The following is a 42,822-nucleotide window of genomic DNA, read 5'->3' as shown; positions in this document are numbered from 1 at the left end:
TGGGTGTCCGGCCTGACCTCGGCCTTCCCGCACGAATCCGTCATGCTGGTCAAGGCGCTGGAAGCCGGTGACACCCGGACGGCGCTGGAAATCTACCGCTGGTTCCTGCCGCTGCTGCACCTCGACGCCGAGCACGATCTGGTTCAGTCGATCAAGCTGGCCGAGCAGGTCATGGGCCGTGGCTCAGAGCGCGTGCGTATGCCGCGTCTGCTGCTCATCGGTGAGCGCCGCGCCCAGATCATCAAAATGGTCGAAGACGCTGCGGCCTCGCGCCCGTCGCTGAGCATCAACAAGGCGGCGTAATTCAGGGGGGAACAGAGTTCCCTCCATTTACCCCTTTCAAACAGGCTAGAGCGCAATCCGATAAAGTGGAAACCACTTTTGGCTTCGCCGAACTTCGTTTCGGAAAAAGTGCGCGACAAAACAGAAATTTAGAGCGGGATGATGCTTCTACTTGAAATCATCTCGCTCTAAGGCGACCCATTAACGGTTGCGATCTTTCTCCTCCCCATTTTATGGGGAGGTGCCGAGTTTACGAGGCGGAGGGGTATCTTAATGGGTAAGTGTACCCCTCCGTCAGCGTCGCTTCGCTCGCTGCCACCTCCCCACGCAAAGCGTAGGGAGGAGAAAAGCGGCTTTGCCGCAAAACTTTGTCCGTGAGTTGCCCCATGCGTCATACCTTCTTCTGTATTGATGGTCACACCGCCGGTAATCCGGTGCGTTTGGTGGCGGGCGGTGCGCCGCTGCTCAGCGGTGCCAGCATGTCCGAGCGGCGGCAGGACTTCCTGACGCGCTTTGACTGGATACGTACCGGCCTGTGCTATGAGCCGCGCGGCCACGACATGATGTCAGGCGGTTTCCTCTATCCGCCGACGCGCGCCGACACCGACGCCGGTATCCTGTTTATCGAGACCTCCGGCTGTCTGCCCATGTGCGGCCACGGCACCATCGGCATGGTGACCTTCGCGCTGGAAAATGGCCTGATCACGCCGCGTACACCGGGCAAGCTGAAGCTCGAAGTGCCTGCCGGGCTTATCGACATCGACTACCAGACCCATGGACCCAGGGTGACGGCGGTCAAGATCACCAATGTCCCGGCCTATCTGGCCAAAACCGGCATTGAGATAGACGTGCCGGACTTCGGACCGATCACGCTCGATGTCTCTTACGGCGGCAACTACTACGCCATTATCGAGCCGACCAAAGACGGCCCCTATACCGGTCTCGACGCTCTGGGCGCGGCACGCATCATCGAACTGAGCCGCACCATCCGCACCCTTGTGCGCGACGTCTATGAGCCTGTGCATCCGCTCGACCCGACCATTCGCGGCGTCAGCCACGTCCTGTGGGCCGACGCGCCCAAAAACGCCGAAGGGGAAACGAACCCCGCCCACGGCCGCAACGCCGTCTTTTACGGCGAACGCGCCATCGACCGCTCACCCTGCGGCACCGGCACCTCGGCGCGGCTGGCACACCTGCACGCCACGGGCCGCCTGAAGGTGGGCGAGCCCTTCATCCACCAGAGCTATATCTGTAGCCGCTTTACCGGCGTGGTGACGAAAGAGGTCGATCTCAACGGTCAGCCGGCCATCATCCCGTCCATCGAAGGCTCGGCGATCTCGACCGGTTTCAACACCATCTGGATCGACCGCGAAGATCAGTTCTGGGACGGTTTTCAGGTCGTATAACGCGGTCTCGTCCTCAAAAGAAACGCAGCGGGCGACGCACAGCCGTTGCCCGCTGCGGGCGTTTGTGACAAAGGGTTTGCGATTCAACGGCCGGATGCGTCAGCCTCTTCAACCGTTGCTATCAGATGTCCGCAGAATCAGGTTACACATGTTGACTTGTTAGCGTTAGCAGCACAGTGTTACAAAAAGCGTATAACATATAAACCCAAACAAGAGTTTCGCATGGCGCTGGTCGTCCAAACCCTCTCTGAACAGATCTTTACCCTCGTCCGGGATCGGATCATTTCCGGCTCCCTGCCCGTCGAGGTCGCCATCCGTCAGGACGCTCTGGCGGCGGAGCTGGGGGTCAGCAAGATTCCTTTGCGTGAGGCGCTGGTGCGGCTGGAGCAAGAAGGCCTCCTCACCTCTCAGGCCAATCGCGGCTTCTTTGTCCGCCCGATGACGGCGTCCGAAGCCGAAGAGGTCTATGCCCTGCGCCTTAAGATCGAGCCCGAAGCCGTGGCCCGCGCCGCCGCCCTGGCGACGCCCGCCGACCACAAGGCCGCGCGTGACGCGCTGGATGCGCTGGACCGTGCCGCCGCCGAGGATAACAAGAGCGAGGTGGGTAAGCTCAACCGCGCCTTCCACCTGTCGCTGGTGCGCCCGCTGGGCCGTCAGGTCACCTTGCAGATCATCGAGCGGCTGAACATCATCGCCGAACGCTACGTCTCCAAACACCTTGAGCCCGCCGGCCGCGACGACCGCGCGCACAAGGAACACTCCACGCTTCTGGACCTGTGGATGCGTGGCAAGGGCGAAGAGGCGTCCGAGCTGATGCACGCGCACATCGCCGAAACGCTTTACGACCTGCGCAAGGAATTCGAGAACGACAAGCGCGGCTGATACCAAGGGTCATTGAAAATGACACTTGGTATGCCTTTCGAGACTGTCTCATGTCTCTGACACATATGAGACCCTCTCGAGTTTTCAACGGCCGGAGGCGGTCAGCCTCTTCGGCCGTTAGTATGAACCCCCAGCGCAGCAAAACCGTCACACTCGAACGGTAAGAAGCTCCCGTTTCCGGGAGCTTTTTTCATGCGCTTTTCCTGTTTTGCCTTCACTGCACTGGTGGCTCTCACCGGCCACGCGCATGCCGAAGAGGCACGAACCTGGCTGGCCGGGGATCACCATGTCCATAGTCGCTTTTCGGGCAAGCGCGCCGAAGACGGCACCTATGTGCTGGGCAAGGACGGCATCTACACCCTGCCCGAAAACGCCCGCCGCGCCCAACAGTACGGCCTGAACTGGGTCGTGCTGATCGACCACGGCGGCGAAGGCCTGTCGAAACTGCGTTACGAACAGGCCTATCCGGAGTTTTTGCAGGCGCGTCAGGCGGTGCCCGACCTGATCCAGTTTTTCGGCCTGGAACTCAATACACCGGGCGGCGACCATTCCAGCCTGATCATGGCCATCGACCCGCACGAGGCCGAGACCCTGCGTCATCTGGAGCGCAGCTATGACGCCCATGAAACCCGCGACCCGGCCCGTGACGACCCGGCGCGCATGATCGCCGCGCTGGCTGAGATGCAGGGGCTGAACCCCCAACCGCTCGTCATCGCCAACCACCCGTCGCGCGGCGCGAAATCGCCCGACGGTTATGGCCGCCATACGCCGCAATCCCTGCGCCGCTGGATGGACACCGCCCCCGACGTCGCCATCGGCATGGAAGGCGCGCCGGGCCATCAGGGCGCCAGTCTCAAGAGCGGGGCGACGCCCGACACCCTGCGCAAGCGCGGCTATTACGAGCAGTCACCGACCTATGGCGGGTTTGATGCCATGACGGCGCGCCTCGGCGGCGTGTGGGACGCGCTGCTGGGCGAAGGCCGCCACTTCGTCGTCACCGCCACCTCGGACTCGCACCGCAATGTCGCCGATGGCGGCGAGGACTTCTGGCCCGGTCAGTACGCCAAGACCTGGGTCAAGGCGCGCAAGGACCCGGCGGATATTCTGGATGGCCTGCGCAAAGGCCGCGTCTTTGTGGCCACCGGCGATCTGGTCAGCGAACTGGATATGGACGTCGCTGGCGCCAATCTGGGCGACACGACGACAGTCAAGAAAGGCGAAACGGTGCAGGTGTCGGTGCGCCTGCGCGATCCCGCCGGGCCGAACGCCCACGGCGACCACCCGGAACTGAGGCGCGTGGACCTGATCATGGGTGAGGTGACCGGACAGCTGGCTGAGCGCAATGCGACGACGCAGGTGGTGAAGACCTTCACACCCGCCGACTGGACGCGCGATGGCGAGATCATCACCCTCAACTGGGCTTTTACTGCCACCACCGACGCCTATCTGCGTCTACGCGGCACGGCGACCGATGAGGCCGAGCCCATGCCCGATCCGCTTGGCGAAAACCCGTGGCCGGACCTGTGGGTCTATGGCAGCCCGGTCTATATCAAGGTGCGATGAACCCGTCTAAATAGCGGTCTCGTGCGTAAAAGGCGCATGACCCATACGCCCGATGAATCCGAAACACCCGACCCTGAAATCGCCGCCTGCGGCACGGTCTGCCGTGAGGGCCTGACCGTCTATTTCGACGGGTCCTGCGCCCTTTGTTCCACCGAAATCCGCTACTATTCGGTACGCGCCGGAGACGCCCTGCGCTTTGTCGATGTGGCCGACAGCGCGGTGACACCAGAACCCGATCTGCCGCGCGAGGCCGCCCTGAACCGCCTGCATGTGCGTCAGCCCGATGGCACTCTGGTATCAGGGGCACAGGCCTTTATCGCCATCTGGTCGCAGGTGCCCGGCTGGCGCTGGCTGGCACGGCTGGCTCGCCTGCCCGGCGTGGCTTGGTGGCTTGAGCGCGCCTACCGCGCCTTCCTGCCCGTGCGCCCTGTCCTGTCGCGCCTCGCCCGCGCTTTGGGGGCCAGACCCATGCGTAAGCCGTAGCGCTGTCAAATACCAACGGCCTAAGATGCTGGCCGCATCCGGCCGTTGAAGAAACGAGAATTTCTCATATGTGTCAATGACATGAGAAATTCTCGAATGGAATACCAAGAGTCATTTTCAATGACCCTTGGTATAATCTAAACGCCGCCACCCGCCGTATAGGTATTCAGAAGCGCTTCTGATTTCGAGTTTATCGCCACGTTCGGCATCCCCCAACAGACGGAGACTAAACCCATGATTAAGCGCAATCTTTTGCATAAGCTGACGATCGCTGTGCTGGCCACCAGCCTCACCCTGCCGGCCGCCGCTCTGGCCGGCGACAATGCCATGAAGCCCACCACCACCATCGTTGAAACCGCCGCCGGCAACCCGAACTTCAGCACGCTGGTCGCTGCGGTTAAGGCCGCCGACCTCGTGGGTACATTGTCCGGTCCGGGCCCCTTCACGGTGTTCGCCCCGACCAATGCCGCCTTTGACGCCCTGCCGCAGGGCACGGTGCCGACGCTGCTGAAGCCGGAAAACAAGGCCAAGCTGACCAAGGTTCTGACCTATCACGTCGTCGCCGGTAAGGTGAAGGCCGCCGACCTGATCGCCGCCATCAATGCCCACAATGGCAAATACACGATCACCACCGTCAGCGGCGATACGCTGGTCGCCTCGCTGTCGGGCGGCAAGGTGCTGCTAACCGATGAATCGGGCGGCGTCGCCACCGTCACCACCACCGACCTGTATCAGAAGAATGGCGTCATTCACGTCATCGACAAGGTCGTTCTGCCGAAATAATCTGTACCGCTTAAAGAGGCCCGGTCCCCCTTCCGGGCCTCTTTTACCGTCCGCCCGGAAAGATCACGCTATGGATATCATCGTCAATATTGCTATCGGCCTGTCGCTGCTGGTCGTGCTGGCGACCTTTATCATGGGCATGTTCGCCTTTGCGCAAAACGGCAAGGAAGCGGGCGCAAAGCTCAACAAGGCGATGGAATGGCGCGTGCGTACCCAGATCATCGCCATCGGCATCCTGATCCTCAGCATGGCGATCAAGGCCGGGTCGTAGGTTTTCACGACAGGGGCAGAGCCATCTTCTCGGTTCGTTAACATGACAATGTTATCAATGGGCTAAGTTCCCTGCGATCCGATTGCCCATGCCGACCCTGTTTCATCCTGTTTCGTATCACCCGCACCTGCTGCGTCAGGCCTATCGCACCCTTGGGCCGATGCTGCTGGTCAATCTGGCCTGCGTAGTCGGGGCCAGCTTCCTGCTCGAGATAGCGAACCATCCCCTGTTGTCCGGCTGGGTGGTGGTACACGTGACGGTCATCCTGATCCGCGGCGGCTCATGGGCGCGCTTTCATCAGGACAAGCGCAACTGGCGGCGTAAGAGCGATTATCAGTTCTGGAAGGCCAGTTACGCGGCGGGCCTGCTGGTCTCCGGCAGCCTGTGGTCAGCTCTTGCCGTCTATCTGTTTGCCAAACACCCTGAAACCGCGTCTGTCGAAGCGCAGTATGCCATCCTGATCATCCTGTCGGCACTGGCGGGCGGGGCCACGGGCGTTACCTCCAGCTTTGCACGCGCCGGCAGCGTCTATATTGGCCTGCTGCTGCTGCCCGCCTCCCTGACCCTCCTGACCCACGACGATACGCATCGCACCCTGGGCTGTCTGGGCCTGATCTTCTGCGGCGTCATGCTGGTGACGCTGCGTGGCAATCATCGTCTTCTGGTGCGCAATCTCACCCTCGAAGACCGCAATCTCAGCCTGATCAAACAGCTCAGCGAGGTCAATCAGGTGCTGGAGGCCAAGGTCAGCGAACGCACCGAGCGGCTGGCGCGGCTGGCCCATACCGACAAACTGACCGGCCTGTTCAACCGCTACGGCCTGTTCGACTGGCACCAGAAGCGGATCGAGGCCGAACCCAAGACTCGTACCGTCGTCTTCTTCCTCGATCTCGACCGTTTCAAGCAGGTCAATGACGCCCTGAGCCACGAGGCCGGCGATAAGGTGCTGACCGCCATCGCCCAGCAGATCGAGTCCGTGGCCCCGCCGCAGGCCCGTCTGGCCCGCTGGGGCGGCGATGAGTTTGTTCTGGCCTGTCCCGTCACCGGCGATGTCAATGCGCTGGTCGATGCGGTGTCTGAGGCCGTATCGCGTGCCGTCGATATCCCGCTGAACATCGAAGGCACCGATCTCAAACTGGGCGTCAGTATCGGCTGGGCCTGCCATCCCGACCACGACAAGACCTTTTCGGACATCGTCCACGCCGCCGATCTGGCCACTACCGAGGTCAAGCGCAGCGGACGCGGGCGGACGCTCGCCTTTGACGAAACCTTTGCCGAAAGCCTACGCCGCCGCTTCAACCTAAGCCGCGCCCTCAGCGAGGCCATCGGCAGCGACGCCCTTTACGTCGCCTATCAACCGATCGTCTGCGCCCGCACCGGCGCGCTTCTGTCCTATGAGGCTCTGTGTCGCTGGGACCATCCGGAGCTGGGGACCATCCGCCCGGACGAGTTCATCCGTCTGGCCGAAGATACCGACCGCATCGTTGCGCTGGGCAACTGGGTGCTGGAGCGCGCCTGCACCGACGCGATGTACTGGCGCCATCAGGGCGTGACGGCCAAGGTGGCCGTCAATGTCTCGGTCAAGCAACTGACGCTCGACACCTTCGCCCTGCATCTGGTGTCGATCCTGTCGCGCACGGGTCTTTCGCCTGCCTGCCTGGAAATCGAAGTAACCGAAAGCGTCTTCGATGACGGCCATATCGAGCAGGTCACCCACACCATCAAGCACCTCAAGGCGCTGGGCGTACACATCCATATCGACGATTTCGGCACAGGCTATTCGTCGCTGTCGCGCCTGCGTCACCTCAATGTCAGCGGCATAAAGATCGACCAGTCTTTCGTCGCCGATCTGAGTGGTCAAAGCCGTGTGATCATCGAAAGCACCATACTGATCGCCCGCGCCTTCGGCCTGACCATCGTCGCCGAAGGGGTGGAAACGGCTGAACAACGCGACATGTTGCGCACGCTGGGGGTGGATCAGCTTCAGGGCTATCTGCTGGGCCGTCCGCAGCGCCTGAGCGACATTTTGGGCGCGGATAAGCTCAGCGAAACGGCGGCGTGAAAGAGGCATAAAAAAACCCCGGAGCTTTCGCTCCGGGGTTTTCATTCAGACCCGAAAGTCGGATCAGAACTGCCAGTTCAGGCCGACAAACACCGTGCGGCCCGACGTCGTGGTGTTCCACAGACGCTTGGCACCGCGTGCGGCATTACCGCCCGGCCAGAAGCTGTTGTACTGGATTTCCTTCTCGTCGGTCAGGTTGATACCGTCCAGCGTCAGGCGCAGGCTGGACGTCACCTGCCAGAAGGCCGCAGCGTCCACATAGGTGGTCGAGGCAAAACCGCCGCCGTCGATCGGATAGTCCGAGCGGAAGTTTTCAGAGACGCGCGCGCCCCACTTGGCGGTTTCATAGTAGATCGTCAGGTTATGGTTGACGTCCGACACGCCCCACAGCGGCCCCTTTACATCGACGCCCTGCACCGAATTGATCGTCGTGGTGTCGATGAAGGTGACATTGGCGACCATGCCCAGATTGTTGAACGGTGCGGGCAGGAAGACAAAATCCGTCTGACCGCTCAGCTCAAAGCCCGTCAGCTTGACGTTGTTGAGGTTGATCGGACGCGTATATTCGTTGACCGTGCTGTTGGCCGTCACCCCGGTGCTCAGACCTTCCGGCAGGCCGGTCGAGGCGTAGGAGACATTGGTGACCTTCTTGGACACCACCAGATTGTCGATGTCCTTATGGAAGACACCGCCGGTGACCATGCCGACGCGACCGAAATACCATTCGACGCCGAGATCGTATTCGTCCGACGTATAGGGTTCGAGGTTGGGGTTACCGGTTGAGACGGTTATGGTGTTGGTGGTGGTGTCATTGCTGACCGTGCCGTTCATGGCATAGGCCGTGAGCGACGGACGGTTGAGATTCTGCGACGCTGCCAGACGTACCTGCACATTGTCGGACGCCTCAACCACAAGGTTGAAGGCCGGCAGGGTGCCCGAATAGGTCTTGGACGTCGTCACCGGCTTCGTCGTGCCGTTGACGCTCATAAAGCCTTCGGAAGTCAGCTCGGTCTCATAACCGCGCAGACCAACATTGCCGCGTACCGGGCGGCCACCCAGCGTGCTCTTGAAATCGATCTGGGCATAGGCCGCGTTGGTGTCTTCGGTGACGCTGTAATCGGCATTGCGCACCCAGTTCACGGTGCGCGTCACGCCGTAATAGTTGAGAGCCTTGTCAAAGTCGGCGATGACCCACGACTGATCCTTATGGCCGGTGAACAGCTTGTAATAGCTGTTGACCTTGTCGTCCGGGCGCGTGCCCCAGGTGCCGTTTTCCCACTCGGCTTTCAGCAGGTCGTCATTGGTGTACTGACGGCCCGAATTGGCGAAGCTGCGATAGGACAGGCCGCCCTTGAAGGTCAGGTTGTCGCTATAGGCATAGACGGCGTTGAGTTCGGCGTTTTCCAGCTCGGTCGTCTGATAGCTGCTGAAAAAGTCGATTTCGTGGGCGCGGTAGTTGTTCGGGTCGGTCGTGTCCCACTTATAGGTATTACGGCCGTAGAAGGCGTCCTGCGTGTAGTCGGTGATCAGGCCGCCAAAGGCTTCCATATAGAACTTGTCCGAATAAGGCAGGTCGTAGGTGGACTTTTCCTTGCCGATATGGCCGTTCAGGTTCAGCGAATCTGAAACCTGCCAGTTGGCGGTCAGGACCACCTGATCGAAGGTGTTTTCGGCCTTCTGACGGCGGGTTTCGGTGGCGAAGACCGTGTTATCGACGTCGGCATAGAGGACGCTATAGTACGGATCGTACTGGATCGAATTCAGGCTGGGGGCCTTCTGCGCCGAGGCCGGGATGCCCGAATGGGTCATGGCCGTGCCGAGGACGGTCGAACCGACGCTGGCGCGGGTGGCCAGATGCAGTTCGTCACGCTTGTTGGTGAATTCACCGTGCAGCGCATCGAGCGTCAGGGTCAGGCTTTCCACCGGACGCCATTGCAGTGCCGTAGTGATGCCAAGGCGCGTCTGGTCCGAACCCCACACCGACAGGCGGTTACCGCGCTGGAAGACCAGCAGGCCGGCGGTGGCCAGTGCCTGATCAGCAGCACTCAGCTTGCTGACATTGGCGGCCAGCGCTTTCTGATTGCCCGCGCCATAGGTGTTATAGCCCTGCTCCTGCGTCTGACGCTCGCCATAGGCGACCGAGATCAGGGCCCCGAACTTGCCGTCGTGATTGTACGACAGCATGGCGGCGCCGCGCTTCTGGAAGTCTTCGGTGTTGGAGTTGGTGCCGCCCTGCAGCGAGAAGGCGCCCTTCAGGCCCGGCTTGTAGTCGAACGGCTTGGCCGTATAGAGGCCGACCGTGCCGGCCATGCCGCCTTCGTCCTGCTCGGCCGAGAAGGACTTCTTCACATCAACCTTGTTGAACAGGTCGGAGGCGAACAGGTTGAAGTCGAAGGCGCGGTCGCGCGAGGTCTGACCGCGCGAATCCATCGGCGAATCGACATTGCCCAGCACTTCCATACCGTTGAGCTGCACGCGGGTGAAGTCCGGCCCCAGACCGCGCAGGGACACCCGACGGCCTTCGCCGCCTTCGCGGTTGATGGCGACGCCGGGCAGACGTTGCAGCGATTCCGCCAGGTTCAGATCGGGGAATTTGGCCATATCCTCGGCGACGATGACGTCGGAGACGATATCCGAATTGCGCTTCAGGGCGCGGGCCTGACCCAGCGACTTGCGGAAGCCACGCACAACGACCTCTTCGGTGTCGGCGGCGGGCGATTCCTTGGCGGCGTCTTCGGTTTGCGTCAAGGCCGGGGTTTGCGCCAGGGCCGGCGCGGCGTGGATAAGCGACAGGCTGAGAACGCCGCAGGCGACCCCCGCCAGCAGCGTCTTTTGCGAAACAGACATGAAATAGCTCCCATAGCCACCGCAAAGGGGGAGGACGCGGCGGATTGAGGCGCAGGTATGTTTTATTTGTGAAAGCGTATTGTCACTAAAAATACGGTTTTATGACACCCCCCACCTAATGCCGTTCGGTTGCGTTTTCTCGTCATTTTGTCATGCGGGCGTGGTACGGGCGCTACAGAGGCTTTTGACAACCGAGAAGGTGAACCCATGACCCGTCGCCCGAACCTGTGGCCCATTGTCGCGCTTGTCGCGGCTGTGACCGCCCTGCCCGTCCTCGCGGCAGAGCCGTCGCTGGAACCGTCTGCACCCGCCGGGTTGCACATGAACGACCTTCAGGCTGTGGGCACGCACAACAGCTACAAAATCGCCATTCCGCCGAAGGAACTGGCCCTGATCGCTGCGCGCAATGCACAGGGGGCGAAGGCGCTCGACTATGGTCATCTGCCTTTGGCGACGCAGCTCGATCTGGGGATGCGTCAGCTTGAGATCGACTTCCTATACGATCCGGACGGCGGGCGCTACGCCCACCCGCGCCTGCCGCAGATCAGCGGCGCGCCCTATGACGCCACGGATATGGATAAGCCGGGCTTCAAGGTGCTGCATATGCCCGATGCCGATGTGCGCAGCCATTGCCAAACCTTTGTGCAGTGCCTGAAGCAGATCCGCGACTGGTCTGACGCCCACCCCGATCACGTCCCCCTGCTGATCATGATGAACGCCAAGGATGGTCCCCCCAGCCTCGACGGCGGCGTGAAACCGCTCGATTACGACGCAAAGGCCTTCGACGCGCTGGACGCCGAAATCCGCTCGGTCTTCGGGCCGGAGCGCCTGATCACGCCGGATCAGGTGCGCGGCGGGCATAAAACCCTGCGCGAAGGGGCGATGGCCGGCGGATGGCCTACGCTTGAGTCCGCGCGCGGCAAGGTCTTCTTCGCGCTGGACGAAGGCCCGCAAAAGGTCGCCGTCTATATGCGCGGCCATGCCTCGCTGGAGGGCCTGCCGGTCTTCGTCAATTCCGTCTCAGAAGACGCCGACCACGCCGCCTATTTCACCCTTAACGACCCGGTGAAACAGTTCGAGCGCATTCAGGCGGCGGTGAAGGCGGGCTTTGTGGTGCGCACCCGCGCCGATGACTCGACAATTGAGGCGCGCCGCAATGATCTCAGCCGTTTCGCCAAAGCGCTGGCCTCGGGCGCGCAGTATATTTCCACCGACTATCCCACCCCGCGCACCGAATGGAGCCCCTATCAGGTCCGCCTGCCCGACGGCGTCGCGGCGCGTGCCAATCCGCTGCGGGGGCTACAGCCGCGCCCCTGAGGCCCGCCACCTTCCCTTAAGTCAAAATCGATCCGGCCACACGTAAGGATAGACACTGCGGTGCAGTAATGTCTGTTTCTCTATACTATTGTGAACACAATTATCCGGGGCTTCACGCACTGGAAACTTCGCCATATCGGCATTTATTTCAATTTTTTATGTCAGCTCAGTTGACTTCGCGGGCAAACTGCTGTTTTGGGGAAGGAAAGGTAACAAGGATTCTTGGTTATGGAAGAACAAAACAAGCTGACCGATCTGGTTGTCGATATTGTCACCGCCTATGTCGGTAATAATTCGGTGCCCGCATCTGAATTGCCCGCTCTGATTCACTCGGTGCACAAGGCGCTGGGCGGTCTGACCGGTGAACCGGAAGCAAAGGTCGAAGAAGCCAAGACCCCTGCCGTGTCGATCAAAAAGTCGATATCGGACGACTACATCATTTGTCTGGAAGACGGCCGCAAGTTCAAGTCGCTGAAGCGTCACCTGCGCACCAAGTACAATATGAGCCCCGAAGAATACCGCGCCAAGTGGAACCTGCCGAAGGATTATCCGATGGTCGCCCCCAACTATGCCGCGGCGCGCTCGAACCTCGCCAAGCAGATGGGCCTCGGCACCGGTGGTCGTCAGGCCGCCCGCAAGCCGCGCAAGGCGTAAGACATCTTTAAAGGGTCCAAGAAAACGGCAGGCTTGCGGGCCTGCCGTTTTTTTATGGCTACTTACAAATATAACCGCGCACGGCCTGTTCGACGCTGGCAACCAGCGCGCGACGCTCCGCCTCGGTCATCTGCCGCGCGTCCGGAGGCAGATGTTCAAAATGCGCCGGACGCGGATCGGCAATGTGCAGCCGGAACATTTCGCGCCAGTAGGCCCGATCGGCCTCGCTCAGCCCGGCCATAATGCCCAACGCCTGATTGAACACCACCGCCGGGTCTTCCAGCGGATTCGCATAGCCGCCCCACCAGAAATTGGCCAGCACGCCCACCGGCCCTTCGGCGGTGACCTGATGCCACCAGTAGCGCGGGATAAACAGAACATCTCCCGGCTCCAGCGTCACCGCCTGTGCGTGTTCAAAAGCCTCACGCAGGCGCGGAAAGGTCTCAAAATCCGGCGTATCGAGGTCGGCTATGCTGATCGGCCGTCCGGAGGGCGTGTAGCCCAGAGGCCCGATGTACAGGTTACCGACCTGTTCCGGCGGGAACAGCAGGAAATGCCGCCGTCCGGCCACCAGACAGGCCAGGTTGAGGTCGTGATCATTGTGCAGAGCGGCCCGCGTCGCATTGCCGATCCACAGGCGCGGCCCGATCTCTGGCGGCAGCAAGGGCATAGGGTTTTGCACGGCGAACTCAGGCGCATGGTCGCGAGCCGGGGCCGATTGCAGATAGAGGCCCGGCGGCATCGGATGGCCGCTCAGGCGCACCAGTGTCGCCATGACCTCGGACAGGGTCTGCTGCGCGTGACTGAAGTTCAGGGCTTCGAGATCGGGCGTGTAGCCGAAGCGGCCTTTCAGGTGCGCACTGGCCGTCAGCACTCCGGCGGGACGACCGTTGTCGAGCCCTTGCAGATAAGCCGCTAGCGCCGCGGTCCCTTCCCGCGCCCGCTGAACCGCCGGCCATTGCGCCACCAGACCACGCACGACAAACGGCGCGGTTGCCCGGCGGATACGTGCGCGTATCTCAGCCTCATCCGCAGCTCTCAGTGCCTCCACTTCGCGGCTCATCCGGCCTCCTGAATACGCATGTAAAGGCGTGGAGATTCGACCCCGCTACCCCCGCAAGTCAAGGCTGCGCGGCTTTTTATCGTTCAAAATGTGCATTTTGAGACGCATCTGAAAAAAAGAAATGCGACACAAAAAGCACACATGCGTCACTTCACTTTAAAAAAATATCAACGATATTGAAGATTAAACAAATGTAATTTATGGCCTTTTTACGTGGAGTTCGGCTGATACCGGATTTTCATGACAACGCTGGTCAATAATTTTGAAATCAAATTGGTTTAATGCGTTTTCAAAATCGCAGAGTTGATATAATTCTGTAATTGTCAGCGCTGTCAGGCATAGGCCTGTGGTGTAATCCCGTCTGGTCGTGTGACTGGCGGGCAATAAAAAAGTGGATGCAGGTTTCGGGAAGCTCACCAGAGTAGGTGCACAAGGCGCGATGACGCCTTCGTGCTGTTTGCCTCCCCGAAATCTTTTTTTGAGATGAAGAGCGGTCAGGGAGGACTTGAACACATGACAGTTAAGTTGAAGCACGGCGTTTCGGCTATGGCGCTTCTGATTTCCGCCGGCGTGGCTATGGCCGGCGCGGCACAGGCGCAAACCGCGCCTGCAGAAGGCGAACCGCAGGAAGTCGTCGTCGTCGGCGCGCGCAAGGCCTTGCAGAGCGCCCAGCAGATCAAGAAGAACGCCGACACGGTCGTCGATTCGATCACGGCCAATGACATCGGGGCCTTCCCGGACAAGTCGGTTGCCGAAGCGCTGCAACGCGTGGCCGGCATCACGGTCAACCGCTTCGCCGCCACCGGCGATACCGCGCACTTCTCGGCTGAACCGTCGGGCGTCGTCGTCCGCGGCCTGCAACAGGTGCGCTCGGAATTTAACGGCCGCGACATCTTCACCGCCGACTCCAACCGCGGTCTGTCGTGGTCGGACGTGTCGCCGGAACTGATGGGTGGCGTGGACGTCTATAAGAACCAGACGGCTGAGCTGATCGAAGGCGGTATCGCCGGTACGGTCAATCTGCGTACCCGCCTGCCGTTCGACCAGAAGGGCCGCGTTCTGGCCGCAACCGCTGAATATACCTATGGCGACCTCGTCGGTAAGGGTGCCGCTTCGGTGTCGGGCATCTATGCCGACCGCTGGGACACGGAGCTGGGTGAATTCGGCGTGATGATCAACGCCGCTCATTCGGAAGTCTTCACCAACTCGGAAGGCGTGCAACTGGGTCGTATGGCGATCCACTCGAACGCCGCCACCTGGGGCACGACCGCCAAGCGTTACTACCCGACCTCGATTTCGCTGCGCGACAATATCTATAATCGCATTCGTGACGGCGTGGCCTTTGCCGCCCAATGGAAGAGCAATGACGGCAATATGACCGCCACCTTCCAGTACAACCAGTCGAAGAAGCAAGAAAAGTGGGAAGAGTACGTCTCGACGGCTTCGACCGGCACCGACATGTGGGCCAAGGATATCGAGTACTTCGCCACGGGTGCAAATGAAACCCAGTGCAAGACCGGCACCACCTGTACCTTCGACTCCAGCGGTTTCCTGCAAAAGGGCACGCTCTTAGCTTCGTCTGATGTTTGGTATGGCAATATCGGTGCCCATCCCGGTGCAAACTCGCCGACCGGTAACCTTGTCTGTTATTCTTGGGAAAGCTGCGGCGGTTCACAACGGGGCACGTCTTACGCCACCTCGACCCGCTTCAGCGACAGCGTCAACGACACCAAGGACGCCTCGTTTAACCTGAAGTGGCAAGTGACGGACAAGCTGTTCACCAGCTTCGACGTTCAGTATGTTGATGCCATTCAGACCAACTATGACATCGCCGGGACGCTTTCGACCTTTGCCGATGTCACCTGGGATATGACGGGCGAACATCCCACCTTCACGCTGGCAAAGCCGACCAGCTTCGTCACGATGCCCGGCGACGTTGCCAACCCGCAAAACTACCGCCTGAACGATCTGATGGATCACGTCACGGACTCGGACGGTAATGAGTTTGCCGTGCGTGCGGACGCCGCCTACAGCTTCGATTCGCCCTGGCTGAATATGATCAAGTTCGGCGTGCGCCATGCTGAGCGTGAGCAGACGGTGCGCTGGTCTACCTACAACTGGGCTAACGTTGTGAACACGTGGTCCGGGTATACCGCTGAGAACTACTTCATCACAGGCGCCAAGTTCCCCAGCGCTTCGGCCTATGGTGTTCGTTCCTTCGACGAAGATTTCTATGGTGGTGGTCTGACCAATGCCAATACGGCCGTCTACCTGAACATGGACCTCCTGAGGGATCAGGAAGGTCTGGCGAATATGTTTGGTCGTGCGAGCTATAAGCCGCGGACCACTGCCGCGCTCGAACCCCAGACTATTCCGGACCCGAATGATCCGACCAAGATGATCCCGAATCCGAAATATGATCCGGATGGGAACGTGTCGAACGTCTGGGTTCCGGTCTGCCGCCGTTCGGGCAGGGTGGATGGGTGCTTCCGCCCGTCTGAAATTGCCGAAGTGTCCGAAATCACCAACGCCGCCTACCTCCAGCTGAAGTTTGGGGGCGATGATGCGATGCTGTTTGGCAAGTTCCCGGTGACGGGTAACATCGGGGTCCGCTACGTCGAGACGAAGAACGAAAGCACGGGTGGTATCAACTTCGGTAACCAGATTGCCTACGCAACTGAGCCGACGTCCAAACAGCAGACCCCCGCCGGTGAAGTCACGGTTATCAACGCATCGTACTACGTGCCGCAGGCTGATCGTAACTTCATGACGGTCAACAATACCCGTAGTGTTTACAGCATCACGCACAAGAACTGGCTGCCGAGCTTCAACGCGCGCATTACGCTGGATGACACCTGGTATCTGCGTGTGGCCGCCTCACGCGCCATGTCGCGTCCGGATATCGGTAACCTGAAGGCTTATACCTCCGTTAATGCCGCTCTCCCGAACGAAGCGGATCGCGTCTGCGGTAAGGGCTTTGTGTGTAACTCTGCCGGTCAGATCCAGTCGGTCGTCATGACCTATACCGGTGATGCCCAGAACCCCTATCTGAAGCCGGTGACGGCGGATCAGTTCGACCTGTCGTTCGAAAACTACTTCTCCTCGACCGGCTCGTTCACCTTCTCGCTGTTCTACAAGCAGTTCCACGACTACATCACCTACGGCACCTATTTCCGCGACTTCACCAATCAGGGCGTGACCCGCTCGGTGCGTATGCGTGGTCCGGTCAATGGCGACGGTGGGGCCATCAAGGGTTGGGAACTGGCCTATAAGCGCTTCTTCGACAACCTGCCCTCCCCGTGGAACGGTCTCGGCATCGACTTCAACTACACCATGCTCAACAATACGGGCATCAAGTCCACGAACGTGGTGGTGAACTCGGGTGACGGCACCTCCGGTCAAACGGGTGGCGGTACGTCGGTGGCGGCCAACTCCTTTATCGACCTGCCGCTGGAAGGCCTGTCTGACAAGACCTTCAACCTGGTCGGTATGTACGAAAAGGGTGCGTGGTCGGCGCGTCTGGCCTACAACTGGCGCTCGTCGTATCTTGTCACCTCGCAGGACTGCTGTATCGCTCTGCCTATCTGGCAAAAGTCGGCGGGCTATCTCGATGCCCGTCTGGCCTACCGCTTCAACGATCACGTGGAAATGTCGATCGAAGGCACCAACCTGCTCAACACCGAAACCGTTCTTCTGCAACAGGTTGACGGCCCGACCAATTCGAGCCCGAACGATACGCGCCTGCTGCTGCCGAACGCCTGGTTCCAGAACGATCGCCGCATTCAGGCTCAGGTCCGCCTGAAGTTCTGATCGGTGCAGCGTTCCAAACGGTAGGATGAGGTTGTCCGGGAGGCGTTCTTTCCCGGACGACCCGTCTCCCGCGCAGCGGTTCCGACCCCTGCGCGCCTCTCCCTCCGTCATTCACGGAAACCCTTGCGGGACGCATCACACGTGGTGCGTCCTGTTTTTATCTGGGCCAGTTTTTTTCTGGGCCAATTCTTCTGGGGATGAGACACAGTGACGCGCTTTTTTATCCAAAAAGGGCCTCACAGTTTTCAAAATACCCTCTAAGATCGCCGTTCTGAAAAAAAGACCCCACCCATCAGAAGCTAAAAAGGGGAAGCAGGGATGACCCCCATTCGCAACATCACTATACTGGGCGGCGGCACGTCCGGCTGGATGGCGGCGGCGGTGCTGAGCCGCGCCTTCACACCCGATGCCTGCACCATCCGCCTGATCGAGTCCGAAGAGATCGGCATTGTCGGCGTGGGCGAAGCCACCCTGCCGCAGGTGCGCGATTTCAACACCTGGCTTGGCCTTGATGAGGCCGAGTTCATGCGCGCGACCAACGCCACCTTCAAGCTGGGGATTGAATTCTGCGGCTGGGGCACGTCGGGCAGCTATCACCACCCCTTCGGCGTCCACGGTCAGTCGGCCGGTGGCATCCCCTTCCATCAGCTGTGGCTAAAGGCACGCACCTTCATGGACCCCGGCTCCATCGAGGACTATGCCTTCCCCATCCGGCTGGCGCGCGAAAACCGCTTCGATTTTCCGGTCGAAGACCCCAAGTCGATCCGTTCCGCCTATGCCTATGCCTACCATTTCGACGCCGTCCTCTATGCCCGCTATCTGCGCCAATGGTGCGAGGCGCGCGGCGTGCAGCGCATCGAAGGGCAGGTCACCGGCGTCGATCAGAACGCTGAAACCGGCTTTGTTGAAACACTGACGCTCGCCAGTGGTGAAAGCGTCGGCGGTGACCTGTTTATCGATTGCTCCGGCTTTCGCGCCGTCATCGCCGGTCAGACCCTGAATCTGGGCTGGGAAGACTGGACGCCGTGGCTGCCGTGCGACCGGGCGCTGGCCGTGCCGTGCGAACGTACCGACGACCTGACGCCCTATACGCGCGCCACCGCCCGCGAAGCCGGCTGGACGTGGCGCATCCCGCTTCAACACCGCACCGGCAATGGCTATGTGTTTTCCAGCCGCTTCACCACGGAGGCGCGCGCGCGTGAGGTGCTGCTGGGTGCGCTGGATGCCCCCGCTCAGGCCGAGCCGCGCCTGCTGCGCTTTCAGGCCGGCCGCCGCACGGCGTCATGGCACAAAAACGTCATCGCCCTCGGTCTGGCCTCCGGCTTTCTGGAGCCACTGGAATCGACCAGCATCTACCTGTCGCAGATCGCCCTGACCTTCCTGATGCGCCTGATGCCGGACACGCGCTTTGACCCGGCCCTAGCGCGGGAATTCAACCGCCTGATCGACATCGAGTATGAGCGGGTGCGCGACTTCCTGATCCTGCACTATCACGCCAATTCGGCGCGCGAAGGCCCCCTGTGGGACTATGTGCGCACCATGCCCGTGCCGGACAGCCTGAAAGAAAAGATGGCGCTGTTCCGCCACCGCGGCCACGTTCAGCAGTACAAGGATGGCCTGTTTTCCCCGGCCAGCTGGATCGCCGTCTTCATGGGGCAGGACGTCATGCCGCAAGCCTACGACCGGCAGGCCGATAGCTTAAGCGAAGAGGCCCTGACGGGCTATCTGAAAGACCTCAAACGCAAGATCGACAGCAATCTGGCCGTTCTGCCCTCACACGCCGAGTTTGTGGCCGCCCATTGCTACGATCCGAACAGCGGGATTTCCCATGACTGATACCCCCGTCAGACCGGTGCGCAAGGTCGTCATCGTCGGCCGCGACGAGGCGCTGTGGCTGACCGCTGCGGTGCTGCAACGCACCTTTGCCCGCAGCGATCTGAGCTTCACCGCCGTCGAGCTGCCGTCCCTGTTGCGCCCCGGCGAAGTGCTGCCGACGCTGGGCAGTCAGGCCGGCTTCCACGCCCGTCTGGGGCTGGAGGAAGCGGTGCTGATGCGGGCTCTGGGCGCGACCTTTACGCTGGGTCAGCAATATGTCGGCTGGGCGAAGTCCGCGCCGCCGGTCTTTGTGGGCTATTCCAGTACGGGCGTGGCCCTGCAAAACGTACCCTTCCACCACCTGTGGCTGCGGGCCCGCGCCTCAGGCATGAACGTGGCGTTTGAGGACTTCGCCATCAATGCCGCCTGTGCCAAGCAGGGGCGTCTGCTGACCCCCGACGCCGACCTCAGCGGCTTTGCCGACGCCGATCGCGGCTTTCACCTGCCCGCCGCCCCCTATGCCGAAATGCTGCGGCAGGTGGCGGTGAAGCGGGGGGTGCGGCATCTGCCCGCCGCGCACGTGTCACCGGTCGTGACGGGCCCCCAGATGACCGCTGTGGTCCTGTCCGATGGGCAAACGGTTGAGGGCGATCTGTTTATCGACACCACCGGCAGCGACGCACGCCTGCTCAGCCAGATGCCGGAGACAGGCTTTACCTCATGGCGGCAATGGCTGCCCTTTAATCGCCTGCTGACCACCTATACAGCCCCCGCGACGCCGCTTCCGGCCTATGCGCAGATCACCGCCTTCCGGTCAGGCTGGGCCGGACTGTTCCCGCTGCGCGACTATACCGCCGTGCAGCAGGTGTACACCCGCGACGAGCTGTCTGACGATGAGGCTTTCGAAGCCGCGGCCATGGTGGTGAAGATGAGCCTGCATCCGCAGGCGACGGTGACGCCTTTTGAAGCGGGCCGCCGCCCGGCCTGGTCGGGCAATGTCATCGGGCTGGGCGAAGCCGCCACCGTGCTCGATCCTTTGGGCAGCGCGCGGATGCCCTCCCTGCTGCTCGGTCTGTCACACCTGACGGCCCTGTTCCCGCTGGATACGGCCGGGCTGGAACGTGCTGTGTACAACCGCACCGTGGGTCAGGCCTATGAGCGTCTGCGCGATGCGCAGATCTGGCTCTACAGCCTCAACAAACGCCGCGATCAGCCGGTCTGGGACCATCTGCGCAGCGTCAGCCTGCCGCCGGAACTGGCCTATAAGCGCGAGGTGTTTGCCGCCTGTGGTCACCTGCCGGTGTATGATGACGAAACCTTCGACGAGGCGTGGTGGATCGCCGCGGGCCTTGGCCACGGGCTGTTTCCCGCCACCCATGACGTGCGTGCCGATCAGCTTGCGGAACCCGACCTGATCCGCCACTTTCAGACGGTCCTCGGCTATGTGCGCAAGCAGGTCGAGGCCATGCCCACCCCGGATGCCGTATCACGGGCAGCGACTGTATAGGGTTTATCGGATGCAACAGACCATCAGGAAGATCGTGATCGTTGGCGGCGGCAGCGCCGGATGGATGGCCGCCGCGGCCCTGGCCAAGACGCTGGGGGAATCGCTCGATATCCATCTGATCGAGTCAGAGGAAATCGGCATTGTCGGCGTCGGCGAAGCCACCATCCCGCCCATCCTCAAATACAATGACCTGTTGGGGATCGACGAAGCCACCTTCGTGCGCGAAACCAACGCCACCTACAAGCTGGGGATCGAGTTCGTCGATTGGCGCGCCAAAGGGCACAGCTATTTCCACCCCTTTGGCCACAGCGGGCGGGAAATCGAAAGCTTCCCCTTCCATCATTACTGGCTGGCCGACTGGCGCCGCCGGGGCGGTGAGTATGACTACACGCAGTTCAATCTGGAAACCGTCGCCGCCTATAAGGGGCGCTTCGGACATCTGCCGGCCGATGGCGACAAGCCCGGTCTGAACTATGCGTTTCAGTTCGACGCCGTCCTCTATGCCAAATTCCTGCGCAATTACAGCGCTGAGCGCGGCGTGACCCGCCACGAAGGCCGTATCGTTAGCGTCGAACAGCACCCCGAAAGTGGCTTTGTAACGGCAGTCGTCACCGCCGATGGGCGTCGCCTTGAGGGCGATCTGTTTATCGACTGCTCCGGCTTCCGCGGCCTGCTGATCGAAGGGACGCTGAACTGCGGTTACGAAGACTGGTCGCGCTGGCTGCCGATGAACAGCGCCGTGGCCGTGCCCTGCGAACGCGGCGCCGACATTACCCCCTATACCCGCGCCACGGCGCGCGAAGCGGGCTGGACGTGGCGTATTCCGCTGCAACACCGCACCGGTAACGGCTATGTCTTCTCCGATCAGTTCCTTAGCGTCGAAGACGCCAAAACGCGTCTGCTCGGCTGCCTCGATGGCGCACCTCTGGCCGATCCGCGTCTGCTGAAATTCGTCACCGGTCACCGCAAGCGCGTGTGGGACAAGAACGTAGTGGCGCTGGGTCTGGCCTCCGGCTTCCTCGAACCGCTGGAATCGACGGCCATCCATCTGGTGCAATCGGGCATTACCCGCCTTTTGGCCCTCTTCCCCCGGACGGGGATCGTGCCTTCGGTCGTGGCGCAATATAATCGCGACGTCCTGTTCGATTACAACAATATCAAAGACTTCCTGATCGCCCACTACAAGATCAGCGAACGCGACGACACGCCCTTCTGGCGCTGGGTGCAGGCCATGGAGATGCCAGACAGCCTGAAAGAGCGGCTGGAGATGTTCCGCGAAACGGCGCTTCTGATCGCGCGCGAACCAGAACTGTTCCGGGAGACGAGCTGGCTGGCCGTCATGATGGGGCAAGGACTGCTGCCGAAAACCAGTCACCCGATTGTGGAGACGATCGAGGCCGCCGATCTGCGCCTGCACATGAGCCGCTGGCGCAAGATGCTGGAAAGCCGCGCCGACAGCCTGCCCGCCCACGAAGACTATGTGCGCCGCTTCGCGCCCTCCGCCGACCTGAAGATGCGCCTGGCCAGCGCCGGATGACACCCGTCCGCACGATAGAGGCCGTGACGGCAGAAGCCTTTACGGCTGTGCAAGCGGCGGCACAACCGGTCGTCCTGAAGCAACTGGTGGCGGACTGGCCCATCGTGGCCGCCGCCCGGCAGTCGGATCAGGCCGTCACGGCGCTGCTGGCCGATCTGGATGCCGGGCTGAAGGTGCCGCTGTCCATCCTGCCCCCCGAAGCGAACGGGCTTTGCCATTATGACGCCACCCTGACCGGCGTGAATTTTCGCACCACGTCGCAATGGCTCGAAGACATCTGGCCAAGGCTGCTGTCCCCGCCGACCGACGGCAGCGGCTATTACGTGCAGTCCCTGCCCACGGAAACCTACCTGCCGCGTTTTGCCGAGGCGCATATCATGCCCTTGCTGCCACCGCAGGTGCAGCCGCGCCTGTGGCTGGGCACCGATGTGGCCACGCAGACCCATTACGACCTGATGCACAATATCGCCTGCGTCGTAGCCGGACGCCGCCGCTTCACCCTGTTCCCACCGGATCAGCAGGTCAATCTCTACCCCGGCCCGGACGATTTTACCCCCGGCGGCGCGCCGCTCAGCCTGCCCAACATCCGCACCCCGGATTTCGCGCGCTGGCCCCGGCTGCGGGCGGCGCTGGACAGTGCGCAGGTGGCGGAATTAGAACCCGGCGACGCCCTCTACATCCCCTATGGCTGGTGGCATCAGGTGCAGTCACTGGCCCCCTTCAATGCCCTCATCAATTACTGGTGGAACGACGCGGACGCTACCCGTCCCCTGCCGAGACTGGCCTTCAAGGCGGCGCTGGTGGCGCTGAGGGACCTGCCGGACGAACAAAAGGCCGTCTGGCGTCACATGTTCGATCTGTTTATCTTTGGCGACAGCGAAGCGGCCATGGCGCATCTGCCGCCTCAGGTGCGTGGGGCCTATGGCGAACTGACCCCCGAACGGCTGAAAGCGCTGAAAGCCGAAATCGCGGCGGCCTTTAAGTGAGTCCAAAACTAGATCGGTATGACTTTTGATGGAATCGTAATTCAAGCACCTCCCCTGAAATCAGGGGAGGCGCTAAAGGGCTAAACCGTTTCCACCTAAAATCATCCCACCTTAATAGTAGCTATCGGATACCAAAGAACAAATTGGCCGTCAGGCGGCGCGGGCTGCCGGCCTGCACCTGACCGTAGTGAATTTGTCCCGCCCGGTAAAAGATCAGCCGGTTGAAGCGCGGTTCAATGGCGGCAATGGGCTCAAAAAACTGCGCCCGTGCCGCCTCGCCGCTGCCGTCAAAACCATCCAGTTCCTGCCGTTTGGCGCGCTCAAAGCCATAGCTGCGGCTGGGGGTGATCAGTTCGTGCCCGCTGGCCCGATGGCGGAAAAAGGCCGTGCCGCCCAGATCCCCCTCAAACAGATAATGCACACTGGCAAAGCTGTTGAGGCTGAAGGCGTCGATATGCGGGGCGGCCTGCCGCACGTCCATATCGTCTGGGGCCTGCGTGGCCACACCGAAAAAGCCGAACAGCGGCAAAGGCTGCGGCGTCACACCAAAATGCGGCAACAGACGGGGAAGAAGCGCCGTTGCCACCAGCGTCTTATAGGCCTGTGGCAAGGGGGCATTGAGGCCGGGATAGCGCGATCCGGGCGCGGGCTTACGAAAGGCCGCCGCATCGGCTTCGGCAATCAGGGCCTGCGGGTCGCTCAGCACCTCATCGACGATGATCAGGGGCTGCGCCTCATGGCCCAGAGACTGAACCGTCAGGGTGAGATGGGGATTGAGAGAGATCATACAAAAAACCGCCTGAGAGAACGATATTCCGGTTCCCTCAGGCGGTCAAAGCGCAAAGCGTCGCAACAAATCTATTGCAGGCCGCCGCCCGTGGCCGCGTACAGTCGCGTCAGGTTCAGCGCCCGCGTCAGGCGCGTGGTGATCAGGCCCTGCTGCGCGCCATAGAGGGTGCGCTGGGCGTCGGTCAGGGTCAGGCGCGAATCCACGCCGCGATCGAAGCGGGCGCGCGACAGGGCTTCGGTTTCGCTGGCGGCTTCGACCACGCGGGTCTGGGCTGTCAGGCGCGTGTCGATCGTCGAGCGCACGGCCAACGCGTCGGCCACATCGCGGAACGCCGTCTGGATCGACTTTTCGTAGGTCGCCAGCGCAATATCCCGCGCCTTTTTCGAGCTTTCCAGCCCGGCGATATTGGCCCCGCCGGCGAAGATCGGCACCGAGATCGACGGCGCAAAGCTCCAGGTGTCGGCGCCGTCAAACAGTTTGTTGAGGTCGGTAGAGGCCTTGCCCACCGCGCCGGTCAGCGAGATGCGCGGGAAGAAGGCGGCGCGCGCGGCCCCGATATTGGCATTGGCGGCCTTCAGGTCGAACTCCGCGGCCACCACATCCGGACGCTTCAGCAGCACCTCCGACGGCAGGCCGACCGGCAGGTCGCTCAGCACCGCGTTTTCCGGCAGCGCATTCGGCAGATTGGCGGCTTCGACCTCAACGCCCACCAGCAGACGCAGGGCGTTTTTGTCCTGCTGCACCAGCGCTTCCAGTTGCGCCACATCGGCGCGCGCCTGTTCGGTCAGGGTCTGCTCCTGACGCAGGCCCAGCGCATCGGTGGCCCCAAGGTCAAAGCGCTTTTGCGTCAGCGACAGGCTCTCTTCGCGCAGACGCAGGGTTTCACGCGACAGGCGCAACTGCTCCTGATCGGCGCCCAGCGTCAGCCACGCGGTCGCCACGGACGAGATCAGCGACAGCTTGGCCGCCTTCTGGTTTTCGGCCGAGGCGAAATAGGTGTTGAGCGCGGCATTGCTCAAAGAGCGCACCCGCCCGAACAGGTCGAGTTCCCAGGAGGCCCCAATGTCGGCGCTATAGGACTCGGTGTCCGTACCAGTGCCGGTATCCCCGCGGCGGCCGCTGACCGTGCCATTGACGCCAGGGAACAGGCTGGCGCGCTGCACGCTGTACTGGGCGCGCACGCGCTCGGCATTCAGCGTGGCGATGCGCAGGTCGCGGTTATTGACCAGCGCCTCGTAGATGACGCTTTGCAGGCGCGGATCAAGGAAGACCTTCTGCCACGGCAGGGTTTCCGCCGACTCTCCCTGCGCCGTGGCGAGCGTCGGGAACTGATCGGCGACCGGCAGGGTACCGCGCTCATATTTCGGAGCCAGCGTACAGGCGCTGAGGACCAGAGCCGTGGCCGGAAGCATCAGACCGAGTTTAAACGAGCTTTTCATAAGAGCACTTTCCGAAAAGTGTGACGCACTTTTCGGATTAAAAGTGCGTCAAATCAAAAATACAGAGCGCCGATCTGATGAAATCAGATCGGCAAGGCTCTAGTGGTCCTCACGGTTGTGACGCGACTGTTCCAGCGCCGCCAGAGCTTCGCGCTCCGCCGCCAGAGTCTTAAGGTGCTTTTCGTCCGCCTTGAACATCTTTTCAATGATGACAAAGAAAAGCGGGATAAAGAACACCGCCAGGAAGGTGGCCGACAGGATACCGCCGACCAGACCCGTACCGATGGCGTTCTGGCTACCCGACCCCGCGCCATTGGCGAAGAACAGCGGCAGGATGCCGAAGGTGAAGGCCATCGAGGTCATGATGATCGGGCGCAGGCGGACGCGGGCGGCCTGAAGCGTTGCCTCAATAAGACCCATGCCGTTTTCGTGGTTGTGCTTGGCAAACTCGACGATCAGGATGGCGTTCTTGGCCGACAGACCGATGATGGTCAGCAGCGCTACCTGAAGATAGATGTCGTTCGACAGGCCGCGCAGCAGGGTGGCAATCAGCGCCCCCAGCACACCTAGCGGGATAACCATGACGATGGCCACCGGGATCGACCAGCTCTCATACAGGGCGGCCAGCAGAATGAAGACGACGAAGATCGACAGGGCGTAGAGCATCGGCGCTTCGGCCCCTGACGCCTTCTCCTGAAGCGACAGGCCGGTCCATTCATAGCTGATGCCGGGGGGCAGTTGCGCGATGATCTTCTCCATCTCGGCCATGGCCTGACCCGACGACTTGCCCGGCGCAGCCATACCCTGAATATTCATCGACGGCGCACCGTTATAGCGTTCCAGTCGCGGCGAGCCATAGGCCCAGTGTGCGGTCGTGAAGGCCGACAAAGGCACCATCTGACCCTGAGTATTACGCACATACCACTGGTTCAGATCCTCCGGCTTCATGCGGAAGGGCGCATCGGCCTGCACATAGACCTTCTTGACGCGGTTGCGGTCGATAAAGTCGTTGACATAGGCCCCGCCCATAGCGGTCGAAAGCGTGGCATTGACATCGCTGAGGCTCACGCCCATCGACCCGGCGGCGACCTGATCGATGTCGAGCTTCAGTTCCGGCGTGTCTTCCATGCCGTTGGGACGCACGGCCATCAGCGACGGGTTCTGCGCCGCCATACCCAGCACCTGATTACGGGCATTGAGCAGGGCTTCGTGGCCCAGACCCCCGACGTCCTTCAGCTGAAGGTCGAAACCTGACGAGTTGCCGAGTTCGGACACTGCGGGCGGCACGATGGCAAAGGCCATGGCGTCACGGAACTGGCTGAAGGCACCCATGGCGCGCCCGGCGACAGCGGGGGCTTTCAGGTCCGGCGATTTGCGCTCCTCAAAGGGTTTGAGGCGGACGAAGGCCATACCGGCATTTTGCCCCACACCGGCGAAAGAGAAGCCGCTGACCGTAAAGTTCGATTCCACGGCCGGGTCCTTGGCAAAGTGCGCGGCGACCTGATCCATGACCTGACCGGTACGCTCATCCGTGGCCCCCGGCGGCAATTGCACCAGCGAGAACATGATGCCCTGATCCTCTTCCGGCAGGAAGGAGGTCGGGATACGGGTGAACAGGAAGGCCATCAGGCCGACGATCACCGCGAAGACAATCATGTAGCGACCGCCCTGCCCCAGAATCTTGCCCACCGTGTTGCGGTAGCCATTGGCCATGCGGTCAAAGTTGCGGTTGAACCAGCCGAAAAAGCCCTTCTTGTCCTGATGTTCGGCATCAGAGGCTTTCAGAAGCGTGGCACACAGGGCCGGCGTCAGTATCAGGGCGACGACCACCGACAGGACCATGGCCGAAACGATGGTGATCGAGAACTGACGATAGATGACGCCCTGCGACCCGCCGAAGAAGGCCATGGGGATGAACACCGCCGACAGGACCAGCGCAATGCCGATCAGCGCCCCGGTGATTTCTTCCATCGACTTGATAGTGGCCGCCATGGGCGGCAGCTTTTCCTCGTGCATGACGCGCTCGACGTTTTCGACCACGACGATAGCGTCATCGACCAGCAGACCGATAGCCAGCACAAGCCCGAACAGGGTCAGGGTATTGATCGAATAGCCAAAGGCCGCCAGCACCCCAAACGTCCCCAGCAACACCACCGGCACCGCGATGGTCGGGATAATGGTGGCGCGCCAGTTTTGCAGGAACAGGAACATGACGACGAAGACGAGCACCACGGCTTCGATCAGGGTCTTCACGACCTCATGGATCGACAGCTCGATAAACGGCGTCGTGTCGAACGGCACCACATAGCGGTAACCCTTGGGGAAGTTCTTTTCCAGTTCGGCCATCTTGGCCTTCACCGCATTGGCGGTGTTGAGCGCATTGGCCCCGGTGGCCAGGCTGATGGCGACACCGGTCGCCTCACGGCCGTTGAACTTCACCGTCCCGGTATATTGCTGGGCCCCCAGCTCGACGCGCGCCACATCCTCCAGCTTCACCACGGCCCCGCCGGAGGTGTTTTTGAGGATGATGTTGCGGAACTGCTCGATGCGGGTGAGGCGCGACTGCGCCGTGATGGTGGCGTTGAGCACGGTGCCCTTGACGGCCGGCAGACCGCCCAGTTGCCCGGCGGAGACCTGCGTGTTCTGGGCGCGGATGGCGTTCATCACGTCGGTCGGCGTCAGGCTGTAGCTGGTCAGCTTGGCCGGATCGAGCCAGATACGCATGGCGTACTGGGCCCCGAAGTTCTGGATGGTGCCGACGCCATCGACGCGGCTGAGCTGATCGACCAGAGTCGAGGACATGTAGTCGCCAAGGTCATAGCCGGAAACGCTGGGGTCTTCCGCATACAGACCGACCACCATCAGGAAGCTGGAGGTAGCCTTGGCCACCGTCAGGCCCTGCTGCTGCACCTCCTGCGGCAGGAGCGGCGTGGCCGATTGCAGCTTGTTCTGCACCTGAACCTGCGCGATGTCCGGATCGGTTCCCGCCTTGAAGGTCAGGGTGATCGAGGCGGCCCCGCTCGAATCCGAGGTCGAGTTCATGTACAAAAGACCGTCAATGCCCTTCATCTGCTGCTCGACGATCTGGGTGACCGAGTCTTCGACGGTCTTGGCCGAAGCGCCCGGATAGAAGGCGCTGACCGACACCTGCGGCAGGGCGATCTGCGGATACTGGGCGATCGGCAGGTTGGCGATGGACAGAAGGCCCGCCATCATGATGACGATGGCCACCACCCAGGCAAAGATCGGTCTGTGGATAAAGAAACGCGAGATCATGACGATGCCTTTGCAGGAACGGATGCAGTCAGATGGAGGTCTGGCAGATAGAGGTCTGGGGCTGACGACGGACACACTTCGGGCGTCGCGTCATCAGCCATGAATTAAAACGCTTGATTTACTTGGCTTTTTGCGCAGGCGCCGCAGCCGCAGGGGCTTCCTTGGCCGCACCGACGCTGACGGGTTTGACCGGGGCTTCGGGGCGAATTTTCTGAAGACCTTCGACGATGACCTTGTCACCGGCTTGCAGACCTTCGGTCACCAGCCACTTGTCACCGACCGTCTGCGCCACCTTGATCGGGCGCATCTCAGCCTTGCTGTCCTTCGACACCACCATGACCGTGGCATTGCCCTTCGGATCGCGCGTCACCGCCGGCTGCGGCACCAGAATGCCGTTGCCGACCACGCCCGACACGATGCGCGCCTTGGCATACATGCCCGGCAGCAGGACGCCGTTGGGGTTGGGGAACAGGGCGCGCAGCGTCACCGTACCGGTCGATTCATCGACGCTGACGTCGGAGAATTGCAGCTTGCCCTTGATCGGATAGACCGTGCCGTCTTCGAGGACCAGCTCGACATCCGCCGTGGCGGCCTCACCGATCTGACCCGCCGCCACGGCGCGCTTCAGCGCCATCAGCTCGGTCACCGACTGATTGATGTCGAGATAGATATTGTCGATATTCTGGATGCGCGTCAGCTCGGTGGCCTGCGCCGCCGTGACCAGAGCGCCTGGCGTGACGTTCGACTTGCCGATACGGCCCGAAATCGGTGCCATGACCCTGGTGTAGCCGACATTGATGCCAGCGGTTTGCAGCGCGGCCTGACCGGCAGCGACGGTCGCCCTGGCCTGAGCGTACTGCGCCTGTGCGTCGTCATTGTCCTGCCTGGACACGGCATTGATCTTGACCAGCTCGGCATAGCGTTCGGCCTTGAGGCGTGCCGCCGTCAGATTGGCTTCGGCCTGAGCGACAGTGGCCTGCGCCTGAGCGTAGGACGCCTGAAACGGCGCGGCGTCGATCTGATACAGCGGCTGACCCGCCTTGACGTAGCTGCCTTCGGTGAACAGGCGGGCCTTGACGATGCCGCTGACCTGCGGGCGCACTTCCGACAGCAGATAGGCCGAGGTGCGGCCTGACAACTCGGTCGTCAGATTGACCGGCTCAGAGGCCACGACGACGATACCCACTTCGGTCGGCCCGCCCATGCCCATGCCGCCCGCCCCGGGGCCGCCTTCCTTCTTGCCGCAGGCCGTGAGGGTGAGGCCAAGCGCCAGCACCACCGCTGCGGATTTCATAAAGGGAAATTGCGATCTCATGCGGGTTCTCTCCGGAACGAAATGTCAGTCACTTGTAAATGCCGCCTTATACGTCGGCGCAGATCAAAGTGTGCAACGCAAAACACGCCCTACACCTGTCGCACGAATGTGCAAGAAAGTGTCAGCACGAAATGAGAGTGAACGATCATTCTCATTTTTTCTGGCATTACGCGGCTTTTTGGTGTATGTCAAGCGCAGAGATAATATTAAAAAATGTTAACCCCTTATCCACGAAGGGTTTGCCACCGCGGATGACCAGTACAGCTTTGAAGTCCCCTCATAATACTACCCCTATTCTGCCCCGTGCGCGTCAAAGCCGCGAGGAGCGACGCCAGCAGATTCTGGACGCCACATTGCGCTGCGTCAGACGCTCCGGTTTTCATGGCGCCTCCATGGCCGACATCGCCGCCGAAGCGAAGATGAGTGTCGGCGTTATCTATCGCTACTTTGCGAATAAAGAAGCCATTATTGAAGCCATCGTCGCCAGCGATCTGGCCGAAATGCGCGCCAAGTTCGCCGAATGGGACGACACGCCGGACGATCAGTTGCTGGATACCCTTCTCAACACCATCGACTTCGCACTGGACCACAAATACGGCCCGGACAAAAGCGCGCTGGCGCTCGAAGTGCTAGCCGAAGCCGCACGCAATCCGCGCGTCGCCGCCATTGTGCAGGCCGCCGATGTGCAGGAACGCGAACTGGGCCGCAGCCTCTGTGATCGCCTCAATCCGGGGTGTGACCGCCGGCGTCTGGACGCGCGCGGTGAAATCATCAGCATGTTGTTCGACGGCATGATGATCCGCGCCATCACCCATCCGGACATCGACCGTGAGGCCCTCGCCAACGATTTACGCGAGGTGATGAAGGTGCTGTTCATCCTGAAATAGGCCGGCTGCAGGCACGGCAAGATAGCACCATAAACAGCTTTTATCCGCCGCCGCCCCCACGGTTAACCCTCCATTAAAAAACGAAGCGTTACTGGACGTTCAGTTCAGAAAACGAGTCGGCTCAGACAGGTGCCGGCAAGAGGTGGGGGCGACTATGCTTGAGCGTTTGGGCATCCGGTTAGGCGTGGGCTGGCGCGACGGGCTGATCGCCGGGGGCGCTCTGTTTGCCGCCGCTGCCGTCACCGGTCTGGCGGTCTATCTCACCGCTTCGTCTGCGCTGAAAAACGAGGTGCGCACCAATCTGATGCGCGTCGCCGTCAGCGCGGCGCAGCTGACCGACATCACCGCCCACGCCCGCATCACCCGCCCGGAAGATCAGGGTAATGCCGATTATGAGCACGTGCGCGCCCCCTATTTCGCCCTGTTGCGCGGCAATCCCGATCTCGCCTACATCTACACCATGGTCCGGGTGGACGGTAAGACCCACTTCATCATGGACGCCTCCATCCCCAAGCCGGGCGAAGCCGTCGTGCCGACGGGCGTGATGGAAACCTATGAGAACAGCACGCCTGTGCTGGAAAAGGCTTTTGAAACCCAGGCCCCGCAGGTCGAGGCCGACACCTATACAGACAAATGGGGCACCTTCCTGTCGGGCTATGCGCCGCTGGTGGACAAGGGCCGCTTTGTCGGCCTGGTCGGCGTCGATATCCGCGTGGACGCCTATCTGAAACGGCTGGAGGGCATCCGCAATGCGCTGCTGACCGGTCTGGGCGTCGCCGCCCTGGCAGCCATTGCTGCCGGGCTGATCGTCGGGCGTCACCGCCACGCCGCTGAGCGTGTGCGTCAGGAAAACGCCGCCCGCTCGCAGCAATTGCAGGCCATGGAGCACGACCGGCTGCGCGCCGAACATGAGGCGCTTCAGGCCGAAGCTAGCCGCCGTGCCGCCATGTCAGACGCTGCCGCGGCCTTTGAACAGACCGCCTGCCGCATTCTCGACCGGGTGAAGCAGTCGGTCGGCGGTCTGCACGAACGCGCCGCCGATGTCTCGGAAATCGCCATCCGTACCCGCGAAGGCGTCGAAACCGCCGCCACGGCGACGCGCAATACGCAGGAGCGCGCCCGGCACGTCTCCGAAGCCGCGCAGGCCCTCAGCCTCGCCATCCGCGATATCGCCGAACGCAGCGCCCGCTCCGACGCCATCGCCCACGAAGCGGCGCACCGCTCCGCCGACGCGGCGGCCAAGCTCGACTCGCTGTCGGCCCGGTCGGCACAGATCACCGATATTATCAGCCTGATCGACGACGTGGCGTCCCAGATCAATCTGCTGGCGCTCAACGCCACCATCGAATCGGCGCGCGCCGGAGACGCCGGCAAGGGCTTTGCGGTCGTCGCCTCAGAGGTCAAGATCCTCTCCGGCCGCGTCGCCGAAGCCACCCGCCGCATCACCACCCAGATTCAGGACATCCAGTCGGCGACGCGTGAGACCGTGGACAGCGTCGGGGCCATCCGCAGCATCATCGAAGACATGGGCCGCACGGCTCAGGACGTCGCTCAGGCCGTCGAGGCGCAGACGGGCCTCACCGCCCGCATCGGCGAAACCATCGAACAGACCGCCGCCGACGCGCAGGCAGTGGGTCGCACCCTGCAACAGGTGCACCGTTCGGCCGACGAAACCGATCAGACCGCCGCCTGCGTCAGCGAAGAATCGGCGCATCTGGCCGAAGAAACCGCACGCCTCAACGGCGCCGTGGACAGCTTCCTGCGCGCGGTGCGCGCCGCTTAAGGCAATCCACGGTCGGCGACCTTCACACAAGTGTCACAAAACTGTTGTAATGCCGCGTCAGCTTCACAGCACCGCCTGCCGTTTACCCTTGCGTCATATTTGTTTAACGCAGCGGTGCTTTACCGGTGGTTGGATTCGGATACGAGTTTCCCCCCGGAAACGTGTTCGTCGGATCATCGGAGACGAGTAGATGTTCAAACCCTTCGCCCTGGCGCTTGGCGCGCTGCTGATGCTGACCGCGTGCTCGGATAAGGGTGCCACGACGGCTGAGGGCAAGGACGCGCCGGCGGCGGGCGACATCACTGGCGCAGGTTCGACCTTTTTCGCGCCGCTGGGGGCCAAGTGGGCCGAAACCTATAAGGACACCACCGGCGTCCGCCTGAATTATCAGTCGATTGGCTCCGGCGGCGGCGTGCGTCAGATCAAGGTCAAGACGGTCGATTTCGGTGCCACGGACAAGCCGGTAAAGCCCGCCGACCTCGACGAAACCGGCCTGCTGCAATTCCCCATCGTGATGGGCGGCATCGTACCCATCGTCAACCTGCCCGACGTCAAGAGCGGTCAGATGAACCTGACCGGCCCGCTGCTGGCCGATATCTATATGGGCAAGGTCAAGCGCTGGGACGACCCGGCCATCCGCGCCCTCAATCCGGGCCTGAAACTGCCGCACCTGCCCATCACGGTCATTCACCGTGCCGACGGGTCGGGCACCACCTTCCTCTTCTCCAACTATCTGGCCAAGGTCAGCCCGACGTGGAAGGCAGAGGTCGGGGCCGCCGACGCGCTGGAATGGCCCGCAGGCCTTGGGGGTAAGGGCAATGAGGGCGTCTCCGCCTTCGTCAAGCAGACTCTTGGCTCCATCGGCTATGTCGAATTCGCCGTCGCCGCGCGCACCGGCACCGCTGTCGCCAATATGCGCAACCACGACGGCCACATGATCGCCCCGTCCATCGAAGCCTTTGCCGCAGCAGCGGCTGGCGCCGACTGGGCCAACGCGCCGGGCAACCAGCTTCTGCTGCTCGATCAGCCGGGGGCTCAGGCGTGGCCGATCACCGGCACCGTCTTCATCGTCATGCACAAGAAGCAGGACAAGCCGGCCAGCGGCCGCGCCGCCCTCACCTTCTTCGACTGGGCCTATACCAATGGCGACGCGCTGGCGACCAGGATGCACTACGTCCCCCTGCCCCCTGAGGTGAAGCAGATGATGCGCGCCCAGTGGTCGCAGATCACCGGTCCGGACGGTAAGCCGGTCTATGCCCCGGCCACCCCCGCGCCCGCCGTGGCGGCCTCTGCCGCCTCCGCTCAGTAAGCTTATGGAAACCCCGATGTCTCTTCAGAGCGCCCGCCACCCTGATCCCGTTGACCCGATCTTCCGCGGCCTCGCCTTCGCGGCGGCGACGACCCTGCTCCTGACTCTGGGCGGCCTGATCGTCGCCCTGATGATCGGCGGCTGGCCCGCCATCTCCAAGTTCGGCTTCGGCTTCCTGACCTCCAGCACCTGGAACCCGGTCACCGAGGTTTATGGGGCCGCCGGTCCCATCGTCGGCACGCTGATCACCGCGGTGCTGTCTCTGGCCATTGCCCTGCCCATCGCCGTCTGCGTCTCGGTCTTCCTGACCCAGTATTGCCCCAAGGCCATCGCCCAGCCGGTTTCGACCGCCATTGAGCTTCTGGCCGGTATCCCCTCCATCGTCTATGGCATGTGGGGCCTGTTCGTCTTCGCGCCGTGGTTTGCACGCACGGTGCAGTTGCCCATCCTGACCAGCCTCGACCCGGAAAGCTTCTGGGGCAAGCTGCTGGCCGGTGTGCCCAACGGCGCCAATATCTTCACGGCCTCCATCGTGCTGGCCATCATGATCCTGCCCTATATGTCGGCGGTCTTCCGTGAGCTGTTCCGCTCGATCCCGCCGCAGGTGCGCGAAGCCGCCTTCGGCCTCGGCTGCACCTCCTACGAAGTGGTGGGCTCGGTCCTGATCCCCTACGTCAAGAAGGGCATGATCGGCGTGGTCATGCTGGGCTTCGGCCGCGCTCTGGGTGAGACCATGGCCGTCACCTTCATCATCGGCAATTCACACCGCTTCCCGGACTCGCTGTTCGCGTCGGGCTCGACGCTCGCCTCGACCATCGCCAATGAGTTCAACGAAGCCTCGGGCGTCCACCTTGCCTCGCTGATCGCGCTGGGTCTGGTGCTGTTCCTGATTACCTTCACCGTTCTGGCCATCGCCAGGGCGCTCCTGTCCTCGCAGCGTTACTAAGGGAGGAAAGAGCATGGATCGCGCCCTTCGCCGCAAATTCGCCAATCAGGCCTTCGTCGTCATCTGTACCGGGGCCGCGCTGGTCGCGCTCGGTGCGCTGGCCCTGATCATGTTCTCGCTGCTGACCAAGGGCGTCGGCGGGGTGGACCTGATGCTTTTCACCGCCGACACCCCGGCCCCCGACTCGCCGGGCGGCCTGCGCAACGCCATCATCGGCTCGATCCTGATGTGCGGCGTCGCCATGATGATCGCCGTGGTCATCGGCGTGCTGGCCGGGACGTGGCTGGCCGAAATCGGCGGCGATACCCCCTATGGCCACGTCGTGCGGTTCCTCAATGACGTGCTGCTGTCGGCCCCGTCCATCCTGATCGGCCTGTTTGTCTACTGGTGGGTCGTGGTACCCATGGGCGGCTTCTCCGGCTGGGCCGGGGCGATTGCGCTCGGCATCCTCGCCACCCCCATCGTGACGCGCACCACCGAAGACATCCTGAACCTTCAGCCCAATGCCCTGCGCGAAGCCGGCATGGCGCTGGGGGCCTCGCAGTGGGTCACGGTGCGCAGCATCATCTGGAAGGCGGCCGGGGCCGGCATGCTGACCGGCGGTCTGCTGGGCTTTGCCCGTATCTCAGGTGAAACCGCGCCGCTGCTGTTTACCGCTCTCAACAACCAGTTCCTGAGCTTCGATATGTCGAAGCCCTTCGCCAGCCTGCCGGGCGCCATCTATCCCTTCGCCATGAGCCCCTACGAGACGTGGAACACCCTCGCCTGGGCCGGGGCGCTGCTGATTACGCTGGCCGTTCTGGGCGTCAACATTCTGGGGCGCTGGCTCGCCCGCGACAAAGATCACAAGTAAGGCTCCGCCATGTCCGACACCGATTTCCAAAGCGTCATCACCCCGCCCCCGGCCGATCAGCTTGTGCTGGAAACGCGGAACCTCAACTTCTATTACGGCAGCAATCAGTCGCTGTTCGGCGTCTCCATGCCGGTCAAGCGCAACGGTATCACCGCCCTGATCGGTCCGTCGGGTTGCGGCAAGTCCACCCTGCTGCGCACCATGAACCGCATCTATGACCTCTATCCGGGTCAGCGCGCCGAAGGCGAAATTCTGGTCGATGGTGAGAATATTCTGGGCCCCAAGGTCGATGTGACGGCGCTTCGCGCCCGCGTCGGCATGGTGTTCCAGAAGCCGACCCCCTTCCCCATGTCGATTTACGACAATGTGGCCTTTGGCGTGAAGCTGTACCACAAGAAGTCGAAGTCGCAGATGGATGAGGTGGTCGAGAAGGCCCTGCGCCGCGCCGCCCTGTGGGACGAGGTGAAGGACAAGCTGCAAAAGTCCGGCCTGTCGCTTTCGGGCGGTCAGCAGCAGCGTCTGTGCGTCGCCCGCGGCATCGCGGTCGAGCCGGAAATCCTGCTGCTCGACGAACCGGCCTCGGCGCTTGACCCCATCTCGACGGCCAAGCTGGAAGACACGCTCGAAGAGCTGAAGCGCGACCTGACCATCATCATCGTGACCCACAACCTGCAACAGGCGGCGCGCCTGTCGGACTATACGGGCTTCATGTATCTGGGCAAGATGGTCGAATACGGCCCGACCGAAGAGCTGTTCGTCAAGCCAAAGGTCGAGCGCACCTCCGACTATATCGGCGGCCGGTTCGGTTAAGCTTCAAAGGCGGCGGGCAGGTCGCGGGCGGCGTTCAGTACCCGTACCAGCTCAATCCCCTGTTCTACAGGACGATAATACAGCACATAGGGCCGGATCGGAAAGCTGCGCAGCTCGGCGTAGAGTTCCGGTCGGGGCCGCCCCATGTCGGGATGCAAAGACAACTTTCTCAGCGTTTCAGCGATGCGATCAAGCATCTTATCCGCGGCGTCAGGACGATCTTTGGCAATATAGAGCCACAGGGCCTCGAGATCGTCTTCCGCCCGTGCTGTCTTAAGAATCCGGTTCATCCCGCTCTGGTACGACCCTTTGCCTTGATGGCTTCAATATCCAGCTCCCCCGCTGAACCGCTGTCGATGCCTTCACGGATGGCCTCGCGCAACGCCTCCAGCTTCGCCGCCTGAAGCCGGTCATTGGCCTCCATCAGGCGCAGCGCATCGCGGATCACTTCGCTGGCATTATTATACAGGCCGCCTGCGACCTTCTCACGCACCATATCTTCGAGACGCGGCGTCAGGTTTACATTCAGGGTCATGGCGTATCTCCTGAATAAAGGATACGCCCACCCCCAAAATTGTCAATCTTTGACAGTTTTAGAGCGGAATGATTTCTACTGGAATCATTCCGCTCAAGCCGCCATTGAGGCGGCGGCCAAGGTGGCGCAGCCCGTACCCGGCGAGGGGCCAAACAAAAATCTAGATCATTATGTTTCTACCAGAAAACATAATGATCTAGGCGGGCACCAGACACTGCGGGCCGATTTCACGGATCGACTTGACGCCGGTGAGCGCCATGGCAACGCGCATTTCCTTCTCAAACAGGCTGAGCAGGTTGGTCACCCCCGCCTCCCCCCCGGCGGCCAGCGCATAGACAAAGGCCCGCCCCAGCAGCACCCCGTCGGCCCCCAGCGCGATCATGCGCACCACATCGAGGCCCGTGCGGATACCGGAGTCGGCCAGTATGGTCAGATCGCCCTTGACGGCCTCGGCAATGGCCGGCAAGGCCCTTGCCGACGACAGCACGCCATCGAGCTGCCGCCCGCCGTGGTTGGACACCACAATGCCATCAGCGCCGAAGCTGACCGCGTCCTTGGCATCTTCCGGGTCGAGTATGCCCTTGATGACCATGGGCCCCTTCCAGAAGTCTCTGATCCACTCCAGATCCTTCCACGAGATCGACGGGTCGAAATTGGCCCCCAGCCAGCCGATATAGTCGGCCAGACCCGTGGCCTTACCGAGATATTTCGACACATTGCCGAGGTCGTGCGGCGTCCCCATCAGGCCGACATCAAAGGCCCAGTGCGGGTGCGTCACCGCCTGCCACAGGCGGCGAATTTCGGCGTTTGGCCCGCTCATGCCCGAATGAGCGTCGCGGTAGCGCGCCCCCGGCACCGGCATATCGACGGTAAAGACCAGCGTGCGGATACCGGCCGCCCAGGCGCGTTCCAGCGCGTTCTTCATGAAGCCGCGATCTTTCAGCACATAAAGCTGAAACCAGATCGGCTTGTCGCACCTGCCCTGCACCTCCTCGATGGGGCAGACGCTGACGGTCGAAAGCGTCAGGTTGATGCCGGCCTTTTGCGCTGCGCGCGCCGCCTGCACCTCACCGCGACGGGCATACATGCCGGTCAGGCCGACGGGGGCCAGAGCGATAGGCATGGACAGCTTTTCGCCCAGCAGCTCGGTCTCCAGACTGAGCGACGACACGTCCTTCAGCACCCGCTGGCGCAGGGCCACGTCACCCAGGTCCGACACATTGCGCGCCAGCGTGCGCTCGGCATAGGCCCCGCCGTCGATATAGTGAAACAGGAAGGGCGGCAGCCGACGCCGGGCGGCTTCGCGGTAATCGGTCGAGGCGGAGATGATCATGGCAGACTCAGCAACAGCAGGCGGAACGCAAAGGATGGAAAAGCAATGTCTGTTGCTCTAGCATGGGGCCAAGCCTGATGACAATGCGTGGACAATCCCATTCAATCATCATGGATCAAAATTAATCATCCGCCCTTTTACTCAGGAAATGCCATGTCCGCTGCCTCGATGTTCGACCTCTCCGGAAAAACTGTGCTGATCACCGGGGCCAATCGCGGTCTGGGTCAGGGCATGGCGCTGGCTCTGGCCGAAGCCGGGGCGAATATCTGCGCCGTGGGCTCGTCGGGAGCGGACACCACCGCCGAAAAGGTGACGGCCCTGGGTCGCCGGTTTCACTTCATCCGCGCCGATCTTACCTCCATTTCGCCCATAGAGGATATTGTCGCCGAAACTTTGAACGTCATGGGCGGGCTCGACATCCTCGTCAACAATGCCGGGTCGATCCGCCGCGGCGACGTCACGGAATTCACCGAAGAAGACTGGGACGCGGTGATGAACCTCAACCTGAAGACCTTGTTTTTCCTGTGTCAGGCCGCCGGCCGCCACATGATCGCGCAGGGCCACGGCAAGATCATCAATACGGCTTCCCTCCTGTCGTTTCAGGGCGGCATCCGCGTCCCCTCCTATACGGCCTCAAAGTCGGGCGTAGCGGGCATTACGCGGCTTCTGGCCAACGAATGGGCAGCGAAAGGCATCAATGTCAACGCGATCGCACCGGGCTATATGGCCACGGAACTGACCGAAGGGCTGCAAAACGACCCCGAACGCGCCAAGGCAATTCTGGACCGGATTCCCGCCGCGCGCTGGGGCACGCCAGAAGATTTGGGCGGCGCGACGGTTTTTTTGGCCTCCCGCGTGTCAAATTACGTAAACGGAGTTATTATCCCCGTCGATGGGGGCTGGCTGGCGCGCTAATGCGTCTGCTCCGGCCCCGTCCGAACCCCTTGAGGAGACAATGACCACAGAGACTCTTTCGACCACCGCGCCGCTCAAGATGGCCGATATCGCCCGCATGGCCGGCGTTTCGGTGTCCACCGTTTCGCGGGCCCTGGCCGGAAGCCCCCTGATCCCCAAGCCGCTGCGTGACAAGATCGCGGCGATTGCCGAGGAACATGGCTACGTCGTCAATCAGGCCGCCCGTAATCTCCGTCTGAAGCGCACCCGCACCATCGGCCTCGTCCTGCCCGACGACGGCGACCGCAAGCTGCGCGACCCGCACCTGCTCAGCATGATGGGCGCCCTCACCCAGGCCGTTTTCAAGCGCGGCTATGAATTGCTGGTGCTCAAGACCCCGGCCAAGCGTCAGGGCGCGCTGAAAGACCTCGTGCGCTCGCAGCGCTTTGACGGCATGCTGGTGCTGCCCGACACCGCCGCACAGGATCAGCACGAAGCCTTAAGCGACCTCGCCCGCTACTACGCGCCGCTGGTCGTCTGGGGCCGCCTGCCGGACCAGAGCTATTGCGGCGTCGAAGCCTCGACCGCAACAGACGAAAACGCCGAGGAGATGGTCGATCTGCTGTTCCAGCGCCTCAGCGAAGACGAAAAAGCCAAGGCAGCGAAATAGTCTCCGTTCCCCCGATAGCGTCGGGGGTTCAGTGACCATTCAAGATAAGAGAATGCCCTCCGGATCGCTCCGGAGGGCATTCTTGTTTGGTAAAAGGCCGTCCGGCGAACCGGGCGGCCTCTTTTTTAGAACTGCGTCGAAAGGCTGACCGAGACGGACGTGCCCGGATCGTAGCGATCGACATAGACGCGCTTGTCGTTGATGGTCTGATATTCCTTGTACTCGGTGCCCGTCAGGTTACGGGCCTCAAGCTGGAAGTTCAGGCCGCGGCCAAAGGCGTCGAAGCCCTTGCGCCACACGAAATCGACCTGCGTGCCCGGCTCCTGCATGATGTCGGGGTCGCCGACAATGCCCGAACCGCGGACCGAGATACGCTCGCTGACATAGGTGAGCAGCAGGGTGGCCTGCGACTTGGCTTCGGTGTCTTCCCAGCCGAACTGCACGTTGGCGAGGTGGTCGGACTGACCTTGCAGCTTGGAGCCGTCCTTGATGTACAGGCTGGCTTCGACCGGCTGGAAGGTGGTGCGGCTGAAGGCGATCTTGTCGCCGGCCTTCACCTTCACGCTGGAGTCGGTGAAGGTGTAGTTGGCCTGCACCAGCCACTGCTTGCTCTCGAAGAAGGCGCCCTTGATCGGGCTCTCGAACAGGCCCTTATAGTCCACTTCGAAGCCCTGGATATTGGCTTCCGGGGCGTTGACGAAGGTCTGCTGGAGCTGGGTGCCGGTCGAAATGGTTTCGACAGGCTTGTCGAGCGTCTTGTGGAACAGGCCGGCGGTCACGTATTCGCCCGCGCCGTAGTACCACTCATAACGGGCATCGAGGTTGGTGATCTCGGTGTCCTTCAGCAGCGGGTTACCCGTGTAGGAGCGGTCGCTGTCGGCTTCGCGGAAGGTCGGCTCGGCCAGTTCGCGGAACTGCGGACGGCCGATCGTCTTGGACGCGCCGAAGCGCAGCTGCATGTCGTCCTTGAAGTTCCAGGTCACCGTACCCGACGGCAGGAGGTAGGTCTCCTTGATCTGGGTCGCGGCACGCTCCGGCTTGGTGTTCGTCTGATAGAGGTAACGCAGGTCGTTACGCTCCTTGCCGATTTCGTAGCGCAGACCGGCGGCGACGCGAACCAGCGGAATGACTTCCAGATCGGTCTTCACGTAGTAGGACGAGACGAACAGGCCGCCCTTATAGGCTTGCGGCGAGTCCGAACCGGTTTCCCACAGTTGCAGGAAGTCCGGGCGGATATTGTAGTCGGAGAAGAGGTAATCGACGCGGGTATATTTGGCCAGCGAGTCGTTCACCGACTTGAACTCAAAGGCGCGGCGCTGATAGTCGCGCTGGTTGTCGAGCACCGAGACGCCCGCCATCAGCTTGCCATCGCGCCCTTCACCGAGGCTGTAGTCCCAGGTCAGGTTGGCACCCAGATACTTGGCCACATCCTTCAGGTTCGAGAAGGCCGTTTCGTTGCCACCGCCGTTACGCAGGTCGGTGAAATAGAGACCCTTGGTCGCCGCATTCGACTCATCAAGCTGATAGTTGATGAACTTGTCATACGGCGTATCGCGCACCGTCACGGCGTAGGAGGCCGTCCAGTCGAGCACCAGCTTCGGCGTCAGGGCGTGTGTGCCGGTCAGCTGGCTGAGGCCCAGCTCGCGCTGATACCAGCCGGTGCGGTCCTTGCGGTAGAAGAAGCCGTTGGAATTGAAGCCGTCACGCGTCGAAGCGAACTTCGTCGCCTTGCGGATATACATGCCGGTCCACTTCAGGGTGTGGGCACCGCGCGTATAGCCGAGCGACAGCAGGCTGTTCAGCGAAACATTGTTGGCCGAGTTCGTATAGTCGTCCTCGTAGTGGATGCCGTTCTTGACCGACCAGCTGTTGGAGAAGTCGGCCACGGCGACGACGCCGAACTTGCCACCCAGAACGTCATAGGTCTGACCGGCGCTGCCGTTCACACTGAAGTTCGGGGTCGGACGACCGATTTGCAGCAGGTTGAGGTCGGCATTGGTGAAGGAATGACCGATCTTTTGCAGTTCGTTGGTCGCGCCCGTGCCCGTCGCCGGGTAGTTGTTCGGATTGACCAGCTTGCCCTTGGCCAGCGCATCGCGCAGCGGATCGGGCAGGCTGCGGGCACCGTCATCATAACCCAGCCAGTCGGTGGCCGAACCGAAATAGGTGACGGTCTTCTTGCCGGTCGTTTCGCTGTTGTAACCGGTGCCGATGCCGAGGTTCAGGAAGTTGTCGCGCGGCAGGGCCACGGTCTGAAGATCGACGACACCGCCGCCGAATTCACCCGGATATTCCGCCGAATAGGTCTTTTGCACCGAGACGCGGCCCAGAAGCGACGCCGGGAACAGGTCGAGCGGCACAACGCGTTGCAGCGGCTCCGGCGACGGCAGGGGCGCGCCGTTGAGCAGGGCCGAGGAATAGCGCTCGCCCAGACCACGCACATAAATGAATTTGCCTTCGACCAGCGACAGGCCCGCGACGCGCGTCAGGGCCGTGGCGGCGTTATCGTCGCCGGTGCGCTTGAGGTCTTCGGTGGTCAGGATCGAGGTGACTTCGGCCGTGCGACGCATGGTCTTGGGCAGGTTTTTGCCGCGAACGACGACTTCGGTGACTTCGTTGGCCGGGCTGGCGTTGGAATCGCCGGTGGCGGCTTCCGCCGGCTGGTCGGCAGCGGTCTGAGTCTGGTCTTGCGCCACGGCAGCGTTCACCGCTGC

General features: G+C 61.9%; 33 protein-coding genes. 23 read left to right on the top strand and 10 right to left on the bottom strand.

Features of this window, described 5'->3' with window-relative positions:
• The 8 genes from Q0072_RS04750 to Q0072_RS04715 all read left to right on the top strand — a co-directional run.
• The coding region (locus tag Q0072_RS04750) for a dihydrodipicolinate synthase family protein (protein WP_298326455.1) at positions 1-303 on the top strand (303 nt) is incomplete at its 5' end.
• A 365-nt stretch (positions 304-668) separates the two neighbouring features.
• Positions 669-1,688, top strand: coding sequence for a 4-hydroxyproline epimerase (locus tag Q0072_RS04745; protein ID WP_298326452.1), 1,020 nt, complete (start codon positions 669-671; stop codon positions 1,686-1,688).
• A gap of 222 nt (positions 1,689-1,910) precedes the next feature.
• Complete coding sequence (locus Q0072_RS04740; RefSeq protein ID WP_298326450.1) at positions 1,911-2,570, top strand: GntR family transcriptional regulator; 660 nt, start codon at positions 1,911-1,913, stop codon at positions 2,568-2,570.
• 192 nt (positions 2,571-2,762) lie between these two features.
• Entirely contained in the window at positions 2,763-4,133 is a 1,371-nt protein-coding gene (locus Q0072_RS04735) for a phosphoesterase (RefSeq protein WP_298326447.1), read from the top strand.
• 36 nt (positions 4,134-4,169) lie between these two features.
• Complete coding sequence (locus tag Q0072_RS04730) at positions 4,170-4,616, top strand: thiol-disulfide oxidoreductase DCC family protein (protein ID WP_298326444.1); 447 nt, start codon at positions 4,170-4,172, stop codon at positions 4,614-4,616.
• A 234-nt stretch (positions 4,617-4,850) separates the two neighbouring features.
• Entirely contained in the window at positions 4,851-5,399 is a 549-nt protein-coding gene (locus tag Q0072_RS04725) for a fasciclin domain-containing protein (protein WP_298326441.1), read from the top strand.
• Positions 5,400-5,469: 70 nt separating this feature from the next.
• Positions 5,470-5,670, top strand: a complete 201-nt coding sequence (locus tag Q0072_RS04720; RefSeq protein ID WP_013480841.1) for an HIG1 domain-containing protein — start codon at positions 5,470-5,472, stop codon at positions 5,668-5,670.
• Positions 5,671-5,758: 88 nt separating this feature from the next.
• The gene (locus Q0072_RS04715; RefSeq protein WP_298326436.1) at positions 5,759-7,732 is read left to right on the top strand and encodes a bifunctional diguanylate cyclase/phosphodiesterase; all 1,974 of its coding nucleotides are present in this window, start codon (positions 5,759-5,761) and stop codon (positions 7,730-7,732) included.
• A gap of 63 nt (positions 7,733-7,795) precedes the next feature.
• Here the strand turns inward: Q0072_RS04715 and Q0072_RS04710 are convergent, their stop codons facing one another.
• Positions 7,796-10,579, bottom strand: a complete 2,784-nt coding sequence (locus tag Q0072_RS04710) for a TonB-dependent receptor (RefSeq protein ID WP_298326433.1) — start codon at positions 10,577-10,579, stop codon at positions 7,796-7,798.
• Positions 10,580-10,786: 207 nt separating this feature from the next.
• Between Q0072_RS04710 and Q0072_RS04705 the strand changes: the two genes are divergently transcribed.
• A complete protein-coding gene (locus tag Q0072_RS04705) occupies positions 10,787-11,896 on the top strand; it encodes a phosphatidylinositol-specific phospholipase C1-like protein (RefSeq protein WP_298326431.1) in 1,110 nt (369 codons plus the stop codon).
• A gap of 228 nt (positions 11,897-12,124) precedes the next feature.
• On the top strand, positions 12,125-12,550 hold the full coding sequence (locus Q0072_RS04700; RefSeq protein WP_013480837.1) for a MucR family transcriptional regulator: 426 nt from the start codon (positions 12,125-12,127) through the stop codon (positions 12,548-12,550).
• Positions 12,551-12,608: 58 nt separating this feature from the next.
• Here the strand turns inward: Q0072_RS04700 and Q0072_RS04695 are convergent, their stop codons facing one another.
• The gene (locus tag Q0072_RS04695) at positions 12,609-13,613 is read right to left on the bottom strand and encodes a cupin-like domain-containing protein (protein ID WP_298326427.1); all 1,005 of its coding nucleotides are present in this window, start codon (positions 13,611-13,613) and stop codon (positions 12,609-12,611) included.
• 513 nt (positions 13,614-14,126) lie between these two features.
• Here Q0072_RS04695 and Q0072_RS04690 point away from each other — a divergent pair.
• The 5 genes from Q0072_RS04690 to Q0072_RS04670 all read left to right on the top strand — a co-directional run bounded on the left by Q0072_RS04690 (position 14,127) and on the right by Q0072_RS04670 (position 23,268).
• Entirely contained in the window at positions 14,127-17,423 is a 3,297-nt protein-coding gene (locus Q0072_RS04690) for a TonB-dependent receptor (RefSeq protein WP_298326425.1), read from the top strand.
• 318 nt (positions 17,424-17,741) lie between these two features.
• Positions 17,742-19,259, top strand: coding sequence for a tryptophan halogenase family protein (locus Q0072_RS04685; RefSeq protein ID WP_298326421.1), 1,518 nt, complete (start codon positions 17,742-17,744; stop codon positions 19,257-19,259).
• The gene (locus Q0072_RS04680; RefSeq protein WP_298326418.1) at positions 19,252-20,745 is read left to right on the top strand and encodes a tryptophan 7-halogenase; all 1,494 of its coding nucleotides are present in this window, start codon (positions 19,252-19,254) and stop codon (positions 20,743-20,745) included. The genes Q0072_RS04685 and Q0072_RS04680 overlap by 8 nt, the downstream gene beginning before the upstream one ends.
• Positions 20,746-20,755: 10 nt before the next feature.
• Positions 20,756-22,282 carry a tryptophan halogenase family protein gene (locus Q0072_RS04675; RefSeq protein WP_298326416.1) on the top strand — a complete coding sequence of 509 codons (1,527 nt, stop codon included), beginning with the start codon at positions 20,756-20,758 and terminating at the stop codon, positions 22,280-22,282.
• On the top strand, positions 22,279-23,268 hold the full coding sequence (locus tag Q0072_RS04670; RefSeq protein WP_298326413.1) for a cupin-like domain-containing protein: 990 nt from the start codon (positions 22,279-22,281) through the stop codon (positions 23,266-23,268). Before Q0072_RS04675 ends, Q0072_RS04670 begins: the two co-directional genes overlap by 4 nt.
• Positions 23,269-23,389: 121 nt before the next feature.
• Here the strand turns inward: Q0072_RS04670 and Q0072_RS04665 are convergent, their stop codons facing one another.
• From Q0072_RS04665 to Q0072_RS04650, 4 genes are all read right to left on the bottom strand, one after another.
• Complete coding sequence (locus Q0072_RS04665; protein WP_298326411.1) at positions 23,390-24,055, bottom strand: DUF6445 family protein; 666 nt, start codon at positions 24,053-24,055, stop codon at positions 23,390-23,392.
• A 71-nt stretch (positions 24,056-24,126) separates the two neighbouring features.
• Positions 24,127-25,497 carry an efflux transporter outer membrane subunit gene (locus Q0072_RS04660; protein WP_298326408.1) on the bottom strand — a complete coding sequence of 457 codons (1,371 nt, stop codon included), beginning with the start codon at positions 25,495-25,497 and terminating at the stop codon, positions 24,127-24,129.
• Positions 25,498-25,596: 99 nt separating this feature from the next.
• Positions 25,597-28,773 (bottom strand): efflux RND transporter permease subunit, encoded by a 3,177-nt coding sequence (locus tag Q0072_RS04655; protein WP_298326405.1) that lies wholly within the window; start codon positions 28,771-28,773, stop codon positions 25,597-25,599.
• Positions 28,774-28,891: 118 nt separating this feature from the next.
• Complete coding sequence (locus tag Q0072_RS04650) at positions 28,892-30,088, bottom strand: efflux RND transporter periplasmic adaptor subunit (protein WP_298326403.1); 1,197 nt, start codon at positions 30,086-30,088, stop codon at positions 28,892-28,894.
• Between the two features lie 251 nt (positions 30,089-30,339).
• Here Q0072_RS04650 and Q0072_RS04645 point away from each other — a divergent pair, with 251 nt between their 5' ends.
• From Q0072_RS04645 to pstB, 6 genes are all read left to right on the top strand, one after another.
• Positions 30,340-30,975, top strand: coding sequence for a TetR/AcrR family transcriptional regulator (locus Q0072_RS04645; protein WP_298326400.1), 636 nt, complete (start codon positions 30,340-30,342; stop codon positions 30,973-30,975).
• A 154-nt stretch (positions 30,976-31,129) separates the two neighbouring features.
• Positions 31,130-32,758: a methyl-accepting chemotaxis protein gene (locus Q0072_RS04640; RefSeq protein ID WP_298326397.1), complete on the top strand. Its 1,629-nt coding sequence runs from the start codon at positions 31,130-31,132 to the stop codon at positions 32,756-32,758.
• A gap of 190 nt (positions 32,759-32,948) precedes the next feature.
• Positions 32,949-34,067 carry a phosphate ABC transporter substrate-binding protein PstS gene (pstS, locus tag Q0072_RS04635; RefSeq protein WP_298326394.1) on the top strand — a complete coding sequence of 373 codons (1,119 nt, stop codon included), beginning with the start codon at positions 32,949-32,951 and terminating at the stop codon, positions 34,065-34,067.
• 16 nt (positions 34,068-34,083) lie between these two features.
• On the top strand, positions 34,084-35,013 hold the full coding sequence (gene pstC, locus Q0072_RS04630; protein WP_272742402.1) for a phosphate ABC transporter permease subunit PstC: 930 nt from the start codon (positions 34,084-34,086) through the stop codon (positions 35,011-35,013).
• Positions 35,014-35,026: 13 nt separating this feature from the next.
• On the top strand, positions 35,027-35,866 hold the full coding sequence (gene pstA / locus Q0072_RS04625) for a phosphate ABC transporter permease PstA (protein ID WP_298326389.1): 840 nt from the start codon (positions 35,027-35,029) through the stop codon (positions 35,864-35,866).
• Positions 35,867-35,875: 9 nt separating this feature from the next.
• Entirely contained in the window at positions 35,876-36,676 is an 801-nt protein-coding gene (gene pstB, locus Q0072_RS04620) for a phosphate ABC transporter ATP-binding protein PstB (protein ID WP_298326386.1), read from the top strand.
• On the opposite strand, the gene Q0072_RS04615 is transcribed toward pstB, so the two are convergent.
• The 3 genes from Q0072_RS04615 to lldD form a co-directional block, all read right to left on the bottom strand.
• A complete protein-coding gene (locus tag Q0072_RS04615) occupies positions 36,673-36,966 on the bottom strand; it encodes a type II toxin-antitoxin system RelE/ParE family toxin (RefSeq protein ID WP_298326384.1) in 294 nt (97 codons plus the stop codon). The genes pstB and Q0072_RS04615 overlap by 4 nt on opposite strands.
• Positions 36,963-37,211, bottom strand: coding sequence for a type II toxin-antitoxin system ParD family antitoxin (locus tag Q0072_RS04610; protein ID WP_298326382.1), 249 nt, complete (start codon positions 37,209-37,211; stop codon positions 36,963-36,965). The genes Q0072_RS04615 and Q0072_RS04610 overlap by 4 nt, the downstream gene beginning before the upstream one ends.
• A gap of 196 nt (positions 37,212-37,407) precedes the next feature.
• A complete protein-coding gene (lldD, locus tag Q0072_RS04605) occupies positions 37,408-38,544 on the bottom strand; it encodes an FMN-dependent L-lactate dehydrogenase LldD (protein ID WP_298326378.1) in 1,137 nt (378 codons plus the stop codon).
• A 153-nt stretch (positions 38,545-38,697) separates the two neighbouring features.
• Between lldD and kduD the strand changes: the two genes are divergently transcribed.
• Positions 38,698-39,459 (top strand): 2-dehydro-3-deoxy-D-gluconate 5-dehydrogenase KduD, encoded by a 762-nt coding sequence (gene kduD, locus Q0072_RS04600; protein WP_298326375.1) that lies wholly within the window; start codon positions 38,698-38,700, stop codon positions 39,457-39,459.
• A 40-nt stretch (positions 39,460-39,499) separates the two neighbouring features.
• Positions 39,500-40,108, top strand: a complete 609-nt coding sequence (locus tag Q0072_RS04595; protein WP_298326373.1) for a LacI family DNA-binding transcriptional regulator — start codon at positions 39,500-39,502, stop codon at positions 40,106-40,108.
• Between the two features lie 125 nt (positions 40,109-40,233).
• Here the strand turns inward: Q0072_RS04595 and Q0072_RS04590 are convergent.
• Positions 40,234-42,822 (bottom strand): TonB-dependent receptor (locus Q0072_RS04590; protein ID WP_298326371.1); only part of this gene is annotated, 2,589 nt, incomplete at its 5' end.

Source organism: Asticcacaulis sp., assembly GCF_027484505.1.
Classification (GTDB): domain Bacteria; phylum Pseudomonadota; class Alphaproteobacteria; order Caulobacterales; family Caulobacteraceae; genus Asticcacaulis.
Note: the sequence above shows the minus strand (reverse complement) of the source record. Positions and strands in the feature narration are given on the sequence as shown.

Excerpts from the sequence above, each read along its gene's own strand:
- Q0072_RS04720 (WP_013480841.1), top strand. The coding sequence starts at position 5,470 with ATGGATATCATCGTCAATATTGCTATCGGCCTGTCGCTGCTGGTCGTG.
- pstB (WP_298326386.1), top strand. The coding sequence starts at position 35,876 with ATGTCCGACACCGATTTCCAAAGCGTCATCACCCCGCCCCCGGCCGAT.
- Q0072_RS04665 (WP_298326411.1), bottom strand. The coding sequence starts at position 24,055 with ATGATCTCTCTCAATCCCCATCTCACCCTGACGGTTCAGTCTCTGGGC.
- Q0072_RS04715 (WP_298326436.1), top strand. The coding sequence starts at position 5,759 with ATGCCGACCCTGTTTCATCCTGTTTCGTATCACCCGCACCTGCTGCGT.
- Q0072_RS04595 (WP_298326373.1), top strand. The coding sequence starts at position 39,500 with ATGACCACAGAGACTCTTTCGACCACCGCGCCGCTCAAGATGGCCGAT.
- Q0072_RS04645 (WP_298326400.1), top strand. The coding sequence starts at position 30,340 with ATGACCAGTACAGCTTTGAAGTCCCCTCATAATACTACCCCTATTCTG.
- Q0072_RS04700 (WP_013480837.1), top strand. The coding sequence starts at position 12,125 with ATGGAAGAACAAAACAAGCTGACCGATCTGGTTGTCGATATTGTCACC.
- Q0072_RS04670 (WP_298326413.1), top strand. The coding sequence starts at position 22,279 with ATGACACCCGTCCGCACGATAGAGGCCGTGACGGCAGAAGCCTTTACG.
- Q0072_RS04610 (WP_298326382.1), bottom strand. The coding sequence starts at position 37,211 with ATGACCCTGAATGTAAACCTGACGCCGCGTCTCGAAGATATGGTGCGT.
- Q0072_RS04730 (WP_298326444.1), top strand. The coding sequence starts at position 4,170 with ATGACCCATACGCCCGATGAATCCGAAACACCCGACCCTGAAATCGCC.
- lldD (WP_298326378.1), bottom strand. The coding sequence starts at position 38,544 with ATGATCATCTCCGCCTCGACCGATTACCGCGAAGCCGCCCGGCGTCGG.
- Q0072_RS04745 (WP_298326452.1), top strand. The coding sequence starts at position 669 with ATGCGTCATACCTTCTTCTGTATTGATGGTCACACCGCCGGTAATCCG.
- Q0072_RS04695 (WP_298326427.1), bottom strand. The coding sequence starts at position 13,613 with ATGAGCCGCGAAGTGGAGGCACTGAGAGCTGCGGATGAGGCTGAGATA.
- Q0072_RS04680 (WP_298326418.1), top strand. The coding sequence starts at position 19,252 with ATGACTGATACCCCCGTCAGACCGGTGCGCAAGGTCGTCATCGTCGGC.
- Q0072_RS04640 (WP_298326397.1), top strand. The coding sequence starts at position 31,130 with ATGCTTGAGCGTTTGGGCATCCGGTTAGGCGTGGGCTGGCGCGACGGG.
- Q0072_RS04705 (WP_298326431.1), top strand. The coding sequence starts at position 10,787 with ATGACCCGTCGCCCGAACCTGTGGCCCATTGTCGCGCTTGTCGCGGCT.
- Q0072_RS04655 (WP_298326405.1), bottom strand. The coding sequence starts at position 28,773 with ATGATCTCGCGTTTCTTTATCCACAGACCGATCTTTGCCTGGGTGGTG.
- Q0072_RS04650 (WP_298326403.1), bottom strand. The coding sequence starts at position 30,088 with ATGAGATCGCAATTTCCCTTTATGAAATCCGCAGCGGTGGTGCTGGCG.
- Q0072_RS04660 (WP_298326408.1), bottom strand. The coding sequence starts at position 25,497 with ATGAAAAGCTCGTTTAAACTCGGTCTGATGCTTCCGGCCACGGCTCTG.
- Q0072_RS04675 (WP_298326416.1), top strand. The coding sequence starts at position 20,756 with ATGCAACAGACCATCAGGAAGATCGTGATCGTTGGCGGCGGCAGCGCC.
- pstC (WP_272742402.1), top strand. The coding sequence starts at position 34,084 with ATGTCTCTTCAGAGCGCCCGCCACCCTGATCCCGTTGACCCGATCTTC.
- Q0072_RS04690 (WP_298326425.1), top strand. The coding sequence starts at position 14,127 with ATGACAGTTAAGTTGAAGCACGGCGTTTCGGCTATGGCGCTTCTGATT.
- Q0072_RS04740 (WP_298326450.1), top strand. The coding sequence starts at position 1,911 with ATGGCGCTGGTCGTCCAAACCCTCTCTGAACAGATCTTTACCCTCGTC.
- kduD (WP_298326375.1), top strand. The coding sequence starts at position 38,698 with ATGTCCGCTGCCTCGATGTTCGACCTCTCCGGAAAAACTGTGCTGATC.
- Q0072_RS04685 (WP_298326421.1), top strand. The coding sequence starts at position 17,742 with ATGACCCCCATTCGCAACATCACTATACTGGGCGGCGGCACGTCCGGC.
- pstS (WP_298326394.1), top strand. The coding sequence starts at position 32,949 with ATGTTCAAACCCTTCGCCCTGGCGCTTGGCGCGCTGCTGATGCTGACC.
- Q0072_RS04735 (WP_298326447.1), top strand. The coding sequence starts at position 2,763 with ATGCGCTTTTCCTGTTTTGCCTTCACTGCACTGGTGGCTCTCACCGGC.
- Q0072_RS04725 (WP_298326441.1), top strand. The coding sequence starts at position 4,851 with ATGATTAAGCGCAATCTTTTGCATAAGCTGACGATCGCTGTGCTGGCC.
- Q0072_RS04710 (WP_298326433.1), bottom strand. The coding sequence starts at position 10,579 with ATGTCTGTTTCGCAAAAGACGCTGCTGGCGGGGGTCGCCTGCGGCGTT.
- Q0072_RS04615 (WP_298326384.1), bottom strand. The coding sequence starts at position 36,966 with ATGAACCGGATTCTTAAGACAGCACGGGCGGAAGACGATCTCGAGGCC.
- pstA (WP_298326389.1), top strand. The coding sequence starts at position 35,027 with ATGGATCGCGCCCTTCGCCGCAAATTCGCCAATCAGGCCTTCGTCGTC.